This is a genomic window from Streptomyces sp. NPDC031445 (genome assembly GCF_055581365.1).
In genome coordinates this window covers 167380-222486 of the sequence record NZ_JBVIJO010000002.1, presented here as the reverse complement: position 1 = coordinate 222486, position 55107 = coordinate 167380, and the positions used below count along the sequence as shown (strand labels likewise).

General features: G+C 73.2%; 54 protein-coding genes and 1 tRNA gene (2 of these 55 cut by a window edge). 31 read left to right on the top strand and 24 right to left on the bottom strand.

What is annotated here, in order from left to right:
* The 4 genes from ACZ5DC_RS07325 to ACZ5DC_RS07310 all read left to right on the top strand — a co-directional run.
* Positions 1-168, top strand: the final stretch of a protein-coding gene (locus ACZ5DC_RS07325) for a calcium homeostasis/redox stress adaptation protein (protein WP_363217549.1). Its footprint begins 408 nt before the window's first position; 168 of the gene's 576 nt are visible here — the last part of the coding sequence; the start codon falls outside the window, past its left edge; the stop codon is at positions 166-168.
* Positions 169-281: 113 nt separating this feature from the next.
* Positions 282-860, top strand: coding sequence for a TerD family protein (locus ACZ5DC_RS07320; protein WP_366749398.1), 579 nt, complete (start codon positions 282-284; stop codon positions 858-860).
* 76 nt (positions 861-936) lie between these two features.
* On the top strand, positions 937-2076 hold the full coding sequence (locus tag ACZ5DC_RS07315; protein ID WP_468650311.1) for a DUF475 domain-containing protein: 1140 nt from the start codon (positions 937-939) through the stop codon (positions 2074-2076).
* An 87-nt stretch (positions 2077-2163) separates the two neighbouring features.
* Positions 2164-2901 (top strand): TerD family protein, encoded by a 738-nt coding sequence (locus ACZ5DC_RS07310; protein ID WP_366749395.1) that lies wholly within the window; start codon positions 2164-2166, stop codon positions 2899-2901.
* A gap of 24 nt (positions 2902-2925) precedes the next feature.
* On the opposite strand, the gene ACZ5DC_RS07305 is transcribed toward ACZ5DC_RS07310, so the two are convergent.
* Positions 2926-3645, bottom strand: coding sequence for a TerD family protein (locus ACZ5DC_RS07305; RefSeq protein ID WP_468650309.1), 720 nt, complete (start codon positions 3643-3645; stop codon positions 2926-2928).
* 175 nt (positions 3646-3820) lie between these two features.
* Between ACZ5DC_RS07305 and ACZ5DC_RS07300 the strand changes: the two genes are divergently transcribed.
* The 3 genes from ACZ5DC_RS07300 to ACZ5DC_RS07290 are packed head-to-tail and all read left to right on the top strand — an operon-like array spanning position 3821 to position 8322.
* Complete coding sequence (locus ACZ5DC_RS07300; RefSeq protein WP_468650307.1) at positions 3821-4987, top strand: HpcH/HpaI aldolase/citrate lyase family protein; 1167 nt, start codon at positions 3821-3823, stop codon at positions 4985-4987.
* Positions 4988-5044: 57 nt separating this feature from the next.
* Positions 5045-7507: a phosphoribosyltransferase gene (locus ACZ5DC_RS07295; RefSeq protein WP_468650305.1), complete on the top strand. Its 2463-nt coding sequence runs from the start codon at positions 5045-5047 to the stop codon at positions 7505-7507.
* Entirely contained in the window at positions 7507-8322 is an 816-nt protein-coding gene (locus ACZ5DC_RS07290) for an HAD family hydrolase (protein WP_366749391.1), read from the top strand. The genes ACZ5DC_RS07295 and ACZ5DC_RS07290 overlap by 1 nt, the downstream gene beginning before the upstream one ends.
* Before the next feature lie 41 nt (positions 8323-8363).
* Here ACZ5DC_RS07290 and ACZ5DC_RS07285 read toward each other — a convergent pair whose 3' ends face one another.
* On the bottom strand, positions 8364-8591 hold the full coding sequence (locus ACZ5DC_RS07285; RefSeq protein WP_468650303.1) for an FmdB family zinc ribbon protein: 228 nt from the start codon (positions 8589-8591) through the stop codon (positions 8364-8366).
* 410 nt (positions 8592-9001) lie between these two features.
* Here ACZ5DC_RS07285 and ACZ5DC_RS07280 point away from each other — a divergent pair, with 410 nt between their 5' ends.
* From ACZ5DC_RS07280 to ACZ5DC_RS07270, 3 genes are all read left to right on the top strand, one after another.
* Entirely contained in the window at positions 9002-10996 is a 1995-nt protein-coding gene (locus tag ACZ5DC_RS07280; protein WP_468651260.1) for a transglycosylase domain-containing protein, read from the top strand.
* A 43-nt stretch (positions 10997-11039) separates the two neighbouring features.
* Positions 11040-12335, top strand: coding sequence for a polysaccharide deacetylase family protein (locus ACZ5DC_RS07275; RefSeq protein ID WP_468650301.1), 1296 nt, complete (start codon positions 11040-11042; stop codon positions 12333-12335).
* A gap of 187 nt (positions 12336-12522) precedes the next feature.
* Complete coding sequence (locus ACZ5DC_RS07270) at positions 12523-13626, top strand: amidase domain-containing protein (protein WP_468651258.1); 1104 nt, start codon at positions 12523-12525, stop codon at positions 13624-13626.
* On the opposite strand, the gene ACZ5DC_RS07265 is transcribed toward ACZ5DC_RS07270, so the two are convergent.
* The 3 genes from ACZ5DC_RS07265 to ACZ5DC_RS07255 all read right to left on the bottom strand — a co-directional run bounded on the left by ACZ5DC_RS07265 (position 13614) and on the right by ACZ5DC_RS07255 (position 15947).
* Positions 13614-14246, bottom strand: a complete 633-nt coding sequence (locus ACZ5DC_RS07265; protein ID WP_468650299.1) for a DUF4383 domain-containing protein — start codon at positions 14244-14246, stop codon at positions 13614-13616. The genes ACZ5DC_RS07270 and ACZ5DC_RS07265 overlap by 13 nt on opposite strands.
* Before the next feature lie 79 nt (positions 14247-14325).
* Positions 14326-15720: a hypothetical protein gene (locus ACZ5DC_RS07260; protein ID WP_468650297.1), complete on the bottom strand. Its 1395-nt coding sequence runs from the start codon at positions 15718-15720 to the stop codon at positions 14326-14328.
* A 74-nt stretch (positions 15721-15794) separates the two neighbouring features.
* Positions 15795-15947 carry a hypothetical protein gene (locus tag ACZ5DC_RS07255; RefSeq protein WP_468650295.1) on the bottom strand — a complete coding sequence of 51 codons (153 nt, stop codon included), beginning with the start codon at positions 15945-15947 and terminating at the stop codon, positions 15795-15797.
* Between the two features lie 419 nt (positions 15948-16366).
* Between ACZ5DC_RS07255 and ACZ5DC_RS07250 the strand changes: the two genes are divergently transcribed.
* Positions 16367-16438 (top strand) — tRNA-Val (locus ACZ5DC_RS07250).
* Between the two features lie 46 nt (positions 16439-16484).
* Here the strand turns inward: ACZ5DC_RS07250 and ACZ5DC_RS07245 are convergent.
* Positions 16485-16826, bottom strand: coding sequence for a hypothetical protein (locus tag ACZ5DC_RS07245; protein WP_468650294.1), 342 nt, complete (start codon positions 16824-16826; stop codon positions 16485-16487).
* A 112-nt stretch (positions 16827-16938) separates the two neighbouring features.
* Positions 16939-17847 (bottom strand): ketopantoate reductase family protein, encoded by a 909-nt coding sequence (locus tag ACZ5DC_RS07240; protein WP_468650292.1) that lies wholly within the window; start codon positions 17845-17847, stop codon positions 16939-16941.
* Between the two features lie 92 nt (positions 17848-17939).
* Here ACZ5DC_RS07240 and ACZ5DC_RS07235 point away from each other — a divergent pair, with 92 nt between their 5' ends.
* The 3 genes from ACZ5DC_RS07235 (at position 17940) to ACZ5DC_RS07225 (ending at position 19814) form a co-directional block, all read left to right on the top strand.
* Positions 17940-18170 (top strand): DUF2277 domain-containing protein, encoded by a 231-nt coding sequence (locus ACZ5DC_RS07235; protein WP_203348907.1) that lies wholly within the window; start codon positions 17940-17942, stop codon positions 18168-18170.
* Positions 18171-18602: 432 nt separating this feature from the next.
* Positions 18603-19058, top strand: a complete 456-nt coding sequence (locus ACZ5DC_RS07230; RefSeq protein ID WP_468650289.1) for a DoxX family protein — start codon at positions 18603-18605, stop codon at positions 19056-19058.
* 111 nt (positions 19059-19169) lie between these two features.
* Positions 19170-19814, top strand: coding sequence for a DedA family protein (locus ACZ5DC_RS07225; protein WP_468650287.1), 645 nt, complete (start codon positions 19170-19172; stop codon positions 19812-19814).
* A 31-nt stretch (positions 19815-19845) separates the two neighbouring features.
* On the opposite strand, the gene ACZ5DC_RS07220 is transcribed toward ACZ5DC_RS07225, so the two are convergent.
* Positions 19846-20490, bottom strand: a complete 645-nt coding sequence (locus ACZ5DC_RS07220) for an HNH endonuclease family protein (protein ID WP_171156747.1) — start codon at positions 20488-20490, stop codon at positions 19846-19848.
* Positions 20491-20874: 384 nt separating this feature from the next.
* Between ACZ5DC_RS07220 and ACZ5DC_RS07215 the strand changes: the two genes are divergently transcribed.
* Together ACZ5DC_RS07215 and ACZ5DC_RS07210 are read left to right on the top strand one after the other, a co-directional pair.
* On the top strand, positions 20875-21456 hold the full coding sequence (locus tag ACZ5DC_RS07215) for a TMEM165/GDT1 family protein (RefSeq protein ID WP_366749380.1): 582 nt from the start codon (positions 20875-20877) through the stop codon (positions 21454-21456).
* A 201-nt stretch (positions 21457-21657) separates the two neighbouring features.
* Entirely contained in the window at positions 21658-22326 is a 669-nt protein-coding gene (locus ACZ5DC_RS07210) for an HAD family hydrolase (RefSeq protein ID WP_468650285.1), read from the top strand.
* A 493-nt stretch (positions 22327-22819) separates the two neighbouring features.
* On the opposite strand, the gene ACZ5DC_RS07205 is transcribed toward ACZ5DC_RS07210, so the two are convergent.
* The gene (locus tag ACZ5DC_RS07205) at positions 22820-23710 is read right to left on the bottom strand and encodes a peptidoglycan-binding domain-containing protein (protein ID WP_468650283.1); all 891 of its coding nucleotides are present in this window, start codon (positions 23708-23710) and stop codon (positions 22820-22822) included.
* A gap of 128 nt (positions 23711-23838) precedes the next feature.
* On the opposite strand from ACZ5DC_RS07205, the gene ACZ5DC_RS07200 reads away from it, so the two are divergent.
* Positions 23839-25878: an MDR family MFS transporter gene (locus tag ACZ5DC_RS07200; protein ID WP_468650281.1), complete on the top strand. Its 2040-nt coding sequence runs from the start codon at positions 23839-23841 to the stop codon at positions 25876-25878.
* On the opposite strand, the gene ACZ5DC_RS07195 is transcribed toward ACZ5DC_RS07200, so the two are convergent.
* On the bottom strand, positions 25871-26389 hold the full coding sequence (locus ACZ5DC_RS07195) for a GNAT family N-acetyltransferase (RefSeq protein WP_468650279.1): 519 nt from the start codon (positions 26387-26389) through the stop codon (positions 25871-25873). The two genes, ACZ5DC_RS07200 and ACZ5DC_RS07195, sit on opposite strands and share 8 nt — an antisense overlap.
* 136 nt (positions 26390-26525) lie before the next feature.
* On the opposite strand from ACZ5DC_RS07195, the gene ACZ5DC_RS07190 reads away from it, so the two are divergent.
* Both ACZ5DC_RS07190 and ACZ5DC_RS07185 read left to right on the top strand, forming a co-directional pair.
* Entirely contained in the window at positions 26526-27197 is a 672-nt protein-coding gene (locus ACZ5DC_RS07190) for a hypothetical protein (protein WP_468650277.1), read from the top strand.
* 5 nt (positions 27198-27202) lie between these two features.
* Positions 27203-28186 (top strand): hypothetical protein, encoded by a 984-nt coding sequence (locus ACZ5DC_RS07185; RefSeq protein ID WP_468650275.1) that lies wholly within the window; start codon positions 27203-27205, stop codon positions 28184-28186.
* Here ACZ5DC_RS07185 and ACZ5DC_RS07180 read toward each other — a convergent pair.
* Positions 28175-28615, bottom strand: a complete 441-nt coding sequence (locus tag ACZ5DC_RS07180) for a DnaJ family domain-containing protein (protein ID WP_366749372.1) — start codon at positions 28613-28615, stop codon at positions 28175-28177. The two genes, ACZ5DC_RS07185 and ACZ5DC_RS07180, sit on opposite strands and share 12 nt — an antisense overlap.
* Positions 28616-28724: 109 nt before the next feature.
* Here ACZ5DC_RS07180 and ACZ5DC_RS07175 point away from each other — a divergent pair, with 109 nt between their 5' ends.
* Positions 28725-29117 (top strand): hypothetical protein, encoded by a 393-nt coding sequence (locus ACZ5DC_RS07175; RefSeq protein ID WP_468650272.1) that lies wholly within the window; start codon positions 28725-28727, stop codon positions 29115-29117.
* Positions 29118-29143: 26 nt separating this feature from the next.
* Here the strand turns inward: ACZ5DC_RS07175 and ACZ5DC_RS07170 are convergent, their stop codons facing one another.
* Positions 29144-29815 carry an O-methyltransferase gene (locus ACZ5DC_RS07170; protein ID WP_468650270.1) on the bottom strand — a complete coding sequence of 224 codons (672 nt, stop codon included), beginning with the start codon at positions 29813-29815 and terminating at the stop codon, positions 29144-29146.
* Positions 29816-29912: 97 nt separating this feature from the next.
* A complete protein-coding gene (gene proP, locus ACZ5DC_RS07165; protein WP_366749369.1) occupies positions 29913-31304 on the bottom strand; it encodes a glycine betaine/L-proline transporter ProP in 1392 nt (463 codons plus the stop codon).
* A gap of 389 nt (positions 31305-31693) precedes the next feature.
* Here proP and ACZ5DC_RS07160 point away from each other — a divergent pair, with 389 nt between their 5' ends.
* Both ACZ5DC_RS07160 and ACZ5DC_RS07155 read left to right on the top strand, forming a co-directional pair.
* Positions 31694-33721, top strand: a complete 2028-nt coding sequence (locus ACZ5DC_RS07160; RefSeq protein ID WP_468650268.1) for a bifunctional glycosyltransferase 87/phosphatase PAP2 family protein — start codon at positions 31694-31696, stop codon at positions 33719-33721.
* 160 nt (positions 33722-33881) lie between these two features.
* Complete coding sequence (locus tag ACZ5DC_RS07155) at positions 33882-34913, top strand: hypothetical protein (protein ID WP_468650266.1); 1032 nt, start codon at positions 33882-33884, stop codon at positions 34911-34913.
* Between the two features lie 152 nt (positions 34914-35065).
* On the opposite strand, the gene ACZ5DC_RS07150 is transcribed toward ACZ5DC_RS07155, so the two are convergent.
* The 7 genes from ACZ5DC_RS07150 to ACZ5DC_RS07120 all read right to left on the bottom strand — a co-directional run bounded on the left by ACZ5DC_RS07150 (position 35066) and on the right by ACZ5DC_RS07120 (position 42787).
* Positions 35066-35755, bottom strand: coding sequence for a YoaK family protein (locus tag ACZ5DC_RS07150; protein ID WP_468650264.1), 690 nt, complete (start codon positions 35753-35755; stop codon positions 35066-35068).
* Positions 35756-36249: 494 nt separating this feature from the next.
* Positions 36250-36663, bottom strand: coding sequence for an aggregation-promoting factor C-terminal-like domain-containing protein (locus tag ACZ5DC_RS07145; protein WP_468650262.1), 414 nt, complete (start codon positions 36661-36663; stop codon positions 36250-36252).
* Between the two features lie 333 nt (positions 36664-36996).
* Positions 36997-37833 carry an ECF transporter S component gene (locus tag ACZ5DC_RS07140; RefSeq protein WP_468650260.1) on the bottom strand — a complete coding sequence of 279 codons (837 nt, stop codon included), beginning with the start codon at positions 37831-37833 and terminating at the stop codon, positions 36997-36999.
* Complete coding sequence (locus tag ACZ5DC_RS07135; RefSeq protein ID WP_468650258.1) at positions 37830-39782, bottom strand: ABC transporter ATP-binding protein; 1953 nt, start codon at positions 39780-39782, stop codon at positions 37830-37832. The genes ACZ5DC_RS07140 and ACZ5DC_RS07135 overlap by 4 nt, the downstream gene beginning before the upstream one ends.
* Entirely contained in the window at positions 39779-40954 is a 1176-nt protein-coding gene (locus ACZ5DC_RS07130) for a CbiQ family ECF transporter T component (RefSeq protein ID WP_468650256.1), read from the bottom strand. Before ACZ5DC_RS07130 ends, ACZ5DC_RS07135 begins: the two co-directional genes overlap by 4 nt.
* Positions 40941-41588 (bottom strand): SCO2322 family protein, encoded by a 648-nt coding sequence (locus ACZ5DC_RS07125; RefSeq protein WP_468650254.1) that lies wholly within the window; start codon positions 41586-41588, stop codon positions 40941-40943. The genes ACZ5DC_RS07130 and ACZ5DC_RS07125 overlap by 14 nt, the downstream gene beginning before the upstream one ends.
* Complete coding sequence (locus tag ACZ5DC_RS07120) at positions 41585-42787, bottom strand: prenyltransferase/squalene oxidase repeat-containing protein (RefSeq protein ID WP_468650252.1); 1203 nt, start codon at positions 42785-42787, stop codon at positions 41585-41587. Before ACZ5DC_RS07120 ends, ACZ5DC_RS07125 begins: the two co-directional genes overlap by 4 nt.
* 1267 nt (positions 42788-44054) lie before the next feature.
* On the opposite strand from ACZ5DC_RS07120, the gene ACZ5DC_RS07115 reads away from it, so the two are divergent.
* The 5 genes from ACZ5DC_RS07115 (at position 44055) to ACZ5DC_RS07095 (ending at position 48239) form a co-directional block, all read left to right on the top strand.
* Positions 44055-44648, top strand: coding sequence for a helix-turn-helix transcriptional regulator (locus ACZ5DC_RS07115; RefSeq protein ID WP_366749357.1), 594 nt, complete (start codon positions 44055-44057; stop codon positions 44646-44648).
* The gene (locus tag ACZ5DC_RS07110; RefSeq protein WP_468650249.1) at positions 44641-45273 is read left to right on the top strand and encodes a hypothetical protein; all 633 of its coding nucleotides are present in this window, start codon (positions 44641-44643) and stop codon (positions 45271-45273) included. Before ACZ5DC_RS07115 ends, ACZ5DC_RS07110 begins: the two co-directional genes overlap by 8 nt.
* Entirely contained in the window at positions 45273-46481 is a 1209-nt protein-coding gene (locus ACZ5DC_RS07105) for an MAB_1171c family putative transporter (protein ID WP_468650247.1), read from the top strand. Before ACZ5DC_RS07110 ends, ACZ5DC_RS07105 begins: the two co-directional genes overlap by 1 nt.
* Positions 46474-47871, top strand: coding sequence for an FAD-dependent oxidoreductase (locus tag ACZ5DC_RS07100; RefSeq protein WP_468650245.1), 1398 nt, complete (start codon positions 46474-46476; stop codon positions 47869-47871). Before ACZ5DC_RS07105 ends, ACZ5DC_RS07100 begins: the two co-directional genes overlap by 8 nt.
* 104 nt (positions 47872-47975) lie before the next feature.
* Entirely contained in the window at positions 47976-48239 is a 264-nt protein-coding gene (locus ACZ5DC_RS07095) for a hypothetical protein (protein WP_468650243.1), read from the top strand.
* A gap of 280 nt (positions 48240-48519) precedes the next feature.
* Here ACZ5DC_RS07095 and ACZ5DC_RS07090 read toward each other — a convergent pair whose 3' ends face one another.
* Positions 48520-49137, bottom strand: coding sequence for a TetR family transcriptional regulator (locus ACZ5DC_RS07090; protein ID WP_468650241.1), 618 nt, complete (start codon positions 49135-49137; stop codon positions 48520-48522).
* Positions 49138-49357: 220 nt separating this feature from the next.
* Between ACZ5DC_RS07090 and ACZ5DC_RS07085 the strand changes: the two genes are divergently transcribed.
* Genes ACZ5DC_RS07085 through ACZ5DC_RS07075 form a run of 3 tightly spaced genes read left to right on the top strand, consistent with a single transcriptional unit; the run spans position 49358 to position 52571 of the window.
* Entirely contained in the window at positions 49358-50758 is a 1401-nt protein-coding gene (locus tag ACZ5DC_RS07085; protein ID WP_468650240.1) for a glycosyltransferase family 4 protein, read from the top strand.
* The gene (locus ACZ5DC_RS07080; RefSeq protein ID WP_468650238.1) at positions 50752-51504 is read left to right on the top strand and encodes a class I SAM-dependent methyltransferase; all 753 of its coding nucleotides are present in this window, start codon (positions 50752-50754) and stop codon (positions 51502-51504) included. Before ACZ5DC_RS07085 ends, ACZ5DC_RS07080 begins: the two co-directional genes overlap by 7 nt.
* The gene (locus ACZ5DC_RS07075) at positions 51501-52571 is read left to right on the top strand and encodes a prenyltransferase/squalene oxidase repeat-containing protein (RefSeq protein ID WP_468650236.1); all 1071 of its coding nucleotides are present in this window, start codon (positions 51501-51503) and stop codon (positions 52569-52571) included. The genes ACZ5DC_RS07080 and ACZ5DC_RS07075 overlap by 4 nt, the downstream gene beginning before the upstream one ends.
* Positions 52572-52605: 34 nt before the next feature.
* Here ACZ5DC_RS07075 and ACZ5DC_RS07070 read toward each other — a convergent pair whose 3' ends face one another.
* Positions 52606-52899 (bottom strand): hypothetical protein, encoded by a 294-nt coding sequence (locus ACZ5DC_RS07070; RefSeq protein ID WP_014672411.1) that lies wholly within the window; start codon positions 52897-52899, stop codon positions 52606-52608.
* A gap of 173 nt (positions 52900-53072) precedes the next feature.
* On the opposite strand from ACZ5DC_RS07070, the gene ACZ5DC_RS07065 reads away from it, so the two are divergent.
* On the top strand, positions 53073-53639 hold the full coding sequence (locus ACZ5DC_RS07065; RefSeq protein ID WP_468650233.1) for a hypothetical protein: 567 nt from the start codon (positions 53073-53075) through the stop codon (positions 53637-53639).
* Between the two features lie 107 nt (positions 53640-53746).
* Here ACZ5DC_RS07065 and ACZ5DC_RS07060 read toward each other — a convergent pair whose 3' ends face one another.
* Positions 53747-54505, bottom strand: coding sequence for a hypothetical protein (locus tag ACZ5DC_RS07060; protein ID WP_468650231.1), 759 nt, complete (start codon positions 54503-54505; stop codon positions 53747-53749).
* Positions 54506-54621: 116 nt separating this feature from the next.
* On the bottom strand, positions 54622-55107 hold the 3' portion of the coding sequence (locus tag ACZ5DC_RS07055) for an N-acetylmuramoyl-L-alanine amidase (RefSeq protein WP_468650229.1). 465 nt of this gene lie beyond the right edge of the window; 486 of the gene's 951 nt are visible here — the last part of the coding sequence; its start codon lies beyond the right edge, outside the window; its stop codon occupies positions 54622-54624.

Here is a 55107-nt window from a genome sequence, read left to right as displayed (position 1 = left end):
CAGCAGGAGATCGCCCGGTACGACCTCAGCGAGGACGCCTCCACCGAGACCGCCATGGTCTTCGGGGAGCTGTACCGCCACGGCGCGGAGTGGAAGTTCCGCGCCATCGGCCAGGGCTACGCGTCGGGCCTCCGGGGCATCGCGCAGGACTTCGGCGTCAACGTCTGACACGAAGGACGTGTGAGACCCACCAGCCCGTGCGACCGGCGCCGCTCCGTTCGGGGGCGGCGCCGGACGCGCAGGACAACCAGGGAAAGCACCGCCAGGGGAGGACCAGCATCATGGGTGTCACGCTCGCCAAGGGAGGCAACGTCTCCCTCTCCAAAGCCGCACCGAACCTCACCAACGTCATGATCGGACTGGGCTGGGACGCGCGGTCGACCACCGGAGCCCCCTTCGACCTGGACGCCAGCGCGCTGCTGTGCGGGGCCGGCAACCGGGTGCTGGGTGACGAGTGGTTCGTCTTCTACAACCAGCTCACCAGCCCCGACGGCTCGGTGGAGCACACCGGTGACAACCTCACCGGTGAGGGCGAGGGCGACGACGAGTCGATCCTGGTGGACCTCGCCCGGGTGCCGGCGCAGTGCGAGAAGATCATCTTCCCCGTCTCCATCCACATGGCGGACGAGCGCGGGCAGACCTTCGGCCAGGTCTCCAACGCCTTCATCCGCGTCGTCAACCAGGCCGACGGCCAGGAGCTGGCCCGCTACGACCTCAGCGAGGACGCTTCCACCGAAACCGCCATGATCTTCGGCGAGCTGTACCGCTACCAGGGCGAGTGGAAGTTCCGGGCGGTGGGTCAGGGGTACGCGTCCGGCCTACGGGGCATCGCTCTAGACTTCGGAGTCAACGTTTCGTAAAAATCGGTACGACTCAGGGGAGACCCTCCCCCGGACTCCGTCTGGGAGGTGCCCCCCACACACGATGGGGTAGCCAGTGCTTCTGAAAACCTTCGGCTGGTCGTTCGCGGTCACCGCGCTCGGTCTGGTCGCGGCGGCGTTCTACGGGGGGTGGACCGCCTTCGGCATCGTGGCGATCCTGGCCGTCCTGGAGATCTCGCTGTCCTTCGACAACGCGGTGGTCAACGCCGGGATCCTGAAGAAGATGAGCGCCTTCTGGCAGAAGATCTTCCTCACGGTCGGCGTCCTCATCGCCGTCTTCGGCATGCGGCTGGTCTTCCCCGTCGTCATCGTCGCGATCAGCGCCAAGATGGGCCCGATCGAGGCCGTCGACCTGGCACTCAACAACAAGGACCGCTACCAGCAGCTGGTCACCGACGCCCACCCGGCGATCGCCGCGTTCGGTGGCATGTTCCTGTTGATGATCTTCCTCGACTTCATCTTCGAGGACCGGGACATCCAGTGGCTGCGCTGGATCGAGCGGCCGCTGGCCAAGCTCGGCAAGGTCGACATGCTGTCGGTCTGCATCGCCCTGATCGTCCTGCTGATCACGTCGTTCACCTTCGCCACCCACGCCCACCAGCACGGCGGCGCCCACGCGGACAAGGCCCAGACGGTCCTGATCGCCGGTATCGCCGGCCTGATCACCTACATGGTCGTCGGCGGCCTCTCCGGCTACTTCGAGGACAAGCTGGAGGCGGACGAGGAGCGCGAGCACGAGGAGGAGGAAGCGGCCGCCCGCACCGGCAGGCAGAAGCCCGCGATCGTCCTGGCCGGCCAGGCCGCGTTCTTCATGTTCCTCTACCTCGAGGTCCTGGACGCGTCCTTCTCCTTCGACGGCGTGATCGGCGCCTTCGCCATCACCAACGACATCGTCCTGATGGCCCTCGGCCTCGGCATCGGCGCCATGTACGTCCGGTCGCTGACGGTGTACCTGGTCCGCCAGGGCACCCTCGACGACTACGTCTACCTGGAGCACGGCGCCCACTACGCCATCGGCGCCCTCGCCGTGATCCTCATGGTCACCATCCAGTACGAGATCAACGAGGTCGTCACCGGTCTCGTCGGCGTCGTCCTGATCGCGGCGTCCTTCCTCTCCTCCGTGCGCCGCAACCGAGCCCTGGCCGCGGCGGGCGAGGGCAGCGGCGAGAAGGCCGAGGTCTCCTCCGGGGTGTGACGGCCCGGACGGTGAGGAACGCTCTGAACGGGGCGGCCGGCACGGCCGGCCGCCCCGCCGGCGTCACGACAGCTACTGGGGGCGGGAATGGGCTTCTTCGACGGACTGCTGGGCGGGCGCGCCGCCGACTTCGACTCGGGCAACGCGTCGAGCAACGCCATAGAACTGACCAGGCGGCACCAGACGGTGTCCCTCACCAAGCAGGAAGCGGCCACCGGCCACCTGCGCGTCAACCTCTCCTGGCGGATGCGGACCTCCGACTTCGACGGAGTCCAGCGCACCAGCCTGTTCCGGCACCCGTTCAAGGCACTGAAACCGCCGGAGGTCCTGGGCCACGGCCAGAGCATGGTCAACGTCGACCTGGACCTCGGCTGCCTGTACGAACTGACCGACGGCACGAAGGGGGTCGTACAGCCCCTCGGCGGCTATCTCGGCGACGTCAACGCACCGCCGTACATCAAACTCAGCGGCGACGACCGGTTCGGCTCGGCGTCCGGCGAGACGATGTACGTCAACCTCGACCACCGCGACGCCCTCAAGCGACTGCTCGTCTTCGTCTACATCTACGACCAGACCCCCGCCTTCGACCGTACGCACGCCATCGTCACCCTCTACCCGAGCAACGGCCCCCGCATCGAGATAGGCCTGGACGAACGCCACCCCCAGGCCCGCTCCTGCGCCGTGGTCATGATCGAGAACGTCAAGGGCGAACTGATCGTCCGCCGCGAGGTGAAGTTCGTCTACGGCTTCCAGGGCGAACTGGACCGCCTCTACGGCTGGGGCCTGCAGTGGGGCAGGGGCTTCAAGACGAAGGTGGACAGGTGACCGGGCACCCGCCCCAGGGGCTGACTACCGCCCGAGGAACTGCGGCCCCTGCGGCGGCAGCCGGAAGTAGGGGTCCCCGGCCACGGCCACCGGCGCCGACATCGGCTGGGGATAGCCGTACGCGGGCGGCTGTGCCGGAACCGCGGCCGTCGGCTGCTCCGGGGGCAACGGCTGGGACGGGGCCGGCTCCTCCTCCATCTCGGACTCGTCCACCGAGATCCCGAAGTCCGTGGCGAGCCCCTTCAGCCCGTTCGAATAGCCCTCGCCCAGCGCCCGGAACTTCCAGCCCTCCCCGCGCCGGTACAGCTCACCGCAGATCAGCGCCGTCTCCGCGCCCGTCTCCGGCTTGATCTCGAACCGGGCCAGCGGCTCCCCGTCGGCGACCGCCGCGTCGTACAGCAGGATGCACAGCGCCGGCACCCGGTCGAAGGCGACCCCGTCCGCTGAGGCGACCAGCACGATCCGGCCGACGCCCGGCTCCACCCCGGACAGCTCGGTCTGGATCGTGTCCGTCAGCCCCTCGGTGATCCGCTTCTTGCCGAGCCGCCACACCTTCCCGGAGGGGTGCCGGGGCTGGTTGTAGAAGACGAAGTCCTCGTCGGAGCGCACACGGCCGTCCGGGCCCAGCAGCAGCGCCGACACGTCCACGTCCGGGACCCCCTGCCCGGGGGTCCAGCGCAGCACGGCACGGACCGTGGCGGCGTCCAGCGGGACGTTCGACCCTTTCAGCATGGCGTGCGTCATACGGTCATCCTGCCCTCTCGGTCCTGGTCACGACAACGCGGGGGCGGTGCCGCCGACATGGCCGGGTTACCGGGAATTCATGCCCGCAGGGAACCCCGGACACGGATCCCTACGTACTATTACCGGCCACCCTTTACCGAACCCAGAGGATCGGCTCGCGCCCTGAGGGAGTCCTATGCGTCATTTCGGGCACATCGCCCCCGAGGTGCGGCAGCGCCTCTTCCACCAGGAGCCGTGCGCGTTCACCGCCGACTCCCCGGCCCGGCTGCTCTCCGCGGCCCTGGGCGCCACGCTGTACAGCCCGGCCACGCGGCCCCGGCTCGCCGACGACGTCGTCAGACAGGCGCGCAACGGCGTGGTCTCGATGGTGCTGTGCCTGGAGGACTCGATCGACGACGCGGACGTCGAACCGGGGGAGGAGAACCTCGTCCGGCAGTTCGCCGACCTCGCCGCCCGGCCCGGAGCGCAGCCGCCCCTGCTGTTCATCCGGGTGCGCACCCCCGAGCAGATACCGGACCTGGTCCGCCGCCTCGGCCCCGCCGTGCGCCTGCTGTCCGGGTTCGTGCTGCCCAAGTTCACCGAGGAACGCGGCATCCCCTTCCTGGAGGCGCTGACCGCGGCGGAGAACAGCAGCGGCCGGCGGCTCTTCGCCATGCCCGTCCTGGAGTCCCCCGAGCTGCTCTACCGCGAGTCCCGGGTGGAGACCCTGGAGGGCATCTCCCGCGCGGTCGGCAAGTACCGGGACCGGGTGCTGGCCCTCCGCCTCGGCGTGACCGACTTCTGCTCCTCCTACGGCCTGCGCCGGGCCCCCGACATGACCGCCTACGACGTCCAGATCGTCGCGTCCGTGATCGCCGACGTCGTGAACATGCTGGGCCGCGCCGACGGCACCGGCTTCACCGTCACCGGCCCCGTCTGGGAGTACTTCCGCCTCTCCGAACGCATGTTCAAGCCGCAGCTGAGGCAGAGCCCCTTCCTGGAGGTGCAGGCCGTCTCGCTGCGCGAGAAGCTGATCGAACACGCCATGGACGGACTGCTCCGGGAGATCTCCCTCGACCAGGCCAACGGCCTGCTCGGCAAGACCTGCATCCACCCGTCCCACGTGCTGCCCGTGCACGCGCTGTCCGTGGTCAGCCACGAGGAGTTCAGCGACGCCCAGGACATCCTGCGGCCGGAACGCGGCGGCGGGGGTGTACTGCGGTCCGCCTACACGAACAAGATGAACGAAGTGAAACCGCACCGCGCCTGGGCCGAGCGGACCCTGCTGCGCGCCGAGGTGTTCGGCGTCGCCAACGAGGACGTCGGCTTCGTGGAACTGCTCGCCGCCGGCATACCCGGCTGAACCCCTCTCCACCTTCACCTCAACCTCAACCCTCCACTCCGACTCTCCAAGGAACGAATGAACAACGCAGTGAACGACGGGGTCTGGTCCGGCAGCTGGGTCGCCGAGCGGCTCGGGGTCGGACTCGTGGGCGACGACGGCCTGCCGGACCTGCTCGGGCTCGCGCTGCGGCGCAACCCCAAGCGGGCGCACCTGCTGGTCTCGAACGTCCTCGGCAAGCACGTCCCCCAGTCGCCGGCCGTGGTGTACGAGTACGGCTTCCGCCTGGGCCGGCGGGTCGCCGCGCTGCTCGGCGGGGAAGGGGCCGGGGCCGTCGTCCTCGGCTATGCGGAGACCGCGACGGGGCTGGGGCACGCGGTCGCCGACGGGCTCGGCGCGGTGCCGTACCTGCACTCCACGCGGCGGCCGGTGCCCGGGGTCGCCCCCGCGGGCGGCTTCGAGGAGTCGCACTCGCACGCCACGTCGCACCTCCTGCTGCCGGAAGACCCCGCCCTGCTGGCCGGGGACGGACCGCTGGTGCTGGTGGACGACGAGTTCTCCACCGGCAACACCGTGCTGAACACCGTCCGGGACCTGCACGCACGGTATCCGCGCGGGCGGTACGTGGTGGTCGCCCTGGTCGACATGCGGTCGGCCGGGGACACGGCCCGCCTCCAGCGGTTCGCGGAGGAGATCGGCGCCCGGGTCGACGTGATCGCCGCCGCGTCCGGGACCGTACGGCTGCCCGAGGGCGTGCTGGAGAAGGGGCAGCGGCTGGTCGCGGAACGTGAGGCCGCCGGGCACGGGAGCGACGGGGCTGCCCGCGCCCCCGGAGGGGCGTCACGGCCGGGGCCCGTCGCCGAGGTCGACCTGCACTGGCCCCGCGGGCTCCCCGACGGCGGACGGCACGGCTTCACCCCCGGCCACCGGGCCCGGCTCGAAGCGGCGCTGCCCGCCATGGCCGGGCGAATACGCGCGGCCCTGCCCGCCGGCGCCCGGCGCGTTCTGGTGCTCGGCTTCGAGGAGCTGATGTACGCCCCGCTGCGGCTCGCCCGCGAGCTGGAGCGGGCGGTGGACGCCGAGGTGCGGTTCTCCACCACCACCCGGTCGCCCGTGCTCGCGGTCGACGACCCCGGCTACGCCATCCGCAGCCGCCTGGTCTTCCCGGCCCACGACGACCCGGCCGACGGCCCCGGCGAACGGTACGCCTACAACGTGGCCGGCGCCGGCTTCGACGCCGTCGTCGCCGTGGTCGACTCCGCCGCCGACACTCCCGCCCTGCACGCGCCGGACGGTCTGCTGGCCGCCCTCGCCGCGCACGTCCCGCACGTCCTGCTCGCGGTCGTCCCCTCCTACGTCCCGCACGCTCCCGAAAGGCCGGCCATGCTGCCCGAGCCCCTCCGCGGCCCCGCGTTCTCCTCGTACGCGCCGGAGGAGGTCGGCTGGCTGCTCCAGGACCTGTCCGACGTGCCCCTGGAGGCGCCGACGGAGGAGCGCGAGGAGGCCGTCCAGCGCGGCGGCGCGCACTACGCCGAGTCACTGCCGGTGGAGTACCAGCCGAGCGCGCGGTACCAGGAGCTGTTCCACGCGGCCCTGGACGCCTCCGCCGCCCGCCTCGCGCGGGCCGTCGGTGTCGTGACCGAGGCCGTCCTCACCGAGCGTTCGCCCCGCCCGGTGCTCGTCTCCCTGGCCCGCGCAGGCACCCCCGTCGGCATCCTGATGCGCCGCTGGGCCCGCTTCCGGCACGGTCTCGACCTGCCGCACTACGCCGTGTCGATCGTGCGCGGCCGGGGCATCGACGCCAACGCGCTGCGCTGGCTGGCCGCCCACCACGACCCCCGGGACGTCGTGTTCGTCGACGGCTGGACCGGCAAGGGCGCGATCACCCGCGAACTCGCCGAGGCGGTCGAGGAGTTCGAGCGGAAGGAGGGCATCGGCGGTTTCGACCCGGAGATCGCCGTCCTCGCCGACCCCGGCTCCTGCGTACGCACCTACGGCACCCGCGAGGACTTCCTCATCCCCTCCGCGTGCCTCAACTCGACCGTCTCCGGGCTGATCTCCCGCACGGTGCTGCGCGCCGACCTGGTCGGCCCGCACGACTTCCACGGCGCCAAGTTCTACCGCGAACTCGCGGGCGCGGACGTCTCCGTGGCCTTCCTCGACGCCGTCGCCGCCCGCTTCCCCGAGGTGGCCGACGGCGTGGACGGCGCGGTGAAGGAGCTGTCGGCCGCGGACCGGACCCCGACCTGGGCGGGCTGGCGGGCGGTCGAGCGGATCAGCGAGGAGTACGGCATCCACGACGTCAACCTGGTCAAGCCCGGCGTGGGCGAGACCACCCGGGTGCTGCTGCGCCGGGTGCCGTGGAAGATCCTGGCGCGGGCGGGGGCGGGTGACGACCTGGCCCATGTGCGGCTGCTCGCCGAGCAGCGCGGGGTGCCGGTGGAGGAGGTGGACGACCTGCCGTACACCTGCGTCGGGCTGATCCACCCCCGGTACACGCGGGGCGCCACGGGCGCCGACGGCAAGGCGGTGAACGTCTGATGCCGGTGCTGGTGGCGAGCGACCTCGACCGTACGCTGATCTACTCGTCGGCGGCCCTGGCGCTGACCATGCCGGACCCGCGGGCGCCCCGGCTGCTGTGCGTGGAGGTGCACGAGGCGAAGCCGCTGTCCTTCATGACCGAGACCGCGGCCCAGCTGCTCACCGACCTCGGTGACACGGCCGTGTTCGTGCCGACGACGACCCGGACGCGCAAGCAGTACCAGCGGATCAACCTGCCGGGGCCGCCGCCGGCCTACGCGATCTGCGCCAACGGGGGCCATCTGCTGGTCGACGGGGTCACCGACGCGGACTGGCACGCGGGCGTCCAGGCGCGGCTCGCCGAGGAGTGCGCGCCGCTCGCGGAGGTCAGCGAGCATCTGCTGCGGTCCGCCGACCCGGTGTGGGTGCGCAAGCACCGGATCGCCGAGGACCTGTTCGCCTACCTCGTGGTGGAGCGCGACCTGCTGCCCGGGGACTGGGTGAAGGAGCTCGCGGTGTGGGCGGAGAACCGGGGCTGGACGGTCTCCCTGCAGGGCCGCAAGATCTACGCCGTACCGAAGCCGCTCACCAAGAGCGCGGCCGTGCGCGAGGTGGTCCGGCGCACCGGCGCGGAGCTGACGCTGGCCGCGGGGGACTCCCTGCTCGACGCCGACCTGCTGCTGGCCGCCGACCGGGGCTGGCGCCCCGGCCACGGCGAACTCGCCGACACCGACTGGACGGCCCCGCGGATCAGCGCCCTGCCGGAACGCGGCGTCCTGGCGGGGGAGCGGATCCTGCGGGAGTTCGTGAAGGCGACCCGCACGGCAACCCCTTAGGGGCGCGGGGCCGCATCGAGGTGCGGCCCCGCCGCAGGCGGCTACCCGCAGCACCCGCCACCGCAGCACCCGCCCCCGCCGGCCCGCGGCGAAGGCGCGGGCGCAGCCGCGGACGTGTTGTTCGACACGCCTACCGCCACCGTCGACAGGAGCTTCACCGTGTCGTCGTGCCCCGCGGGGCACGACGCGGGGGCGGCGGACTGCGCCATGGGCCGGCTGAGTTCGAACGTGTCGCCGCAGGTCCGGCAGCGGTACTCGTAACGAGGCATGGCCCCAGGTTAGCCGTCGGGGCCCGGCCGGGGGCGCCTCAATGTTTCATGAGTGTTGCTTTCTATCCGGCATATGTGCAGGGCATTCGAAAACGTTACTGATAATTTGTGAACGCCGTTGCGAGGATGTCAGCTCACCCGCGCGAGCAAGACCGAGTGCGGAGGGAGACGCAGGCGTGACCAATGCGTCGCAGGGGGAGGACGGCCCCATGGGGGGTGGCCGTGGCGAGGAGCCGTTGGACGCCGATGAGACGCTGCACCTGAGAGTCGACGCCCTCAGGGCCGACCAGACCATGCAGTTGCGCGTGCCCCCTCCACCGGAGCCGCCCGCTCCGGGCGGCGGCCGGGCCGAACGCCGGCGTGACGCGCGCGCGGCCGGACGGGAGCGCGCCACGCCCGCGAACGCGGCCCTGGGCGCCGTCGCCCGGCTGCTCGCCCCGCTGGCCCCGTACGCGCGCCGGATAACCCCCTACGCGCGCCGCCTGAAGCCGGTGTACCCGCGCCCCGGGCGTACCGGCTGGCGCCGCTGGATACCCTCCTGGCGCCAGTGGATCGGCGCAACGCTGACCTCGTTCGGCCTGCTCAGCGCCTTCCTCGTCACCGCGTACGCGATGACGGACATACCGGAGAACCTCAACTCGTACGCCACCCAGCAGGACAACGTCTACTTCTGGTCCGACGGCACGCCCATGGCCCGTACGGGCTGGGTGCAGCGGCAGGCGATGCCGCTGAAGGACATCCCTCCCGACGTCCGCTGGGCGGTGCTCGCGGCGGAGAACGAGAGCTTCTACTCGGACCCGGGCATATCCGCCAGGGGCATCACCCGGGCCGTGTTCCGCACCCTGGGACAGGGGGACACCGAGGGCGGATCGACCATCACCCAGCAATACGTCAAGAATGTCTATCTGACGCAGAACCAGACGATCAGCCGCAAATTCACCGAAGCGATGATCGCGCTCAAGCTCGACAACAGGATGAGCAAGGACCAGATCCTGGAGGGGTATCTCAACACCAGCTGGTTCGGCCGCGGCAGCTATGGCATCCAGCGTGCCGCCCAGGCCTACTACGGCAAGGACGTCGGCGACCTCGACGCCTCCGAGGCGGCCATGCTCGCCGGGCTGCTCAAGGGCGCCGGCCTGTTCGACCCCACGCTCAGCAAGGCCAACCACGCGCGGGCCGTCGAGCGCTGGTCCTGGATCCTCGACCGCATGGTCAAGATCGGCAAGCTGTCGCCGCGGGAACGGGCGAAGTACACCGAGTTCCCCGAGCCGCTGAAGAGCAACCCGCTGTACAACACCGGTGCGCAGAGCGACTACCTGGTGGAGCTGGCCTCGCAGTACGCCAAGAAGTCCGGCCACCTGACGGACAAGCAGTTCGACCTGGGCGGCTACCAGATCTACACGACCTTCGACCGCAAGCGGGAGAAGGCGCTCACCGACGCCGTCACCAAGACCCGCAAGCAGGCCGGGCGGGACGATCCGGCGGCGGCGAAGAACGGCCACTACGGCGCCGCCTCGGTGGCGGCGGACGGCCGTATCCTCGCCGTCTACGGCGGCCCCGACCACCGCACCCAGGGCTACAACGAGTCCAACGCGACCACCGTCCCGGCCGGCACCGCGTTCACGCCGTTCGTCTACGCCGCCGGACTCGAACACGGCGTGCACAAGACGCGCGGCGGACCCGCCACCCCCGTCACCCCGGACAGCGTCTACGACGGCGACGACGGCGTGCCCGTCACCACCCCCGAGGGGCCGTACTGGGACCGCAGCGGCAAGAAGGTCGCCGCGCACAACGACGGCGGCCGGTCGTACGGGGACATCAGCCTGCGCGAGGCCATGGCCCGGTCGGTGAACACGCCGTTCATGCAGCTCGGCATGGACACCGGCCTGGACAGGGTGCGCCAGACCGCCGTGGCGTCCGGGCTGCTGTCCTCCAGCATGGGCCCCCAGGTCCCGGCCCTGTCGATGGGGAACTCCACGCCCAGCGCGATCCGGATGGCCAGCGGCTACGCGACCTTCGCCGCCGACGGCAACCACACCGAGCCGTACTCGGTGCGCCGGATCACCCGCAACGGCTCCCCGGTCGCCCTGGCCACCCCGCGCCCGAAGCGCGCGGTCGGCGCCGAGGTGGCCCGGCAGGTCACGGAGGCGCTCGGCGACTCCTTCCGCACCGCCCACCCCGAGGCGGCGGCCGGCCGGACGGGGGTGTCCGGGAAGGCCGGCACCACCGAGAAGGACACCGCCGCCTGGTACGTCGGCACGGCCGACTCCGTGTCCACCGCGATCGTCGTCTACCGGATCGATCTGGCCAAGTCCCTGGAGCCACTGCCGCTCAAGGGCCTGGCCGGCACGTCCGCCCACAGCGTCCCGTATGCCCTCTGGTCGGCAGCGACGGGTCTCGGCTGAGCCGGGGCCCGTACACCCTCCCCTTCCGCAGAATGAGCCGCGCATGCCCCGCAAGATGTCGTCGTCAGGCCGCCGTCGAGCCCCCCGCAGCCGCAGTGTGCCCCGCGCCACCCGGCCGCAGGTCCTGACTCTGGCCGCCCTCCTCGTCGTCGCCTCGCTGGTCGCCGGATTCCTGGCGCTGTCCGGCACGGACGGCAACAGCACCCCGGCCGCCGCGGCCGGCAAGAGACAGAAGAGCGCGCCGAAGGCCAGCCCGACCCCCGAGTGGGACGGCACGACGAAGGTGCTCGGGGACGGCTCGACCTCCTACACCGGGCCGCAGAAGGGGCAGTTGAAGCCGGTGCCGCTCAAGCCCGGTGAGAAACCACCGCAGTTCGTGGTCTTCTCCTGGGACGGCGCGCTGGAGGGCAGCGACCACCTGTTCTCGCACTACCGGGAGCTGGCCAAGGACTACGACGCCCACATGACCTTCTTCCTCACCGGCATCTACCTGCTGCCCAAGAGCAAGAAGTCGCTGTACCACGGCCCCATGCACTCCCCGGGCGACGCCGCCATCGACTACGCCACCGACGACCACATCCGCACCACGGTGGAGCAGCTCGGCAAGGCGTACGAGGACGGCAACGAGATCGGCACCCACTTCAACGGCCACTTCTGCGGGGCCAAGGGCGGCGGCGACTGGAGCGTCCAGGAGTGGAAGAGCGAGATCGACCAGTTCTACTCCTTCGTGGAGCACTGGAAGACCAACACCGGCTTCAAGGACCTCGCGCCGCTGCCCTTCGACTTCAGGAAGGAGGTCACCGGCGGCCGGGCGCCCTGCCTGGAGGGGCAGCCGAACCTGCTGAAGGCCATGAAGAGCTACGGCTGGCGCTACGACGCCAGTTCGCCGGGCGACTTCCAGATATGGCCGTCGAAGAAGAAGGGCATATGGGACTTCCCGCTGCAGATGCTGCCGTACGAGAGCGGCAAGTACCAGGGCCTGTCCATGGACTTCAACTTCCTGTACAACCAGTCCGAGGGTGAGACCCAGGGCGATCCGGCCAAGTTCCCCCAGTGGGAACAGCAGACCGTCGACTCCTACATGGCCGGCTTCAACCGGGTGTACTACGGCAGCCGGGCCCCGCTGTTCATCGGCAACCACTTCGAGGACTGGAACGGTGGCATCTACATGAAGTCCATCGACCAGGTGGTCAAGAACGTCTGCACCAAGAAGGGCGTCAAGTGCGTGTCCTTCAAGGAGCTGGCCGACTGGCTCGACGCGCAGAAGCCGCAGACCCTGGCCGCCCTGCGCAGCCTCGACCCGGCCCAGTCGCCGGACTGGTCGGCGGTCGTCAAGTGACCGGCGCGCGGCGGGGATTCCACTTGTGCAACCCCCTTCACAACCGACGCGCACGGCGTGCGAAGATGCCCCTCGCCCGGTAGGTGTACCGGCGTAGAGGGGAACATCATTGAAATCTAGAAGACTGAGCCGTGGGCGGCGCCGCACGGCCATAGTCACCGCCGCGGCCGCCTCGGTGGTCGCCGGCGTGGCACTGGTGCCCAACTGGAGCGCGGGTGCGGCGGTGACCGACGACCCGACGGTGGACGCGGCGACCAAGGCGACTTTCCAGCGGCTGGCCGACGCGGTCTTCACCGACCGCACGCAGGCCCTCGTGCAGGGCGCCGACAACGCGGAGACCCGGCACACGTCCGGCTTCTCCGGTTCCGTGCGCCTGTCCGGCGGGCAGACCCGCCAGGAGAAGTCCGCGCTGGACGAGCTGCGCGACCGCCGCGGCCGGCTGGCCCGGCTGGGCGAGACGTACCGCGCGGGCAGCACCAAGGTGACGCTCGACGCGACCCGGGTGAAGGGCCGGCACGCCGAGGTCGCCGTCACCGAGACCACGTCGCTGACCTACGACAAGGCCACCGTCAAGGGGCCGAAGTCGACCGGCTTCCAGGCCCACCACGAGCTGACCTTCCAGGCCGACCGCAAGGGCACCTGGCGGCTCACCGGCATCCGGGACACCGACGACGGCTACCTCGCGGTGAACCAGGTCGCCAAGCCCGCCGTCACCTCGGTGAAGACCGCCACCGCGGACGACGGCCCGCCCTCCGCGGCCCGCGCCGCCACGACCTGGCCCGCACCGGTCAACAAGAAGAACTTCTCCGCGACCGGCTACGACTACAAGGCCATGGTCGCGTACGCGCAGAAGTACTGGAACTCGTACAACCCGGCCTACCCGGACTTCAACGGGCAGGGCGCCGGCGGCGACTGCACCAACTTCGTCAGCCAGGTCCTGAAGGCCGGCGGCTGGAAGCACGTGCCCGGCTACACGTACGACTGGAAGAAGTGGTTCGGCACCGCCGACATCCAGTCGGACTCGTTCGTCGGCGTCAACGAGTTCTCCTGGTTCGCCCTGTCCTCCAAGCGCGCCACCAGCCTCGCCAACGTCTACCAGATGGACCTCGGCGACGTGCTGCAGATGGACTTCAACCGGGACGGGTCCAAGGACCACTCGATGATCGTCACGTACCGGGACAGCCGGGGCGTGCCGTACGTCAGCTACCACTCGACCAACACGTACAACCGGTCGGTGGCCAGCCTCGTCGCCTCGTACCCGAACGCGGCGTTCTACGCCTACAGGACCTGACCCGGTCCTGGCTGCCGAGGGCCCCGCTGCTCCCGCCCCTCCCGCCGCTCGTCCGGCGGACGCCGCTCCGGCGGCGTCAGCTGTTCGGGCCGCGCCCGCTGTTCCCGCGGAGGGGCGTCGGGGTGGCGGGCCCGCCAGTAGGGATTGTCGTGCGGCAGGTTGTGTCCGACGCGGCCGTACATGCCGAACGTCATCAGCAGCAGGCCCACGATGAAGCTGAAGAAGACGTTCTGGATTTTGAACGCCAGGAAGTTGCTGGCGGTGTCCAGCAGGCCGAGGAACAGGAAGCCGTTCAGCAGGAACAGCACGCCGAGCACCATGTTCAGGGTCGACGCGAGGTTCCCGCCGATCACCATGCCGGCCAGCAGCACGGCGCCGATGCAGATCGACAGCACACTCAGCGCGCCGTTGGAGTTCAGCCCGGCGACCGTGTTGCCGCCGGTGTCGAAGAAGCCGATGCGGTTGATCAGGCCGAGAATGCCGAAGGCGACCAGGAATCCGCCGATGAGGCCGGCACCGATCCGGTAGACCAGGTTGAGCCGGTGATCGACGGGCAGATGGTCGTCCAGCCGGGGCCGTCGCTCCTCGGCCTTCCTCGTGTGCACCGCGTGTGTGGCCATGTCCGCCTCCCTCGGGCGCTAGCGGAGGCCATCCGTCCTCTTAATATCCGCTGCCGCACAGCACCCGGCAACACGCATGTCAGTGCCCGGCGCCGCGCTCCTCGCGGATCTGCGCCACCACCCGCGCCACCGTCTGCCGCACCCCTTCGGTCTCGGTGAGGAACTGCCAGTAGTCCGGGTGCCGCCCCTCCAGCGTGCCGACCGCCCGCTCCAGCCGGGCCACCGCGTCGTCCAGCGGCCGGGCGTGCCGCGGATCGGGGGTCGAACGGCCCGTCATCGCCAGCCGCTGGGCGTCCCGGATCGCGAACCGGGTGCGCTCGATCTCCGCCTGCGGGTCCTTCTGCACCGCGTTCAGCCGGCCCAGCCGGTCACCGGCGGCCGACACCGCCTCGTCGGTGGTGTTCAGCAGCGCCCGCACGGTCGCCAGCAGTGCGGTCGCGTCCGCCCAGCGCTGGGCGTCCCGCGCCGTCTGCGCCTCCCGGAGCCTCAGCTCGGCCTGCCGTACGTTCTGCGCGGCCTGGTCCGGCACGTGCTGGAGGTCCTGCCAGCAGGCGGCGGTGAAGCGGCGGCGCAGCTCGCTCAGCACCGGCTCCACCTGTCCGGCCCGGGTGGTCAGCGCCTCGGCCCTGGTACGCAGGCTCACCAGCCGGTGGTCGATCTCGGCCGCCCGCTCCGGCAGCCGCTCCGCCTCCGCGCGGATCGCCCCGGCCTCCCGCTGCACCCGCTCGGCCCGCTCCAGCGTCGCCTGCACCCCGTGCCGTCCGGCGCCCTGGTTCAGCTTGGTCAGCTCCGGCGACAGGGCCGCCAGCCGCGCGGCCAGCTCGTCGGCCCGCAGCGCGCGCTCCCGTACGGCGTCCAGGGCGTTGCTCGCCGCCAGCAGCGACTGCCGGGCCCGCTCCACGGCGGGCGCCAGCCGGGCCAGCTGCGTCTCCGCCTTGCCCAGCAGCGGCTCCAGCGAGCCGCCGAACCGGTCCAGCTCCTGCCGGACCCGGTCCAGCTCGTCCTTGGCCGCGGTCAACTCCGCCCGCGCCCGCGCCGCCGCGCCGGCCTCCAGATCGTCCCGGTCCAGGTCGTGGGCGTCCACGGCCTGGATGTAGCGCCGGCTGACCTCGTCGATCCGCAGCCCGAGCGCCTCGAAGTCGGACACGGCACGCCGGGCGGCGGGTGAGTCGTCCACCGCCGAGATGGTCTCCACCGAGATCCGCAGGTCCCGCTGCGCGGTGTCGAGTTCGTAGAACGCCGTCGCCGCCGCGTCCTTCGCGGCCTGCGCGTCGGCCCGCTGGCTCTCCGCCCGCCCGCCGAACCAGCGCCGGGTGCCGCCGCCGGCGAACGCGAGGGGCAGCGCGAGCGCGGCCAGCACCGGCAGGCCCAGCAGCGTGAGGGCGTCCCGCAGCGGGGCGGGGCCGCGCCGGGCCCGTGCGGTGGACGACGGCGGGTACGGCTGGCTCGCTGGCGTGCCCGGTGTCGCCGTCACATCCCTCTCCCGTGCTGTGGTCCGCCCTGGGTGGTGCCATTCTCCCACCCGTTGAAGACGAACACACGGGCCGGTCAGTTCGCCGTGCGCACCGTGACTTTCCCGTCCCGGGTGTGCGCCGACACCCGGTGCGGGCCGCTGTCGTCGCGGGGCACGGACACCGTCACCGACCCGTCGCCGGCCCCCGCCGGCACCCGGTACGCGCCCTTGGGCAGGCCCACCGTCACCGGCCCGTCGTCACCGGCCGTCGTCGCCGCGGACGCCGGCCAGGTCCGCCGGACCGGTCAGCTCGACGTCCACGGAACCGTCGCCGGCGGCGGCCCTCACCCGGCGCCAGGAGACCACCGCGCGCACCGAGCCGTCGCCGGCGCGCAGGTCCAGCGGGCCGCTGGTGTCGGTCGTTGCGCGCCGCCCGGCCGGCCGTGCTCGTCGGCGCGCTCCTCGCGGGGCTCACCGCCTGCGGCGCCTCGGCCGGCGACGACACCCGTCCCGATCACCGGTCCTCAGTTCCGACGCCAGGGCCCGCGGGCCCGCGCCGGCGGTCCGGCGGCCTCACGGGCCGGGGGTGGGGTGACCTCCCTGTCCCCGCCCCCTGTCCGGGTTTGCAGGGCAGCCGCTCGGGCAATGTAGGCTGTCGGCCTGTCCCGGGTGCGTAGCTCAGGGGTAGAGCGCCTGCCTTACAAGCAGGATGTCGGCGGTTCGAAACCGTCCGCGCCCACCGGTCCGGCCCCTCGGAGCAGTCCCCGAGGGGCCGTTTCCTTGCCCTATTCCTCCTCCGCCGCCGTCTCGTGGACGTGCTTGAGCCGGGAGCGGGCCTCCATGCGGTCCGCCGCCGCGACCTCCGCCCAGAAGCGGTGCGTGCTGACGAAGACCGCGAGTTCGTGCTCGCGCCGCCGCAGCTTCTCCACCTCGGCCTGTTCGTCCTCCGTCCAGCCGGGGGACGCGGGCCGCTCCACCTTGCGCCAGCCGGTGTCGTCACTGAAGCCGTCCATCGGCTCGACCGACCAGGGCAGCCGCTTGAGCAGGGCCGACAGCTCGGCCCGGACCTGATGCAGCTCCTCCTGACCGGCGAGGAGGTCACTGGGGAATTCATAGGTCGTAGCCACGCGGCAATGCTACGCCTGTTCGATTTACGGGTGCGAGGCGTCCGCGAGGTCCGGACGGAGGTTCAGCCGAACGGGTGGCGCGGGGCGGCGACGGCGGCGGGACCGCGCCGGGTCAGTGGACGGAGTCCCGCAGCTCCCGGACCAGGCGGGCCGTCATCGGCACCGGCACCCCGTGCCGCTCGGCCGCGCGCAGCAACGCCCCGCCGATGGCGTCCAGCTCCAGCGGGCGGCCCGCCTCGGCATCGCGCTGCATGGACGACTTCGCGGCGGGCGGGAAGGCGTCGTACCGGGCCAGGGCCAGGTCCGGGTCGGCCGGGGCGCCGCAGGCACGGCTGACGGCGGCGGTCTCCGCGACGAGCGCCTCCAGCTCCTGCCGGTGACGGGTGCGGGCCACGCCGAGCGGGACGCCGTACCGGGTGGTGAGCAGGGCGAACGGGGCGAGGAACGCCATCTTGGCCCACAGGGCAGCCGTCTCGTCCCCGGCCACGCGGGCGGTCGTGCCGCAGGCGGTGAGGCGGGCGGCCAGCGCTTCGAGGCGGGCGCGGGGCACGGTGTCCCCGGCCAGGTCGATCTCCGTGAACGGGCTGCCGTGCTCGATCACGCCCGGGGCGGTCCGGGTGGACTCCACGCGGATCACGCCCGGGGCGACCCGGTCGGGACGGTAACGGGCGCGCAGGGCCGCGGGGTGTTCGACGCCGTTCAGCAGCGGTACGGCGAGGGCGTCGCCGAGGACGGCGGGCGGAACCCGGGTCAGGGCGGCGTCGAGCGCGGTGTGCTTCACGGTGATCAGGCAGGCGTCCACCGGCTCGCGCAGCTCGGTGTCCGCGTCGACGGCGGCCGTGAAGTCGCCGAACTGCTGGCTGCGGACCGTGATGCCGGTACGGCGCAGGGTGCCGGCCGTGGCCTCGCCGGCCAGGCAGATCACGCGGTGCCCGGAGCGGGACAGCAAGGCGGCGAGCAGGCCGCCGGTGCCGCCGGGGCCGAGGACGGCCACGGTGAGCGGTTGCGTCACGAACGTCATGGAATTGTCCTTCCGACGGTCGGCCCCGGGTGTCGGTGGCCGCCTTCGCGCAGATCATCGCAGGGCGCGGCGGGGTGCGCGAGACTGGCCGCATGTGCCGGAGCATCAAGACGCTGCGTCCGCCCGTGCTGCCCGGTGAGGCCACGGACGAGGACATCCACGCGGCCGCGTTGCAGTACGTGCGGAAGGTCTCGGGTTTCCGGGCCCCCGCCGCCCACAACCGCGAGGCCTTCGACAAGGCGGTGCGAGCGGTGGCGCGGGCCACGGCGGAGCTGCTCGGGGAGCTGGAGGTGCGCGGGCAGTCGGCGCGGCGAGGGGGGTAGCCGCCCGGCGGCTGTAGAGGGAACGGGTCGGCGGGTCCGGGGCAGGGGCGGACCCGCCCTTCGGCATGCCCGGATGTGATCACTGTCATGGAGGCGGCCCCGGGAACCCGGCCGCACGCCGTGGACGGTTATGAGACAGGCGGGCCGGGCGTGGCGCGTGCGTCCGTATGACGTGACGGACCGTCAAAGAGGCACAGGTGTAAGGACGTTGACGTCTGGGAAGTTCGCGGAAGACGCGCATCCGGTGACCGCTGCGGGCGTCCGGCCCGGCGCCGGGCCGCGCGCGGAGGCGTCACCACCGTGGCCGAATGTTGAACTTGCAAGCATTGATTAGGTGCCCCTAACCTGGGTGTTCCGTTCGGTACCGCCGCCCCACGACCGGCCCTCTCCGTCCCCGGCCGGCCCGACCGTCACCGAAGAGGAGACTCCCCGATGTCCGCACGCCTCGATTCCGCTCGGCCCTATGTGATCGGGCTCTTCCGCATCGTCCTCGGCCTGCTCTTCGCGGCGCACGGCGCCGCGTCCCTGTTCGGCGTCCTCGGCGGCGCAGTCGGCAGCGACGGCGGCACCATCGCGGCCGGCACCTGGCCCGGCTGGTACGCGGCCGTGATCCAGCTGGTCGCCGGCGGCCTGGTGCTGCTCGGCCTCGGCACCCGCGCTGCCGCGCTGATCGCCTCCGGCTCGATGGCGTACGCCTACTTCGACGTCCACCAGCGGGCCGCCCTGTGGCCCATACAGAACGGCGGCGAGCTGTCGGTCCTGTTCTGCTGGGCGTTCCTCCTGCTCGTCTTCACCGGCTCGGGCGCCTTCGGCCTGGACCGGCTCCTCCCGCGCCGCGCGGCGCGGGACGGCGAGCGGGCGCCGGAGCAGTCCCCGGTGGCCGTCTGACGGCCGGGCCGGCGCGCGGCCCGGCGGTCCGCCGGTGAACGCCCCGTTATCGCCCCGCGAGCCCCCTCGAGCCCCCCGCGACCCTCCTGTCACACCCCCGGCGTACGCTGTATGGCTGTCAACGGGGGAGTGACGGGAGTCGTGGTGTTCGAGAGCGTGGGGTCGCTGGCGGCCGGGCCGTGGATCTATGCCGTGGTGGCCGTGTCGGTCCTGCTCGACGTGTTCCTGCCCGTGCTGCCCAGCGGCGTGCTCGTCATCACGGCCGGCACGGCGGCGGCGGCCGGTTCCGGCGCGGCCGGCCGGGTCCCGCACGAGGTGCCGGACATCCTGGCCCTGATCCTGTCCGCCGCGACCGCCTCCGTCCTCGGCGACCTGGTGGCGTACCGGCTGGCCTGGCGCGGCGGGGAGCGGCTGGACCGGGCGATAGCCCGCTCCCGGCGGCTGACCTCCGCGCAGGAGCGGCTCGGTGACGCCCTGTCCCGGGGCGGCGGCGCGCTGGTCGTCCTCGCCCGCTTCGCCCCGGCCGGCCGCTCGGTCGTCTCCTTCTGCGCCGGCGCGGCCCACCGCCGCGTCCGCGACTTCCTGCCGTGGTCCGCCCTGGCCGGCCTGTCCTGGGCCGCCTACAGCGTGGCCCTCGGCTACTACGGCGCCCAGTGGCTGGGCGCGACCTGGCTGGCCACCGGCGTCTCGGTGGCGGCCCTGTTCGGCGCGGGCGCGGCGGCCGCCTTCCTGATGCGCCGCCGCCCGGTCTCCTGACCCCCCCGAGGGGCGCGGGCGGCGGCGGGGCTCAGCAGCCGGACAGGTAGTTCGTCAGCGCGCTCTTCTCGGCGGAGTCGACCGAGAGGTCGTAGTAGTACTTCACCTGCACCCAGGCGCGCACGTACGTGCACAGGTACGCCGACCGGGACGGCACCCAGGTGGCCGGGTCCTGGTCGCCCTTGGCCTGGTTGACGTTGTCGGTGACGGCGATCAGCTGGGGCCGGGTCAGGTCGTTCGCGAACGCCTGGCGCTGCGCGGTGGTCCACTTGCTCGCGCCGGAGTCCCACGCCTCCGCCAGCGGCACCAGGTGGTCGATGTCGAGGTCGGAGGCGGCGGTCCAGGTGGCGCCGTCGTACGGGGAGTACCAGCTCCCGCTGGTCGCGGCGCAGGAGGAGTCGGTCACGACGTTCGAGCCGTCCCGCTTGAGGACCGTCTCGCGGGTGTTGCAGGCGCCGCTGATGGTGATCCAGTGCGGGAAGAGGTCGCGGCTGTAGCCGGTGCGGTTCTCGGTGGCCACGGTGAGCTGGGAGAGGTAGCTGCGAGCGGTGGCGCCGCTGACCGGGGTGGGGAGGGCCGCGGAGGCGTTCGGGGAGTTGAACAGGGCGACGGAGGCGATCAGACCGGTGAGGGCCGCGAGTATGCTCGTCCGTCGACGCGCGTAGAACCTGGGCATGCGTGAACTCCCTTGTGGGGTGGCGGGGTTGGAGCGCGAGCGAAGGAATGCTCGCGGGGCGGAGTTGCCGGGGGGTGAGCGCTCGGTAAGAAGCTAGTGACGTGCGCATGTCACGACAAGGTTGACGGCGGAACTTTCACATCCCTTACGATGGGAAGCGCAGAAGGGGAGTAGCTCTTCGCCGGACCGTCGACATACTGCTCAGCGAGCCTGAGCCGGCGCCCGGAGGCGGACCGCGTCGAGGCGGGCCCGCCAGCGAGACCTTCGGCAAGCAGTGCACGCCCGTGCCGTCCCCGGCGCGGGCGCCGAGTGCGCTGCCGTGCCGAGGTGTCATCGTGTGACGTACCGCACTCTCGGCGGGGCAGCCCGACCGATTGAGGAACTTTGATCAGCATCACCGTGACGGCGCTCGTCTTCGGCGTCATCTTCCTCGCCGAACTGCCGGACAAGACCGCCCTCGCCGGTCTCGTCCTCGGCACCCGCTACCGCGCCTCGTACGTCTTCGCGGGCGTCGCCGCCGCCTTCCTGCTGCACGTCGTGCTCGCCGTGGCGGCCGGCAGCGTGCTGACCCTGCTGCCGCAGCGGATCGTGCACGCCGTCACCGGCGTCCTCTTCCTCGGCGGGGCCGCGATGCTGCTGCTGAACAAGGGCGAGGAGGAGGAAGAGGTCAAGAAGCCCGCCGACCAGTCGTTCTGGAAGGTGGCGGGCACCGGCTTCATGCTCATCCTGGTCGCCGAGTTCGGCGATCTCACCCAGATCATGACCGCCAACCTGGCCGCCCGCTACGACGACCCGATCTCCGTCGGCCTCGGCGCGGTGCTGGGCCTGTGGGCCGTCGCCGGGCTCGGCATCGTCGGCGGGAAGGCCCTGATGAAGCGGGTGCCGCTGCGGCTGATCACGCAGATCGCGGCGCTGCTGATGCTGGCGCTCGGCGTGTGGAGCCTGTGGGAGGCCGTCAGCGGCTGACCGGGCCGCGCGGCCGGGCCGGGCTGAACAACGGGTGAATGCTCGTGGGGGCGGTGGCGGGAACGCGGGCAGGTTTTGTACCGTAGACAAACAAAGTGGCTCCCGCCCGTTTTCCCTGACCGGCGGGCGGGGCCGCCTTGTCCCGTCCGACGTCCACCCGACGTCCCGCCCGACCCGGGGTCCTTTCCTCTGGAGCTGCCGATGCCGGCCACCGCCACGCCCGCCGTCCTCACCGCCCGCGCCCTCCTGCTCGACATGGACGGCACCCTCGTCAACTCGGACGCCGTGGTCGAGCGCATCTGGCGGCGCTGGGCCGAGCGGCACGGGCTGGACGGCGACGAGGTGATGAAGGTCGTGCACGGCAGGCAGGGCCACGCCTCCATGGCCGTCCTCCTCCCCGGCCGGCCGGTCGAGCAGAACCTCGCCGACAACGCCCGCATGCTCGCCGAGGAGACCGCCGACACCGACGGCGTGATCGAGATCCCCGGCGCGCGTGCCTTCCTCGCCTCGCTGGAGGGGCTGCCGCACGCCCTGGTGACCTCCGCCGACGTCGCCCTGTCCACCGCCCGCATGAACGCCGCCGGGCTGCCCCTGCCGGCCGTCCGCGTCACCGCCGAGTCGGTCGGCGCGAGCAAGCCGGACCCCGAGGGTTTCCTGAAGGGCGCCGCCGAACTGGGCGTCGACCCGGCCGACTGCATCGTCTTCGAGGACTCCGGTGCGGGGATCGCGGCGGGGCGCTCCGCGGGGATGCGGGTCGTCGGGGTGGGGCCGCGCGCGGTGTTCCACGAGCCGGACGTCGCGGTGCGGGACCTCACGCAGGTGCGGGTCGAGGCGGTGGCCGGCGGGGGGATCCGCCTGCACATCGGCTGACGCCGGCCGACTCCGTCCGGGGCTCCTTCGGGGGTCGTTACGGCTGTGCCCGCCCCGGCTTCCGGGTCGCCCCGCATCGGTTCTGGGGCGCTACGGCTGACTGCCGGGCGGCCCTGCACGCGTTTCGGGTCGCCGCGACTGGGTCGTCTCTGACTTCAGGCGGCCCAGGGCTCCTTCGGGGGTCGTCACGGCTGTGCCCGCCCCGGCTTCCGGGCCGCCCCGCATCGGTTCTGGGGCGCTGCGGCTGACTGCCGGGCGGCCCTGCACACGTTCGGGGCGTCACGGCTGACTCTCGGGCGGCCCCGGGCTTCTCCGGGGCGCGTCATGGCTGTGTCCGCTCCGGCTTCCGGGCCGCCCCGCATCCCTTCGCAGCGTTATGGCTGACTCCCGGGCGGTCCCGTACCCGTTCGGGGCGCCACGGCCGGGCCGTCCGGCAGGACGCCCGCACCCTTCAGGGGCCCTATGGCCTGGGCCCTCCCCTCCTTCCGTAGCGCTACGGCTGCGTCGTTTCCGACTCCAGGCTCTTGCGCGTCGCCGGGCCGTACGTGCCCAGGGTGTCGTCCGTGATGCCCCGGGCCAGCTGGTAGTTGCGCACCGCGTCCTCGACCGGGCGGGTGAAGGTGCCGTTGATCCGGTCCCAGTAGAGGTTCAGCTGGCGCAGGCGCTGCTGGAGCTCGGTGACCTCCGGGCCCGTGTCACCGCGGCGCAGGACCGGTGCCGTGGCGGGCGTGGTGCGCGGGGTGCCCGAAGGCGTCGGGGACGCAGTCGGCGAGCCGGCGGCGCTGGACGCGCTCGCGGAGGGCGTCGCGGACGGGGAGGGCGAGGCGGAGCCTCGCGACGGGCTCGGGGCGGCCGTCGCCGAGGGGGAGGGCGGCGGGGGACCGGGTGTCACCGGGGGCGCCGGGGCCGCCGCCGAGGACGGCGGACGTGTCGTCGTCTCCGGGATGCTCGCCCTGACCTCCTGGGCCACCCGGCCCCGGGCCGGTGCCTGGTACGAGAACAGCGCGAAACCGGCGACCGCGACGACGGCCGCCCCCGCACCCCCGGCGGCCAGCAGCACCGTGCGGCGCGGGCGGCGCCGGGGCCGGCCGGGCCCGGTCCCGGCCGCGTCCGGCTCCGCCGCCGGACCGAGCGGCGCGGGCGTCCGCGGGGGCGGCGGTGCGGTCCCGGCAAGGGGTGCGGGCGGGGGCTCGTCCGGGGACGGCCGCATCGCCACGTACGGCCGTATCCGCAGCGGGTCGAAGTCCTCCGCCGCTGCCGCCTCCGCCGTGCGGGTCTCGCGCAGGGCCTCGGACGCGCGGGCCGTGCAGTCGCACGACGGCGTGTTGTCCGGCCCCCTCGGCGTCCCGCACTCCGGGCACGTGGTGCCCCGCTCTCCCGTCACGCGTGTGCCCCCTCCCCTCGGGAACTCCAGAGATTATGCGGATTTCCTCCGGAACCGCAGCACTCGGCAGGCCATAAGTGGTGACACCGATCACGATGGAGGAGACGCACCGACCCCCGGGAGGTCCCATGGCCCTGGAGACGCACGGCACGGCGAAGGGCGTGAGCAGCGGCGAACACGTCCCGAGCAGCGTGCTGGTGCCGATGGGCGCGCTGCTGCTCGGGCTGCTGCTCGCCGCACTCGACCAGACCATCGTGTCGACCGCGCTGCCGACGATCGTGAGCGACCTCGGCGGCCTGGAGCACCTCTCCTGGGTCGTCACCGCCTATCTGCTGGCGTCGACCGCCGCGACCCCGCTGTGGGGCAAGCTCGGCGACCAGTACGGCCGCAAGCGGCTGTTCCAGACGGCCATCGTGATCTTCCTGATCGGGTCGGCGCTGTGCGGCATGGCGCGGGACATGCCCCAGCTCATCGCCTTCCGGGCGCTGCAGGGCCTGGGCGGCGGCGGGCTGCTGGTGCTGTCCATGGCGATCGTCGGCGACCTCGTGCCGCCCCGCGAACGCGGCCGCTACCAGGGTCTGTTCGGTGCCGTCTTCGGCACGACCAGCGTGCTCGGGCCGCTGCTCGGCGGGCTGTTCACCCAACACCTCAGCTGGCGCTGGGTGTTCTACGTCAACCTGCCCATCGGCGTGATGGCGCTCGCGGTGATCGCCGCCGCCCTGCGCATCCCGCGCCGCACCGCCCACCACGTCATCGACTACCTGGGGACCTTCCTGATCGCCGCCGTCGCCACCTGCCTGGTGCTGGTCGCCTCCCTCGGCGGCACCACCTGGCCCTGGGGCTCGGCGCGGATCATCGGGCTCGCGGTGCTGGGCGTCGTCCTCGCCGTGGCGTTCGTCGCCGCGGAGCGCCGGGCCGCCGAACCGGTCCTGCCGCTGAGGCTGTTCCGCATCCGCACCTTCACCCTGGCCGCCGTCATCAGCTTCATCGTCGGCTTCGCCATGTTCGGCGCGCTGACCTATCTGCCGACCTTCCTCCAGGTCGTCCACGGCATCTCCCCGACCCTGTCCGGCGTCCACATGCTCCCGATGGTGGCCGGCCTGCTGCTCTCCTCCACCCTCTCCGGGCAGATCGTCAGCCGCACCGGCCGCTGGAAGGTGTTCCCGATCGCCGGCACCGCCGTCACCACCCTCGGCCTGCTGCTCCTGCACCGGCTCGACGAGCACAGCCCGACCGCCGTGATGAGCGTCTGCTTCTTCGTCTTCGGCACCGGCCTTGGCCTCGTCATGCAGGTCCTCGTGCTCATCGTGCAGAACGCCGTCTCCTACGAGGATCTCGGCGTCGCCACCTCCGGCGCCACCTTCTTCCGGTCCATCGGCGCCTCCTTCGGCGTGGCCATCTTCGGCACGGTCTTCGCGAGCCGCCTCGGCGACAAGCTCACCGGCGCCTTCCGGGGCGTACACCTGCCGCCCGGCGCCACGCCCGACGCGCTGAAGGCCGACCCCCGGGGCATCGCCGCCCTGCCGCCCGCACTGCGCCCCGCCGCCCTGCACGCGTACGCGTCCGCCATCACCGAGGTCTTCCTCTACGCCGCACCCGTCGCCCTCCTCGGCTTCGCGCTCGCCTGGCTGCTGAAGGAGGACCGGCTGCGCGGCTCGGTCACCGCGCCCGACGTCTCCGAGACCATCCCGCCCAATCCGGTCCAGCGCTCCTCCTACGACGAGGTGTGCCGCGCCCTGTCCGTGCTCGGCACCCGGGAGGGCCGCCGCGAGATCTACCGGGAGATCACCGAACGGGCCGGGTACGACCTGCTGCCCGCCGCCAGCTGGCTGCTGCTGCGCATGCGCCGCTACGGCTCCGTCGAACCGGCGGTGCTCGCCGAGCGCAGCCCGGTCCCGCTCCAGGCCGTCATGGCCGCCGCCCGCCAGGTCGAGGAACGGCGGCTCGCCGAGCGCGGGGGCCTGGACCTGACCCTGACCGACGCCGGCCGCGAGGTCGCCGAGCGGCTCGCCACGGCCCGCGAGGAGTCCCTGGCCGAACTGCTCGGCGACTGGTGGCGGCCCGGCCGCTCGACCGACCTCACCCAGCTGGTCCGCGAGCTGACCGGAGAACTCTGCGGCGCCGAACGCGAACGCCCGCACAACGGCACGGTGACGAAGATCAGTTGATGGCCGGCGCGGGCGGCAGCTCCTTGCGGAACCAGTGTTCGGCGTACCGGTCGGCGTTGTGCGGGGCCGTCTCCCGGTAGCCGAGGCGGGCGTACAGGGCGCGGGCCTCGACCAGGTCGCCGCGCGTGTCGAGGACGATCCGCCGGGCGCCGAGGGCACGGGCGGCCTCCTCGGCGGCGGCCACGAGCAGCGGCGCCCCGCCCCGGCCGCGCAGCTCCGGCAGCACGAACACCCGGGTCAGCTCGGCCGTGTCCGGGTCCAGCAGCCGCACGCCCGCCGAACCGGCCGGTGTGCCGCCGTACCGCCCGACGAGCAACTGCCCGCGCGGGGGCGCGAGTTCGGCACCGCTGTGCGCGGCGACCTGCCGTTCCAGCTCCCCCGGGTCGGTACGGCGCCCCTCGTGCAGCAGGTACCAGCGGTCGCTGACCTCCGTGTAGTACGCCCGCCACAGCGCGGCGGCGGCCGGAGAGCCGTACGGTTCCGGAGCGATCGTCCACGTCATGCCGGGCATTGTGCGCAGCCGCCACGCCCCCGCCGCAACCGGATACGGCGGGCCGGACCCGGCACGGGAAACCGTTTGTGGGCGAACTTCCGGGTCACCCGAAGGGAGAACCGGCCAGCGGGGCCGGTCCGACCGGAAGGCAACCATGTCCACAGGCCTGATCATTCTGTTGATCGTGATCGCGGCGGTCGTGGTCCTCGGCGCCGTCGCCCTGACCGTGCGGGGCCGCACCCGGCACGGCGGCCCGAACCTGAAGCGGCGCTTCGGGCCCGAGTACGAGCGGACCGTGGCCCTGCACGACGGGGACACCCAGGCCGCCGAACGAGAGCTGACCGAACGCCTCGAACGCCACGGTGACCTTCGTGAACGCCCGCTGGACGGCGCCGAGCGGCAGCGGTACGCGGACCGCTGGACGGCCGTGCAGGAACACTTCGTCGACTCGCCCCGGCAGGCGGTCGCCGAGGCCGACCTCCTCATCGGAGAACTCGCCGCCGCGCGCGGCTACCCCGACGGCGGGCAGTACGAGGAGCAGCTCGCCGCCCTGTCCGTGCACCACGCCGACCACGTCGACGGCTACCGGCAGGTGCACCGCGCGGCCACCGGCACCGCGGCGGACGGCACCGGCGCGGGAACCGAGGAGCTGCGGTCGGCGCTGCTCGGCGCGCGGGCCCTCTTCGAGGACCTGACCAGCGCCGAGACCGGGCGGCACCGCGCCCCCGCCGGTACGGACCGCTCGACGCCTCCCGCCGCGACCCACTCGCACGCCCGCTCCCACACGCCGTGGGCCCTCAACCGGAGCCGACCGAAGGAGAGCTGAACGATATGACGGACAGGACGAGCGGCTCCGGCGGCGACCGGCACCGCCCGCAACGCCTCTCGCGCGGGGACGAGTGGACGCCGGAGCAGGAGACGGAACAGCGGGACGCCTGGGCACCGGGCGACGCGACCCCCGGCCGCCGGACCCCGAGAAGGCCCCTCCCGGAGGAACGCCTGCCCGGCGAACCGGGAGCAGACCGGAGCGGCGGGCTCCGGGGCGCGGACGGTCCCGGCCGGGAAGGGCTGACCGGGGACGACCGCACCCCGCAGGACACGCCGCAGCCGCCGCCGGGCCCGGCGGGCGGAACCGGGCCGGGAAGGTCCGAGGACGCCGAGGCCACCCCGGGCCCGGCCGGGAGCGCCGCGTCCGCCGCGCCGGCAGCGGCCACCGGACCCGGCTCCCGTGAGTACGACCCCCGCCACGGCTCCGAGGGGCTGCGGCCCGGCACGGAGGACCTGGGCCCGGAGACACCCGGTACGCCGGGGAGGGCGGCCGGGACGTCCGACGGACAGGGCAGGCAGGCCGGCGGCCCGGAGCGGGCCGGGGAGGAGGAAGGCGTGATGCCGGACAACGGGCTCGGGGCCCCGTCCGCCGGTGAGGTCAGCGGCCGCGAGGACCGGATGACCGAGGCGCGCGCGGCGGACACCTGGCCGGCGGCGCCGAGCGGCACGGCCGCACCCGGCGGCAGCGCCACCGACAGCGGCGCCCCGCTGCTGCCGCACGAGGAGACGGAGCAGTGGGAGCGGCGGCTGCGCGAGGTGCTCGCCGGGTTCGTCGACGAGCCCCGGCAGGCCGTCGAGGAGGCCGACCGCACACTGGAGGAGATCGCCGCGCGGTTCACCGAGGCCGTCACGCGCCGCCGCCGCACCCTGCGGATGTCCTGGGAGGGCACCGAGGGAAGCGGCCCGGCCGCCGGGACCGACACCGAGCGACTGCGGCTCGCCCTGCGCGACTACCGGGAACTGGCCGGGCGGCTGCTACACGGCTGAGCCCGCCACGCCCCCGTCACCCCTGGCGGCAGCCCTGCGCTGCCGCCATTCGCGTACGACCGCCTCGACGTCGTACGGCTTCTTGCCCAGCGGCGGACCGGGCGGCGGCTTGAACATCATGTCCTTGATCCGGACGTTGACGTCCTCGATGATCTTCCGGGCGATCCGCTCCGAGGGCGCCGCGTACGCCGCCTCCAGCGCGTCCTCCGCCTCCTTGCGCAGCGCCAGCGCGGGCGGCAGCACCGCCAGCCCCTCCCGGACCAGCTTCCGCTTCACCCACCACAGTTCGTCGTACGTGGAGTCGACCTCGGTGGGCAGCGGCGCCCCCGCACCCGGCAACCGGTCGAACTCCCCGCGCCCCTGCGCGTCGCGGATCTGCTTGTCCACCCAGGACTCGAACGGAACCCCCGGTGGCTTTCGCTCGGTCATGAACCCATTGTGCCGGACGCGACCCCGCCGGGCGTTTTATCATGCGGCGGCGGTACGGCGCCCGCCCACCGCCACCAGCCGGCGCACAGGACGTATCAGGGGGAACCCCGTGCTCGAACTCACCATGGCCACCGTCTCCGGGGCGGACGTGGGCGCCACCGCCGGCATGACGATGGCCGAGGCGCCCAGCGAGCCCGGCGCCGTGCTGCGGATCGGCCGGGACGGGGCGGCCTGCCGGCTGGTCACCCCCGACGACTGGCTGTTCGTCTCCCGCGTCCACCTGGAGTTCCTGTGCGGCCCGGACGGCGCCTGGCGGCTGACCTGGCTGCGCGGCTCCCAGCCCGACCCGGCCTCCGAGGTCCGGCTCGTCGTCGGGGAGCACGCGCAGCCCCTCGGCTACGGCACGACCGTCCCGCTGCCGCACGGCGGGTCCGGGGAGATCGTCATCCAGGACCGCACCGCGCCGCGCAGCGTCAACGTCGGCTTCTACCACGAACTCTGAGCCCACGGGCGCCGGGCCGAGCGGCCTCAGCCGAGCACCCGGGCCAGGGCGAACCCGTCGTACCCCTTGCTGCCGACCGTCTGGATCGCCGTGCCGGTCAGCCGGGGGTGGCCGGCGATCAGTTCCAGCGCGGCACGGGTGCCGACCACGTCCGGCTCGGTGCTGCCCGCGTCGGCCACCCGGCCGCCGCGCACCACGTTGTCCAGGACGATCAGGCTGCCCGCGCGGGTGAGCCGCAGCGCCCACTCCACGTAGTGCGGGTTGTTGACCTTGTCCGCGTCGATGAAGACCAGGTCGAAGGGGGCCGGGTTCTCGTCGGCGAGCTTGGGCAGCGACTCCAGGGCCGGGCCCACCCGCACCTCCGCGATCCGGTCCAGGCCCGCCCGGGCGATGTTGCGGACGGCCACCTCCGCGTGCTTGGCGCTGTACTCCAGCGAGATCAGCCTGCCGTCCTCGGGCAGCGCCCGGGCCAGCCAGATCGTGCTGTATCCGGCGAGCGTGCCGATCTCCAGGATGTGCCGGGCCCCCTGGAGTTCGGCGAGCAACTGGAGGAACTTGCCCTGCGCCGCCGTGACGGCGATGGCGGGCAGCCCGGCGGCATCGCTGTCGCGCAGTGCCGCGCGCAGCACCTCGTCGTCCGGTGAGAGCGTGTTGATGAAGTAGTCGTCGACGTCGTCCCAGACCTGCGACCCGCTCATAGCCCCAGCTGCCTTTCCCGAGTGTCCTGCCTCGATGATCGCAGCCGGGGGCGCGGATGGGTACGACTGCGCGCGGGGCACGGCGGCGGGGCGCCCCTCAGCGTTCTTCCACTGACGGCGCGGAACCCGGCAGCGGACGCCCCGCCGACTCCGACATCCGCCACACGGCGACACCGCCCACGACAGCCGCGGCCATCATGTAGTACGCGGGCATCATCATGTTGCCGGTCGCTCCGATCAGCGCGGTCACGACCAGCGGAGTCGTACCGCCGAACAGCGACACGGACACGTTGAACCCGATCGACAGGGACCCGTACCGCACGCGCGTCGGGAACAGGGCGGGCAGCGCGGCCGGCATGGCCGCCGTGAAGCACACCAGGAGCAGACCCAGCGCGCCCATGCCGAGCCCCACGGCCAGCAGGCTGCCCTCGCGGATCAGCAGCAGGGCCGGGACGGACAGCAGCAGGAAGCCCGCGCAGCCCGCCGCGATCACCGGCCGGCGGCCGACCCGGTCGGTCAGCGCGCCCGCGAACGGCTGGACGATCATCATCAGGGCCATCACCCCGAGCACGACCAGCAGCCCGTGCGTCTCGTCGTACTTCAGCTCGCTGGTGAGGTAGCTCGGCATGTACGACAGCAGCATGTAGTCGGTGACGTTGAAGACCAGGACCAGGCCCATGCACAGCAGCAGGGACTTCCACTGGCCGGTGATCATCTCGCGCAGCGGCACCTTCGGCCGGGCCGCCTCCGCCTTCTCGACCTCCGCGGCGAACGCCGGGGTCTCCTCCAGCCGCATCCGCAGGTACAGGCCGATGATGCCCATCGGGCCCGCGATCAGGAACGGGATCCGCCAGCCCCACGAGGTGAGGTCGTCCGAGGACAGCAGCGCGGTCATGAGGGTGACCAGACCGGCGCCGCCGATGTAGCCGGCGAGCGTGCCGAACTCCAGCCAGCTGCCGAGGAAGCCGCGCTTCTTGTCCGGCGCGTACTCGGCGATGAACGTCGTCGCGCCCGCGTACTCACCGCCGGTGGAGAAGCCCTGCACCAGACGGGCGGCGAGCAGCAGGAGCGGCGCCCCGACGCCGATCGTCGCGTACGACGGGATCAGGCCGATCGCGAACGTACCCGCCGCCATCATGATCATCGTGACCGCGAGGACCTTCTGCCGGCCCACGCGGTCGCCCAGCGGGCCGAAGACCATGCCGCCGAGCGGCCGGACCAGGAAGGCCGCCGCGAAGGCGCCGAACGTCGACAGGAGCTGCGCGGTGGGGTTGCCGGACGGGAAGAAGACCTTGCCGAGGGTGACGGCGATGTAGCTGTAGACACCGAAGTCGAACCACTCCATCGCGTTGCCGAGCGCCGCCGCCTTCACGGCGCGCTTGACGAGCGCGGGATCGGTGACGGTGACGTCGCGGCCGGTGCGGGCCCGGGCGGCCCGCCGCGACTTGAGGGGCGGGGTGACGGCTGAGGCGGTGGTAGCGGTCGCCAAAACGGGGCTCGCCTACCTTTCGACGGGGACAGGGATGGGCCCGGACGGCAACGGTGACGTACGGCGGGCCGAAAATCGACCATAGGCGCAGATGCACCCCTTACGTCCTGCATGCGTATCGATGCACAGTGCAGCTAAAGGGCGCATACGCAGGTGCGTCTTCCCTCTCACGCGGAGCCATGCCGACGGCCCACTGTGATCCTTATCGCGCCCCCGGCGTGCAACCACCCACCCCCCGGACCGTGGTCTTTCGGACAAAAGCAGACGGACGTCAGGTGAACCGGGGGTTGCCCGCGTCCCTTTCCAGGGGGTCTGCGAGGCTCAGAGGGAGCGCAGGGGCACCGGCGTACACCGGCTGCCGGGACGACGGGGCGGGAGGCCGACGAAGCGTGGCGAACGTGGAGCACAGCGGGCGACCGGGGGACGTCTTCGGGAGAACGGCGGTCGGGGCGCGGCTGCACGCGACCCGGCTCGCGCTGTGGGCGGTGGCCGCGATCCTCGCCGTACGGCAGACCGCCGCCGTCCTGACCACCCCCAGCGGCGAACGGCTCACCGACCTGGAGACCTGGGTCGGCCCCGAAGGCGTCCTGCACGTGAAGGGCTCGATCTACGACTCGACGCGGTTCACCGGCACCCCCTTCAGCGGCCTGGTCCTCAAACCGCTCACGCGCTCGGCCGAGGCCGCCCTCGGCTGGGGCTGGACCTTCGGCACCCTGCTGCTCGTCGTCCTCCTCGGCCTGGTCGCCGCCCGCGCGCTGCCCCGGCCGGTCAGCCGGCGCACCTCGCTGCTGGCCGCGCCGGTCGCCATCAGCCTGCTCATGCTGTCGCTGCCGGTCCGCAACACCCTGTGGCTCGGGCAGACCAGCATCATCCCGGTCCTGCTCGTCCTGCTCGGCTGCTTCACCGTCCGCGGGGAACGCGCCAGCGGCCTGTGCATAGGCCTGGCCGCCGCCCTCCAGCCGACCGTCCTGCTCTTCACCCCGCTGTTGTGGTTCACCGGCCGCCGCCGCGCCGCCCTGACCACGGCCGGCACCTTCGCCGCCTGCACCGCGCTCGCCTGGGCCGCGCTGCCGCACGACTCCCGCACCTACTGGGTGCACCACATGGCCGGCGCCGGCCTCGGCGGCAAGGCCGACGCCCTCGCCAACCAGTCCCTGCACGGCGCCCTGCTCCGGTTCGGCCTGACGGGCTCCTCCGAGACGGCGCTCTTCCTCCTCCTCGGCGCCGGCGTCGCCGTCCTCGCCCTGCGCCGCGCGGTCCGCTACGCCCACGACGGCCAGCTCCTCCTCGCCGTCGCCGTCACCGGCTGCGCCGCCGTCGCCGTGTCCCCGACCACCTGGCAGCACCAGCTGCTGTGGGTGCTGCTCGCGGTCGTCGGCCGGGTCGGCAAGCGGGCCTCCGGCCGCTACGTCTGGCCGGTCGCGGTCGTCCTCGTCACCACGCTCCCGGCACAGATGATGCTGCCGCACATGCCGGTGGTGTACCCGCTGCGGGACAACCTGGTCCTGGTCGCGGCCCTGGCCGCCGCCACGGCCGTGCCCTTCCTGTCCCGCACCTCGCCGTACTACCGGACCCCGATACCCGCGGAGTACGCCCCGCGGCCCCCGGCCCGCTTCCGCCGCGTCCCGCTGCTGCCCTTCCTGCGCCGGGTGCTCACCCGTCCCAACCTCCTGCTGGAGCTGCTCCTCCTCCGCGTCACCTACGCGGCCTACCAGCAGGTACGGCTGGCGGCGACCGGCGGCAGCAACTCCGGGGGGCGCGCCACGGCCGAGCGGCACGGCCACCTGGTCCTCGGCGCCGAGCGCTTCCTCCACATCGACATCGAGCACGCCGTCAACCACGCCGTGGCGAACACCGGCTGGCTGCGGGACTTCTTCGGCTTCTACTACGAGTCCTTCCACTTCGTCGTCCCGCTGACCGTCCTCGGCGTCCTGTACTGGCGTCGCCCGGTCGACTACCGCTGGGCCCGCGCGTCCCTCGGCTTCGCGACGCTGCTCGCCCTGATCGGCTTCTGGCTCTTCCCGCTGGCACCGCCGCGCCTGATGCCCACGCTCGGCATCATCGACACCGTCCACGGCGTCCAGGACTTCTCCAAGCCGGACTACGGCACCCTGACCGCGCTCACCAACCAGTACGCGGCGATGCCGTCGCTGCACTTCGGCTGGTCCCTGTGGTGCGGGGTGGTGATCGCGGTGATCGCCCCGAGGTGGTGGATGAAGGCGCTGGGCCTCCTCCACCCGCTCTTCACCGTCTCGGCCATCGTCGCCACCGGCAACCACTGGGTCCTGGACGCGGTCGGGGGCGCGGTGGTGGTGTCAGCGGGCTTCGGGCTGTCGTACCTGTTCCAGGGACCACGGGCCCGGCCGGTCCGCACCACGGCCGAGGTCCGGCACGAGGAAGAGGAATTTGCGCGCTAAACAGAAAAAGGGCCGTCTCGCGGGGAGTTGAGGCAGGCTAATGCCCACCGTTGGTGCCTGCAAGCCTAGATGCACCAGCAGGGTAGCGGAGTTAGCGTGCTGTTATCCGGACGGAAACGTCTCCGGTCGCTGAATCACGGCCCCAGCGAAGGAGAGCTTCATGCGAGGGAAATCAGTTCTGAGCGCCGCCGCCATGGCTGTGCTGGTCGGCGGAATGACGGTCGGCGCGGTGGAATCGGCCTCCGCTGCCCCGAACCAAAGCTGTCGCGTCTCAGGGGGGAGCCTGACGGGCAACGGCTTCGCCGGCAACGGGAAATTCACCGTCTCGCCCGGCGGGGAAAGCGTGAATTCGTCTTCCGACGGCAGTATCGGACCGACGTCCGTCTCGGGCACAGGGCCTTTCTCCGTAGGTTCCGTGACATGCGCGGGAGGCACGGAAGGGTACTCGTCCGCCACGGGGAATTCGGGGCAGGCGACCGAGGCTGTGGCGGCCGGATCGGCCGCTGCGCAAGCGGCGATACGACAGGGCGCCACCCCGCAGCAGGCTAAGGCACAGGGTGTAGCGGCCGCACAGGCCAAGGCGCAAAGTCTCGGTCTGCCGGCGTCGGTGGTGAACCAAGTCGTCAACCAGACGACCAACAACGTGAGTAACATCACCAATAACACGAACACGAACACAAACATCAACGGGTCGTTCAACACGGGCACGCCGAACGCGCCGGGCACGGGGAAGACGCCGGGCACGCAGACCGCGCCGAACAACCAGGGCACCCAGACCCCGCCGAACAATCAGGGGACCCAGACCGCGCCGAACAATCAGGGCACGCAGACCGCGCCGAACAAGCAGGGTACGCAGACCGTGCCGAACAACGAGGGTACGCAGACCGCGCCGAACAATCAGGGCACGCAGACAACGCCGAACAACGAGGGTACGCAGACCACGCCGAACAATCAGGGCACGCAGACCCCGCCGAACAAGCAAGGTACGCAGACAACGCCGAACAACGAGGGTACGCAAACCTCGCCGAACAATCAGGGCACGCAGACCCCGCCGAACAAGCAAGGTACGCAGACAACGCCGAACAACGAAGGCACGCAGACTGCGCCGAACAACGAGGGCACGCAGGCCACGCCGAACAACCAGGGCACGCAGACCGCGCCCGAAAAGAGCGTGCAGACGCCCGCCGTGTGAACAGCCTGAGTGCGTCTCGGAACCTGGAGCCCCTGCCTGACGGCGGGGGCTTCTCCGTTCGGCACGCCCCACTTGTCGACCACGCCGCGAACCGGGAGTCGGGCTCAGGCGACCGAGGGCGATCGCACCGCCGTTGGTGGCAGCGCCGGGACTCATTCCCGGCCCGAGGCCGTCACCGCCAGCACACCCGACGCCAGGGCCGCCAGCAGCAGCGGGACGCCCAGGCCGTGATGGAGGACCAGCCACGCGCCCAGGCAGGCGCCGGCGGCCATCGCGGCCACGGAGGCCGCGCGGCGCAGGGTGCCGTGGCTCGTGGCGTCACCGAGGCGGGACTCGGAGGCCAGGCCGGTCAGGGTCATCGTCACGACGGTGGTGGTGATCAGGTCGGCCACGCGGAACGTGCGGACCGTCGCCGTGCGTAGGCCCATCGCGAAGGCCGTGAGGCCGATGAGGGCGGCCCGGCTCCCGGCGGTGTCCGGCCGGGCGAGGGCCACGGCCGCCGCGACGCCGACCAGCACCGCCTCCACCGCCAGGGCCAGCCGGGCCGTGCGGCGGCGGGAACCGCGGCCGTACCGGCCCGCCACCCGGCCGCCGGTCACCGCGCCCAGCAGGAAGCAGATCAGGGACATGACCGCGTGACGCACGGAGAAGCCCGGGACCCCGGCCGCGGCGAAGCCGAGGATGACCACGCTGCCGGTCACGTTGGCCGTGAAGACCCGGCCCAGGCCCAGGAAGCTGACGGCGTCGATCAGGCCGCTGACCACGGTGAGCGTCAGCAGCACGGCCACCAGCCGCAGTCCGCGCGTCTCCGGGTCCCGCACCGGCTGCGTCGGCGTCGTCATCGTTCCTCCGAGGGGGCGGGAGGTGGAAGGAAGTACACCCGAGGACGGGGGCTCTCGGACGTCCGGGCGCAGCGTGCGTCCGCAGCGTTCGGGACATGACTCAGGACACGCGCGAAACGCGAGAAAAGCAGCCCGGTCGGCCCATGGCCGGCCGACCACCGCCGCCGGACTGCCCACCGTCCCGTCCGGCGGCGGGCGCCGCCTCGGGCTCGTCTCCGATGCCGCACGGCAGGCCCGGGCGGTGCAGGGCGAGGACAGCGTGCGTCAGCTCGCCCCGACCGTGCGGCAGTTGCTCACCGGCCGCTTCTGCCGGCGGCTCCGAGACCCAGTCGCACCCTCGCCCAGCGGGGGGCGAGGGTGCGGGTGCTGAGGGTCGGACCGGTCGACCGCTCCGGGTCGGACCGGGCCGCGCCGGCCGGCATCGCGCGCTGGTTCAGCGGGGGCACGGCTCGGTGAGGGGCGGCCGGGCGGCCGGTGGCCCGGTGCCGGGTGGCTCAGTACCAGCCGTTGGCCTGCCAGAAGCTCCAGGCCTTGGCCGGGCTGCCGTAGCGGGAGTTCATGTAGTCCAGGCCCCACTTGATCTGGGTGGCCGGGTTGGTCTTCCAGTCGGCGCCGGCGGTGGACATCTTCGAGGCCGGCAGGGCCTGGACGAGGCCGTAGGCGCCCGACGAGCTGTTGGTGGCGGCGGGGTTCCAGCCGCTCTCGTGCTCGACGATCTTGCTGAACGCGGTGAACTGCGCGGAGTCCGGGATCATCCGGTGCGCAACCGCCTGGGCGGAGGAGGCCGACGTGGTGGCGGCCTGGGCGGGCGCCGCGGTCAGAGCCAGGCCGGCGGTGGCGGCAGCCAGGGCGGCGCTGGTGAGGGCCTTCTTCGGGGAGGCGATGCGGCGGATGAAGGACACGGACACGGAGAACCTCTTGCGTCGGGGACGGGGGATCACCCGCATGGGAAGGACCACGTGGTGCGGCCTCATGCGGCGGCGCCGCGGCCCGGGTGGGCTCGGGGCGCCTGGCGACGTCGTCCAGAGAAGCAGGCCCGGAACCTGTCCGCAATGACCCCTTTTACTAGTTGTGGCCGGATCGACGGCAAAGGTCGGCTCTGTGATCTGGGTCGCACAGTCCAGGTCAGAGTGGGTGCAGGAATGGGTGTATCGGACAAATAGGACTACGGCCTCGGGTCGTAGGTGACGTGCGTCATGTGGGACGCCTCACCGGTCCGCTCACGTCCCGGAAGCGTGCCCTCACCCAGCGGGACCGTCGAATGTGACCGCGGTCTCGAAAGCGGCCCGGCGTGTGGCCCGGCGCAGCGCCCGCAGCACCGCCGGACCGAGGACGACGGTCAGCACCACCGTGCACAGCGCCCGGCCCAGGTCCCAGCCGAGCGAGGTGGCCAGGCAGTAGGCGAGGAAGTGGGCCAGGTTCTCGGCGACCGGGGCGTCGCCGTGGAAGGAGATGTTCGAGGCCGCCGCGCCCAGGAAGGGCCAGCCGGCCAGGTTCATGCACGTGCCGTAGGCGAAGGCGGCGAGAAAGCCGTAGCCGGCGAGCAGCACCAGCTCACCGCGACCGCGCAGCCGGACCGGCCCGGGCAGCAGGCCCGCGCCCAGCGTGAACCAGCCCATCGCCAGCATCTGGAACGGCAGCCACGGCCCGACCCCGCCCGTGAGCAGCGCGGACGCGAACATCGTCACCGAACCCAGCGCGAAGCCGAAGCCCGGGCCGAGCACCCGCCCGCTGAGCACCATCAGGAAGAACATGGGCTCCAGACCCGCCGTGCCCGCGCCGATCGGCCGCAGTGCCGCCCCCGTCGCGGCCAGCACGCCCAGCATGGCCACGGCCTTCGGCCCGAGGTCCGACTCCGAGATCGTCGCCGCGACCACCGCCACCAGCAGCACCAGCAGACCGGAGAAGAGCCAGGGCGCGTCCTGCGCGTGCGCGGTGAGCTGGGAGGAGGGCGGGGCGAGGAACGGCCAGCCGAAGGCGGCCACGCCGACCGCGCTGGTCAGCGCCAGCGCGGCGAGCGAGCGGGGACCGAGGCGGACGGCACGTGTCCGTGCGGCGGCGGGGGTGCCGTGGCTCACGTCAGCGCCTCCCGCACCTGGGCCACCGTCAGCCACTGCTGGGGCGCGAGGATCTTGGTCACCTGTGGTGCGAAGGACGGGGAGGACACCACGATCTCGGCCGTCGGCCCGTCGGCGATCACCTCTCCCTCGGCAAGCAGCACCACCCGGTGGGCCAGCTCGGCGGCCAGCTCCACGTCATGCGTGGCCAGCACGATCGCGTGCCCCTCGGCCGCCAGCCCGCGCAGTACGGCGACCAGGCGGGCCTTGGCCGCGTAGTCCAGGCCGCGCGTCGGCTCGTCGAGGAGGAGCAGGGGAGGGCGGGCGGTCAGGACCACGGCCAGCGCGAGCGCCAGGCGCTGGCCCTCCGACAGATCGCGCGGGTGTGCGTCGTCCGCCACGCCCGGCAGCAGCTCGGACACCAGGGCGCGGCAGGTGCCGGGCGCGGCGGCCGCGTCCCGGTCGGCCGCCGCGCACTCGGCGGCGACGGTGTCCGCGTACAGCAGGTCGCGGGGCTCCTGGGGGACCAGACCGACCCGGCGCACGAGATCCCGGGGCGGGGTGCGGTGGGGTACGGCGCCGTCGACGTCGACGGTTCCGGAACCGGGCGCCACCAGGCCGACGAGCGAGCCGAGGAGGGTGGACTTGCCGGCCCCGTTGCGGCCCATGAGCGCGATGGTCTCGCCCGGGGCGACGGTCAGGTCGACGTCCCTGAGGGCCTGGACGTGGTCCCGGCGGACACAGAGGGCGCGGGTCTGCGCGAGGTGCTTGCGCGCGGGTTCCTGACCGGCGGCGGGCCGGCGCCGGAAGAAGGAGCGCCGGCCGGGGGCGCCGGGCACCCGGCGCGGGGGCCGGCCGGGTGCCGGTGCCGGTGCCGCCTGCCCACGCGGACGCGGCACCGCCGCCGCGCCCGCGGCCGTGGCGCCTCGGTCCGCGGCCGCGTCGGCTGGCTCGTCCACGGGCACGACGGCGGTGTCCGTGTCCGTGGCGGCGGTGCGACGGGCCGTGGCCACGCCGGAGGGGTCACTTGCGACCGGGGCGCTGGTGCGAGCGGTCGTGGCCACGGCGGCGGGATCCCCCGAAGCCGGGACGGCGGCAGCACCGGCCGGGGCCGCGGCGGCTGTGACGGCAGGGGTGTGCGCCGGTGCCGTCGCGCCGGACAGGCGGGCGCGGAGGGGCGGGGCCTGGCGGCGGGCGTCCCGGACCGTCAGGGGGAGCGGGGACCAGCCGGCCAGGCGGCCCAGGGCCACCACCGGGGGGTAGACCGGGGACACGGCCATCACCTCGGCCGGGGGACCGGTGACCGGGGCGGCGCCGGGGGCCGGGAGCAGCACGACCCGGTCGGCGTACTGGATGACCCGTTCCAGGCGGTGCTCGGCCATCACGACCGTCGTCCCCAGGTCGTGCACCAGCCGTTGCAGCACGGCCAGCACCTCCTCGGCGGCGGCCGGGTCCAGCGCCGAGGTCGGTTCGTCCAGGACCAGGGCCCGGGGGTGCGGGGTGAGGACCGAGCCGATCGCGACCCGCTGCCGCTGTCCGCCGGACAGGGTGGCGATCGGGCGGTCCCGCAGCCCGGCGAGGCCCAGCAGGTCGAGGGTCTCCTCCACCCGGCGCCGCATCACCGCCGGGGCCAGCCCCAACGACTCCATGCCGTAGGCGAGTTCGTCCTCCACGGTGTCCGTCACGAAGTGCGCGAGCGGGTCCTGGCCCACCGTGCCGACCACGTCGGCGAGTTGGCGCGGCTGGTGGGTGCGGGTGTCGCGGCCGGCCACCGTCACACGGCCGCGCAGGGTGCCCCCGGTGAAGTGCGGGACCAGCCCGCTCACCGCGCCCAGCACGGTCGACTTGCCGACCCCCGACGGGCCGGCGAGCAGCACCAGTTCACCCTCGGGAACCTCGAAGTCGACGCCGGCGACGGTGGGCCGGGCCGTACCCTCGTACGTCACGCTGACATCCTCGAAGCGGATCACGACGGCTCCCTCGGGACGACGAAGGCGGGCAGCAGGGCGAGCAGGACGGCCACGGCGGGCCAGAGCGGCAGCGTGGGCGCGACGAGGGGCACGACCCCGGGGTGCAGCGCCCGGGGGTCGCGGACGGAGGCGAGCGTGAGCAGCCCGGCCACCGCGGCACCCGAGCCCGTGACCAGCCAGGCGCGCGCGCCCCACGGGTCCGGGCGGTACCGGGTGCGCAGCGAGCGCCGGCCGCCCAGCCGCAGCCCGGTGAGCGCGGCGGCGACTCCGGCGAGCAGCACGGGGAGCCCGTACGCACCCCCTGCCGCCGTCAGCAGCCCGTACGTTCCCGCGCACACGCCGAGCAGGCCGCCCAGGGTGAGCGCGGCCGTCGTACGGCGGACCCGGGCGGGCACCTCGGCGGTACGGCCGTAGCCGCGGGCCTCCATCGCGGCGGCGAGCGCGACCGAGCGCTCCAACGCGCCCTCCAGGACCGGCAGTCCGACCTGGAGCAGGCCCCGTACGCCCCGGTCCGGACGGCCGCGCAGGCGGCGGGCGGCGCGCAGCCGCCGCACGTCGGCGACGAGATGGGGCGCGAAGGTGAGGGCGACGACCACGGCCACGCCCGTCTCGTACAGCGCGCCGGGCAGGGACTTCAGGAGGCGGGTGGGGCTGGCGAGGGCGTTCGCGGCGCCGACGCAGACGAGGAGGGTGGCGAGCTTCAGGCCGTCGTACACGGCGAAGACGACCGCCTCGGCGGTGACCCGGCCGCCCAGCCGGATGCCCTGCGCCCAGTGCGGGAGCGGGACTTCGGGGAGGGTCAGGAGGGTGTGGGTGCCGGGGATGGGGGAGCCGAGCGCCACCGCGAACAGGACGCGGACGAGGAGGACGGCGAGGGCGAGTCTGACGAAGGCGGGGTAGGAGCGGGCCCAGGGCGCGGGGGAGCGGTGGACCGCCACGACGTAGGCGGAGGCGGATATGAGGAGGGAGAGGAGCAGGGGGTTGGTGGTACGGGTGGCGGCGACACCGAGGGACACCGCCCACAGCCACCAGGCGCCGGGGTGCAGGGCGGCCCGGGGCGGGCGCCCCGAGGAGGCGCGGGGCGCCGTCCGCTCCGCGGCCACCGCCGTGCGGGCGCGTTCGGACACCACGCGCCCGGTCCCGCACGGCTGCCTCGGCTCACCCGGACGCATCGCGCCGCCGACGTGCCTGCCACACCGCGGCCCCCGCCAGGACGGCGACCACGCCCGCGCCGATCGGCAGCCCCAGCGAGGGCCCGCCGTCGCTTCCGCCGCCGGCCTCGCCCCCGCTCCGCTTCCCCCCGGTGGCGACCTGCTCCCCGCACCCCTCCCGCGGATACCCGGCGATGGCGCACAGCAGGGCGTTGGTGTCGTACCGCAGGGGCTTCGCCACGGCGGCCAGCGCGTCCGCGGTGGTCGCGTCGGACGGCACCCGCGCGCAGGCCGTGCGGCGCGCCGGCGGCCTCTCGCCGGACGGCGCGTCCGCCCGCGTGCCGAAGTCCAGGACCAGGGCCACCCGCTTGGCGCCCGGCTCGGCCGGTGTGCCGGCGCAGACCGAGCCGAAGTCCGCCGTACCGCGCGGCCGGCTGGCGTCCGCCGAGTCCGCGCTCACCGCGAACCGGAAGCCCTGGACGGCGCCGTCGTCGGGGCGGACGAAGGCCGGGCCCTGGGTCGCGTACGTCCAGTGGCCGCCGGTGCGCTCCCAGAAGGACCAGTAGCGGTAGCCGGTGGCACCGGCCGGTCCGGCGGAGGCGAGGAGCAGCAGCGCGGCGACGAGCACCGGCACGGCACGGCGGACGGCGGTCACGGTCGCTGCTTCTTCCGGCCGCTGAGCAGGAAGCCGATGCCGATGCCGGCGACGAGGCCGACGCCGACGATCCACCAGACGCCCGTGCCGGAGCCGTCGTCGGACTTCTCCCCGTGCTCGGAGGCGGTGTCCATGTGCGGGGCGGGACCGAGGGCGTTGAGGGAGCGGACGAGGCTGGTGCCGCCGAAGTCGCCCGGCTGCTGCCCGAGCGCGTGGGCGGCGAGGATCAGCTGGGCGTACGCGGCCGGGCCGTTCTGCGTCGCCCACGGCCCGGCGTTCTTCTCCAGCCAGGCGTAGGCCTTCTTCGCCGGCCCGGTCCGGCCGTCCGCGGCGAGCGCGACGACGGCGTCGGCGGTGTTGCCGAAGTCGGGCTGGTCCTCGGCGCCGGGCAGGGCGGACTTGAGGTGGCCGGTCCTGGCGACGGCCGCCGCCAGGTAGGCGCCGGCGTTGTCGGCGACCTGGGTGCGGGTCGTGGCCTTGACGCAGGTGTCGTGTGCCGGTGCTTTGCCGGCCCGTGCCGCGAAGCCCTTGCCGAGGGCGCCCAGCAGGCCGGCGGCCGTCGCGTCGGCGTTGGCGAGCAGCTTGCCCTTCTTGTCCGCCTGGTAGGCGAGGGCGCCGCCGCCGTCCTGGTCGCACGGGAGGGACCAGGTGGGCAGGGCGTCGTAGGGGGACTTGCCGGAGGTGCGCACGTCCGCCGGGTCGGTGCCGGCCGCGGTCAGCGCGCCGATGACGACGGAGGTGGAGTTGGTGTCGCTGGGTCCGCCGGGGTAGTAGCCCCAGCCGCCGTCCTCGTTCTGCACGGACTTCAGCCAGTCCACGGCCTTGCCGACGGCGATGCCGTGCCCGTCGGCCGCGGCGAGGGCCTGGACGGCGGCGGCCGTGCTGTTGGTGTCGGCCCTGACCTTGTCGTCGCACGGCTTGGCGGGGGCGGCGCGGAAGGCGGCGAAGGAGCCGTTGGCGCACTGCTGGCCGGTGAGCCAGTCCACGGCCTGGGCGGCCGGCCGGTAGCCGAGGGTCCGCTGGGCGACCAGCGTCAGCGACTGCCGCCACACGCCGTCGTACGTCGGGTCTCCCTTGCCGTACAGCCCGGCCGGGACCGTCGCCTTCGGTGACGGGGACGGTTCGGCGGCCGTGGCGGGCGCGGCGGCGGCCAGCACGCCTACGGCGGCGAGAGCCGCGGCACTGCGGCGGACGTTCATGGTCGGCGACTGCCTCTCCTGCGGGGAGCCGGGCGGCGCACGGGTGACACCCCGGGCGGCTCGGCTCCGTAGACCTCGACGGTGCCGTGCGCGGCGGGCCGCCGGCGCACGCGAGCCGGTCAACGTCCCGTCCGGGGCGGTCCGGCTCACCGCCTGGCTGGCGGCACACGGATGCCCCCGGCGCGGGCGCAGCCGGGGGAGGGTCAGCGCCGGAATTGCACCGGCTTCCCCCCGTACGGGTGTGATGACGACCCGCGCCACTTTACCGGCCGCCTCACACGGGCCGAGGGGTGGCCGTACCCACACGGAACGGGTGACCGGGGTCACGACCGGACCGGGCCCGGGGGGACGCGGCGGCCCGGGCGCTGTGCGGTCTTCGTTGCCGGGGGCACGGGGGTGTTGCGCAGCCGTCGTCGCCTGGGCCGCGGGGGTGCTGGGCAGCCGTCGTCGCCTGGGCCGCGGGGTGCAGGTGCCGCCGTGCTCCTCTCCGCCGCGAGGGCGCGCTGTGTCGACGTCGTCCCCCGCGCCGCGAGGGCGACGACGGACTGCCAGGGGATCGGCACCGGCACCGGGACGCCGGACCGGCGGACGAGGGGCGCGCGCCCGGCGGCCGGCTCCCGCACGGCGCCGGGACCTGGGCGCGGGTCGCTCGGGCGGCCGGTCGTGACGGGGGTGCGCGGCCACGGGCCGGCGGCCGCCCGCTGACTCGGCTCACCGGTCCGGCGCGTCACGGTCCCGGCCGCCGCGGCACCAGGCCCGCCTCCCCGCCGCGCCGGACACCTCCGGACTCGGCGAACCAGCCCGACCGCACGGAACGCCATGCCGCCGACCGGGGCGGAGCGCCGGCGCACCGCACCGGCTTCCCGGTACCGGTCGGCCGGCGGGTGGCCGGGCGGTTCGGGAGCCGGGGCGGTCGGGCGTGCCGGGTGCGCGGGCGGCGGTGATCCGGGCCGGCGGGGAACCGCCGCGCGCGTCCCGGCGGCCGGACGGCGAGGAGGGCGGGCGGGTCGCGCCACGGCGGTCCGGATGTCCCCGGCGAAGGCGGGCGCGGAGGCGCCCCGGGTGCCGCTCCCCCATAGGCGGCACCCGAGGCGGGTCGGAATCTTGCTCTCCGTGCGGTGATCCTCACCCACGTCGCCCCTAACTGTCAACGATAGCTGCCTAATTAGGCAGGGAGCGTTGTCACGTCTGGTCGCCGAACGGGCGAACGGGTAGCCTCGCCGTCAGCCCAGCCACCGAACGGACGACACGCCCAGGGGGGACCTCGGTGAGTGACGCGTACGCCTCGCTGGCCGATGTCCTGGACCGGCTCGGCGAGTTGACGGGCCGACCCGGCCGGCTGCCGGAGGCCCTCGACGTGTCCGGCCTCTCCCACCGCACGGGCATCCCCGTCGGCGTCGTCGTCGACCTGCTCTCCGGCGGCCGCGCCCCCGAGACCTCCCTGGCCGAACGCGTGCGCCAGCGGCTGGACTTCATCCGGGAGACCAGGCGCCGGCCGGACGGCAAGCGGTACTCGCTGGACGAGCTGGCCAGGATCGCCGGGACCAGCCGGCAGTGGCTCAGCGAGTGGCGCAAGAGCGGGATGCCGAGCCTGGAACACGCCGACCGGCTGCGCCGGTTCTTCGGCCTGCCCGCGGGCTTCTTCACGGCGGACGAGCCGGAGGCCCTGCACGAGGCGCTGCAACCGGTGCTGCAGAGCCTGGAGGCGGAGGCGGACCCGCTGCTGCGGCTGCGCGAGAGCGGGCTGGTACGACTGGCCGCCCGGGCCCCGCAGATGAACGCCCGGCAGCTCGCCACCCTCGCCGACCTGGCCGAGATGATCATCGCCTCCGAGCGGGCGGAGGACGCCGGGCGTGCGTGAACCGAGCGCCGAGGCCGCGAAGCCGGCGCCGTCCCCGCGGCCGGCGCGCTCGCGGCCCCCGAGGCACTCCAGGTCCCCGAGGCGCTTCCTCGACCGGCTCGTGCGCGACACCGTGCGCACCCTCACCCCGCCGACCGGCCCGGAGGCGTTCCTGCACGCGCTGTGCGCCACGCTCAGCCCGCAGCTCGACCGCCCGGTCCGGCTGAAGTTCGTCGCCTTCCCGCCGGGCCTGGACGTCTCCGGGATCACCCTGGCCCGGGACGAGGACTACATCGTCGTGGTCGAGGACCGGGCGCCGGACCCGCACAAGTTCGTCATCGCCGGGCACGAGATCGGGCACATCCACTACGGCACGCTGGACGTGCACTACCCGTCCGGCCTGCCCGCAGCCGCCCGCCGGCTGCTCGCCCGCGCCGAGGCCGACGTCCCCTGGGACCGGGTGGCCGCCATGGCCACCCGCTCGCCCGCCGCGGCGGCGGCCGAGGCCGAGTGGGAGGCCGAGGAGTGCGGGCTGCGCCTCGCCGCGAAGTTCTCCAAGGTCGTGGGGCCGGGCGCGGCCGGCCTGACCCAGGACACCCTCGTCGACCGGCTGTCGTCCTCGCTGGGCAACATCGGCGGCCCCTGATGCGCTGGGACATCGCCGGTTCGTTCGCCGCCTACGCCGTCCCGGCCGCCCTGCTCGCCGTCGCCTTCGTGATCAAGCTGCCGCTGCTGCGGCGGGCCTGGCGGGACCCGATCCTGCGCGCCACCGCCCTGCTGCTCGGCATCGGCGCGGTCTGCTTCGCCTCACTGCCACCGGCCAACCTGCACCGCATCAACGTGCTGACCGGCATCCCCAACTTCGCCGGGCTCTGGGTCTACTCGCTGCTGACCGCGTACTGCGGCGCCTGCCTGTGGCTCATCATCACCTGGCGGGAGCCGCCGTCCGCCGTGCGGCGCCGGCGCACCCGCCTGGTCCGGGTGGCGTACACCGTCATCATCGTCGGCCTGTGGACGACGTTCCTGCTCGGCGACCACCGGGCGGAGCGCACGCGCGACCTCGACACGTACTACGCCGGCACGCCCTGGATGCGCGAGTTCGTGCTGCTCTACCTCGTCGCCCACCTGGTGTCCGCGCTGGTCGCGGCGGGCATGCTGTGGGCCTGGTACCGGGAGGTCGAGGACACCTGGCTGCGCCGGGCGGTGATCTTCCTCCAGGTGGCCTACGCCCTCGGCCTCCTCTACGACGCCGCCAAGCTCGCGGCGATCGGCGCCCGCTGGAGCGGCCGGGACTGGGACTGGCTGTCGACGTACGCCGCCCCGCCGTTCGCCATCGCCGAGGCGGTCCTGGTAGCCGTCGGCTTCATCGCCGGGCAGGCCGGCCCGTGGGCGGCGGAGCACCGCAGGCTGGTGCGCACCCACCGGCGGCTGAAGCCGCTGTGGCAGACCATGCTGGCCGTGACCGCGCCGGCGGCGCCCGCGACCGGCCGGGTCAGCGGTGCCGCCCTCCGCCTGGAGCTGCGCCGGGCCGCCATCAACGACGGGCTGCTCAAGCTCGCCCCGCACCTGTCCCCGGCCCGCCGCGAGCGGACGCGGACGGCGGCTACGGCGGCGGGCTACCCGCAGCCCGTGGCGCGGGGCATCGCGGCGGCGGTGGACATCCTGGTCGCGTCGGACGCGCTGCACGCGCCCGACGGCGGCGCCCGCCCGCCGTCCGCCGGGCGGGCCGGTGCCCCCTTCGTCCCCGACAGCGAACTGGAGTCGGTCGCGCACGCGTTGCGGAACCACGCGGCGGCCATCGAACGGTTCCGCCGGCAGGCGGTCGCCACGGAAGGTCTCACCTCACATGCCTGACACACCCACCCGCCGCCGCACCGCGCTCGTCATCGGCGGCAGCACGGCCGGCATGCTCGCGGCGTCCGTGCTCGCCAGCCGCTTCCACGAGGTGACCATCGTGGAGGCCGACCGGCTGCCCGAGGGGCCCGAGCCGCGCAAGGGCCTGCCCCAGGCGCGGCACGCCCATCTGCTGTGGTCCGGCGGGGTGGCCGCGCTGGAGGAACTGCTGCCGGGCGTCACCGGGGAGCTGACCGCCCGGGGCGCCGGGCTCATCGGGGTGATGCGGGACCTGGTCAGCAAGGCGCCCTCCGGGCAGTGGTTCCGGCGCTTCACCGACTCCCGGCACAGCATGATCGTGTGCAGCCGGGACCTGCTGGACGCGGTGGTCCGCGCCGACGTCCTCGCCCGGCGCCGGATCACCCTGCGCGACGGGACCCGGGTGACGGGCCTGACCGGCGACCGCCACCGGGTGACCGGGGTCAGCCTGCCCGGGGGCGGCACGCTCTTCGCCGACCTGGTGATCGACGCCGGCGGGCGCGGCTCCCAGGCGGACACCTGGCTGCGGGCCCTCGGTCACGCGCCGGTCGAGGAACGAGTGGTCGACGCGGGCGTCGCCTACGCCAGCCGTGTCTACGCGGCCCCCGACGCCACGGCGGCGCTGCGCTACCCGGTGGTGAACGTGCAGGCCGACCCGCGCGAGGCGCCCGGCCGGGGCGGGGTCGTCGTACCGATCGAGGGCGACCGCTGGCTGGTCACGCTCTCCGGCACCCGGGGCGGTGAGCCCTCCGCCGACCCGGACGCGTTCGAGCACTTCGCGCTGACCGGCCTGAAGGACCCGGTCATCGGCCGGCTCCTCGCGGGGGCGAAGCCGCTGACCGACCCCGTGACCACCCGCAGCACGGCCAACCGCCGGCGCTTCTACGAGAAGGCCGCGGCCTGGCCGGAGGGCTTCGCCGTCCTCGGGGACGCCGTCGCCGGCTACAACCCGGTCTACGGCCACGGCCTGTCCGTCGCCGCGCAGAGCGCCATCGCCCTCGGCCGGACCCTCGACCGGCACGGCCCCACCGCCCCCGGCACCGCCCGCCGCGTCCAGCGCGCGGTGGCCCGGCCGGTGGGCAACGCGTGGAACCTCGCGGTCGGCCAGGACGCCTACTACCCCGGGGCCGCGCCCCAGCCGCCGACCCGCGTCGAACGCCTCCTGACCGCCTACGTCGACAAGGCCGTGGCCGCCGGCTCCGCGAACCCGCACGCCCTGCGCGGCCTGCTGGACGTCATGAGCCTGCGCACCCCGGCGGCCCGCCTGTTCGCCCCGGACATGCTCTGGACCCTCACCTTCGGCCCCCGCAGGGCCCCCCTGCCGGGCCCGCCCCTGACCCGGGCGGAACGGCAGGCGGCGGGGCTGGACTGAATCTGTGGCAGGACGGGGGGTACCTGTCCGAGGGGCGCGCATACCCGGTCTTCGAGGAACTCCTCCTCTTCCAGGGCTCCGAGCTGACGACGCTGACCGCGACGGTGCACGTGGGCGAGGTGGCCGACCTCGACGCCCTGATCGAGCTCTTCGACCGGCACGGCTACGGCGCCGAGCCCGCGAGCGGCTTCGAGATCCTGTGCGCCTGTTGCAGCGAGGGCACGCACGAGCAGGAGCGGAGGGCCCACGCGGGCGCCCAGCGGGTGTCCTTCGCGGCGCCCGAGGAGGAGGCGCGCCGCCTGCTCGGCCAGTGGGCGGCGCGGGCGCCGGCCGGTCTGAGCTGGAGCGGGCTGACCTTGGTCGGGTGACCCGCTGGTGTCGCATATGGGGGGAATTGGTCGGAAATGAGGGGTTCCGAAGTGCGGTATCCGTTCTATGCTGGAAGCAGCCTACGAGGCGAGTGAGGGAGTCCGACCGGAGTAGCCGACTCAGGCGGGATGCGCAGGCATCCGCCCGGGCCGACGGCGACGGTAGGGCTGAGAGGCCGGAAGGCAGCAGTCAGGCCGGACGGCGACCCCTATCACCTGATCCGGACCATACCGGCGAAGGGAACCCGTCTCGTAGGTCTTCGCATGCCCGGTCCTCGCGTCATGCGCGCCGCGCCGGCTCCGTCAGGTCGATCAGCCGGCACACCGTCTCGATGTCGGTCTTCACCTGGGCGATGGAGGCGCGGCCCGACAGCCAGGTGATGAGGGCCGAGTGCCAGGTGTGCTCGATGACCCGGACCGCGGAGAGCTGCTCGGCGGTGGGGTCCGCCAGGCCCATCGCGTCCAGGATGATCGCCGTCGTCTGCCGGGAGACCTGGTCGACCTCGGGCGAGACACCGCGGTCGGCGAAGGTGAGGGCGCGGACCATCGCCTCGGCCAGGTGCGGCTCGCGCTGGAGGGCGCGGAAGGCCCGCATCAGCGTCTCCGCGACCCGCTCGGCGGCCGTGTCGCCCGCCGGGGGCCTCCTGCGCAGGGTCCCGTGCATCTGCTCCAGCTGGTCCTGCATGGTGGCGACCAGCAGGTGCACCTTGGACGGGAAGTAGCGGTACAGCGTGCCGAGGGCCACCTGCGACGACTCCGCGACCTCACGCATCTGTACGGCGTCGAACCCGCCCCGGCCGGCCAGCTGCGCGCTCGCCTGCAGGATCCTGCGCCGGCGGGCCTCCTGCCGCTCGGTGAGGGGCGAGGCCGGACGCGAGGCGCTGGCTTCCGCAGGCATGGGTCCCCGTTCCGTGACGGTCGGTGAGGCCGTCTGTAGGGCTCGTGATCGGACGGCACGGCAAGGCGGCCCGCCGTGGCGCGAATCACCTGATCCACTGCTCACAGCACCCCTACCTGCCGGTAGATTCAGAGCCTCTGAACGATCAAGTCTGAAACTTGTTCTAGATTAGCGTCCCGTCGTAGTCTCGCGGGACAGTGCAGGCAGAAGGGGGCACGGAGTGACCGCTGAGGCCCGGGAAGCGGGAGCCGACCAGGAACCCGCTGCCGACGGCGGACGACCGCTCGACATCGCGCTCCTCACCTACAAAGGGAACCCGTTCTGCGGGGGCCAGGGCGTCTACGTACGGCACCTTTCGCGGGAGCTGGCCCGCCTCGGCCACCGCGTGGAGGTCATCGGCTCCCAGCCGTACCCCGTCCTCGACGAGGGCCTGCCCGGCCTCACCCTCACCGAGCTGCCCAGCCTCGACCTCTACCGCCAGCCCGACCCCTTCCGCACCCCGAGGCGGGAGGAGTACCGGGACTGGATCGACGCCCTGGAGGTCGGGACCATGTGGACCGGCGGCTTCCCCGAGCCGCTGACGTTCTCGCTGCGCGCCCGCCGCCACCTGCGCGCCCGGCGCGGCGAGTTCGACGTCGTCCACGACAACCAGACCCTGGGCTACGGCCTGCTGGGCGACATCGGCGCCCCCCTGGTCACCACGGTCCACCACCCCATCACCGTGGACCGGCAGCTGGAGCTGGACGCCGCCGGCACCTGGCAGCGCCGCTACTCCGTGCGCCGCTGGTACGCCTTCACCCGCATGCAGAAGCGCGTCGCCCGCCGGCTGCCCTCGATCCTCACCGTCTCCGGCAGCTCCCGCCAGGAGATCGTGGACCACCTCGGCGTCCGGGACGAGCGCGTCCACGTCGTCCACATCGGCGCCGACACCGGCCTGTTCGCGCCGGATGCGGCCGTCGCCGAGGTGCCGGGCCGGATCGTCACCACCTCCAGCGCCGACGTGCCGCTGAAGGGGCTGGTGTTCCTCGTGGAGGCGCTCGCCAAGGTCCGCACCGAGCACCCCGCCGCCCACCTCGTCGTCGTCGGCAAGCGCCCGCAGGAGGGCCCCGTCGCGCAGGCGATCGAGCGCTACGGCCTCGAAGGCGCCGTCGACTTCGTCAAGGGCATCTCCGACGCCGAGCTGGTCGACCTGATCCGTTCCGCCCAGGTGGCCTGTGTGCCGTCCCTGTACGAGGGCTTCTCGCTGCCCGCCGCCGAGGCCATGGCCACCGGCACCCCGCTGGTCGCCACCACCGGCGGCGCGATCCCCGAGGTCGCCGGGCCGGACGGCGAGACCTGCCTGGCCGTACCGCCCGGCGACGCGGGGGCGCTGGCCGCCGGGCTGAACCGGCTGCTCGGGGACCTGGAGCTGCGCGCGCGCCTCGGTCACGCGGGCCGCGCGCGGGTGCTCGACCGCTTCACCTGGGCCCGCGCCGCCGAGGGCACCGTGGCCCACTACCGCGAGGCCATCGCCCGCTCCGCGGGCCGCTCCCCGAGCCGCTCCGCGGCCCCGACCCCCGGCCGCTCCGCGGCCCCGGCAAGTGTTGCAGGCGTCTCCTCCGAAAGCAGGGCCACGTGCTGACCGTCGACTTCTCCCGGTTCCCGCTCGCCCCCGGCGACCGTGTCCTGGACCTCGGCTGCGGAGCCGGCCGGCACGCCTTCGAGTGCTACCGGCGCGGCGCCCAGGTCGTGGCCCTGGACCAGAACGGCGAGGAGATCCGCGAGGTCGCCAAGTGGTTCGCGGCGATGAAGGAGGCCGGCGAGGCACCGGAGGGCGCCACCGCCACCGCCATGGAGGGCGACGCCCTCGCCCTGCCCTTCCCCGACGAGTCCTTCGACGTCGTCATCATCTCCGAGGTGATGGAGCACATCCCCGACGACAAGGGCGTGCTCGCGGAGATGGTCCGCGTACTCAGGCCGGGCGGGCGCATCGCCATCACCGTGCCCCGCTACGGCCCCGAGAAGGTCTGCTGGGCGCTGTCCGACGCCTACCACGAGGTCGAGGGCGGCCACATCCGCATCTACAGGGCCGACGAACTGGTCGCCAAGGTCCGCGGGGCCGGGCTGAAGCCGTACGGCAGCCACCACGCGCACGCGCTGCACTCGCCGTACTGGTGGCTGAAGTGCGCGTTCGGCGTCGACAACGACAAGGCGCTGCCGGTGCGGGCGTACCACAAGCTGCTGGTCTGGGACATCATGAAGAAGCCGTTCGCCACCCGGCTCGCCGAGCAGGCGCTCAACCCGCTGATCGGCAAGAGCTTCGTGGTCTACGCGACCAAGCCGCACCTGCCCCGGCTCGCCGAGACCGACGGGGTGGCCGCCGAGTGACCACCCCCCGGACAGAACACCTCGTCCTGCCCGGGGTCCTCACCGCCGAGCAGGCCGCCGCGACCGTCGCCGGCATCCTGGCCGTGCAGCGGGAGGACGGCGCGATCCCGTGGTTCCGCGGGCATCACCTCGACCCGTGGGACCACACCGAGGCCGCGATGGCCCTGGACGCGGCCGGCGAACACGGCGCCGCCGAGCGGGCGTACGGCTGGCTCGCCCGGCACCAGAACGAGGACGGCTCCTGGTACGCCGCCTACGCCGACGGCGCCCACGACGAGATCACCGACCGCGCCCGCGAGTCCAACTTCGTCGCCTACATAGCCGTCGGCGTCTGGCACCACTACCTGTCCACGGGCGACGACACGTTCCTGGACCGGATGTGGCCGACCGTCTACGCGGCCGTCGAATGGGTGCTGCGGCTCCAGCAGCCCGGCGGCCAGATCGGCTGGCGCCGGGAGGACGACGGCACGCCGGCGACGGACGCGCTGCTGACGGGCAGCTCCTCCGTCCACCACGCCCTGCGGTGCGCGCTCGCCATCGCCGAGGAACGCGAAGAGCCCCAGCCGGACTGGGAGTTGGCCGTCGGCTCGCTGCGCCACGCGATCCGCCGCCACCCCGAGCACTTCCTGGACAAGGACCGCTACTCGATGGACTGGTACTACCCGGTCCTGGGCGGCGCGCTCACCGGAGCGGAGGCCAAGGCCCGCATCGAGGCGGAGTGGGACCGCTTCGTCGTGCCCGGCCTCGGGGTGCGCTGTGTGGTGCCCAACCCCTGGGTGACCGGCGGCGAGTCCAGCGAACTCGCCCTGGCGCTGTGGGCGATGGGCGAGTCCGACCGGGCCCTGGAGATCCTCCAGTCCATCCAGCACCTGCGGGACGCGGACAGCGGCCTGTACTGGACGGGCTACGTCTTCGACGACGACACCATCTGGCCCCGCGAGCTGACCACCTGGACGGCCGGTTCCCTGCTGCTGGCCGTGGCCGCGCTGGGCGGCCACGACGCCACCTGCGCGGTGTTCGGCGGGGAACACCTGCCGGCCGGACTGGACCCGGACTGCTGCGGCTGACCCCGCGAGGGTCCGGCCCGGCCGTCCGCCGGGGTCAGTGCCGGTGCATCCGGTTGGCTATGGCATGGCCCACGAACAGGTAGACCACCGCGGCGAGCCCGTACCCGGCGACGACCCGGGCCCAGGCCTCGTCGAAGGTGAACAGGTCATGGGACCAGCCGGCCAGCCAGGAGGCCGCGTCATGGACGAACTGGACCAGGCTGTTGGCCCGGTTCGCGTCCAACAGGTACATCAGGATCCACAGGCCGAGGATCAGCGCCATGATGTCGGCGACGACCGCGATGACCGTCCCGGCCTGGTTCGCGCCGTTGCGATATCGAGGGGACATACTCTCCGGATTGCCGGGCGGCGTGCCGTGAAACCCCCCAGGAAGCCCGGAGCGGACCCGGACCCGTCCCGGACACCACCCGGACGGCGTCCCCCGGGTGGCGGAGCCCGCCGCCCCGGACGAGGCTGCCGGAGGAAGCAGACCGCTCGGGGAGGACACGTCCGGAGGACTCCGTGCCCGTACCGATACGGCGCCTCGTTGTGGCGCTCACCTTGTGCTGCGCCCTCGTGGCGGGTGCCACCGCCTGTGGAGGCAGCGAGAAGAACAGTACGAACACCGCGGCGGCACAGGCCGTCCCCGCCGGGGACAGCCCCAGTCCGACCACGTCCGCGGAGAAGCGCAGGTTCGCCAAGACCCGTTTCGCGGTGGACGCGGGTCTCGCCGCCGGCGCGACCTACCAGTGGATCGTCAAGCCCTGGAAGGCGGGCAAGTTCAAGAAGGGCGCCAAGGGCCGCAAGACGGCTCTTGTCAAGGCCGGTCTCGCCGGTGCCTTCACCTACAACCGGCTCAAGGCGGCCCAGAAGAACGCCAAGGCCGACCCGGCCCTCTCCAAGGCGCTCCAGCCCCTCAGCAACGGCATCGAGGCCCTGAAGAACCTGCCGTCCAAGCTCCGCAAGGGCGACGGGAACGCGGTGAACTCGTTCAACGACGTCATCGGCGGCGTCAAGGACGCGGGCAAGAGCGCCGGTGCCCCGGTCAAGGACCAGGTGCCCTCGGCCTCCCAGCTCAGCAAGGGCTAGTCCGGTACGCGTGCTGACGGAACGTCAATCGCCGTCGGCGAGACGGCCGTACGGCAACGGCCCCCCGCCGGGAAGGGCGAGGGGCCGGTGCGGTGCGGCGGTGCGGATCAGCCGCGCTGGATGCCCGAGGTGTCCTGGAGCACGCCACGGCGGCCGTCCTGGGTCTGCGCGACCAGCGCGGCACCGCGCTGCTCGACGGCCAGGTACCAGGTGCCCGGCGCCAGTTCGGCGATCGGGGTGGGCGAGCCGTCCTCCGAGAACAGCGGGCGGGGCACCGGCACGGCGAACCAGAACGGCGAGAACTCCGCGGCGGCCGGCTGCGGCGCCGGGGCGGCAGCCTGCGCGGCCGGCTGCTGCTGCCCGAACGGCTGGCCCGGCTGCGGCTGGGCACCGTAGGGCTGCTGGGGCTGGGCGCCCGGGTAGCCGTAACCACCGGGCGGCTGGGCGCCGTAGGGCTGCGGGGCGACCGGCTTGGGGGCCGGGACCAGGGCGGCCTGGAGGGCGGGGACCAGCGGGGTGGCGACGGCGGCGGCGGACAGGACGAGAGCGGCGATGAACCCGAGGACGAGACCCGCGCCGGCGTCCACGTTGTCGAGGTCGATCAGCGTCCACAGCAGCGTCCAGGCCGCCAGGATCGCGAAGGCGGTGCCGACCGTGGCCAGGTCGAGCCCGGCCACCTTGCGCGGCTGCGGCAGACAGCGGTTGACGACGATGAGAACGGCACCGATCACCGCGCCCATGTAGGTGCCCAGGCCCATGCCCAGGTTGTCCCACGCGCTCCGGCTGACTTCAGCGCCGAAGCCGGAGTAGGTGTAGAAGTCGAGGAACGACGCGATGAACAGCACCACCGCTGCTCCGATCACCACGCCGTCGCCTCTAGTGAGGGAGCGGATATTCACTTCAGGTCCTTCGTAGGTCGTCTCGTCGTCGGTAGACACTATCGTCCGCAAGATCCGGCTGTCCGGCCGGTTCCGCCCGCCGGTCACGAAGCGCGCAGGAAACTCACGATTCCCTCGGAGATTCCCTGCGCCGCCCGCTGTCGCCAGGCGCCGCTGGTCAGCAGTGCCGCGTCCTTGCTATCGCGCATGTTGCCGCACTCGAGGAACACCTTGGGAACCGTTGACAGATTGAGACCACCCAGGTCCGTCCGCGTGACGAGACCGGTACCGCCGCCGAGGTAGTTGGAGGGCTGCTCCCCCGTCTCGCGGAGGAAGGTGCCCGCGACGCGCACCCCCAGGTCGTGGGACGGGCCGACGATGGCACGGGTGTCGGCGGCGCCCGCGTGCACGGGACCCGGCAGGATGACGTGGAAGCCGCGGTTGCCGGCGGCCGAGCCGTCGGCGTGGATCGAGATCGCCGCGTCCGCGCGCGCGGTGTTGCCGATCCGGGCCCGCTCGTCCACGCACGGACCCCACGCCGGTGCGTCGGCGTCCCGCGTGAGCTTCACCGTGGCGCCCTGCCGCTCCAG

Bases quoted from the DNA above. Each gene is read 5' to 3' on its own strand.
- ACZ5DC_RS07185 (WP_468650275.1), top strand. From the start codon at position 27,203: ATGACGGACAGGACGAGCGGCTCCGGCGGCGACCGGCACCGCCCGCAA.
- ACZ5DC_RS07200 (WP_468650281.1), top strand. From the start codon at position 23,839: ATGGCCCTGGAGACGCACGGCACGGCGAAGGGCGTGAGCAGCGGCGAA.
- ACZ5DC_RS07150 (WP_468650264.1), bottom strand. From the start codon at position 35,755: ATGACGACGCCGACGCAGCCGGTGCGGGACCCGGAGACGCGCGGACTG.
- ACZ5DC_RS07170 (WP_468650270.1), bottom strand. From the start codon at position 29,815: ATGAGCGGGTCGCAGGTCTGGGACGACGTCGACGACTACTTCATCAAC.
- ACZ5DC_RS07265 (WP_468650299.1), bottom strand. From the start codon at position 14,246: ATGGCCACACACGCGGTGCACACGAGGAAGGCCGAGGAGCGACGGCCC.
- ACZ5DC_RS07225 (WP_468650287.1), top strand. From the start codon at position 19,170: ATGGCTGTCAACGGGGGAGTGACGGGAGTCGTGGTGTTCGAGAGCGTG.
- ACZ5DC_RS07300 (WP_468650307.1), top strand. From the start codon at position 3,821: ATGCGTCATTTCGGGCACATCGCCCCCGAGGTGCGGCAGCGCCTCTTC.
- ACZ5DC_RS07295 (WP_468650305.1), top strand. From the start codon at position 5,045: ATGAACAACGCAGTGAACGACGGGGTCTGGTCCGGCAGCTGGGTCGCC.
- ACZ5DC_RS07320 (WP_366749398.1), top strand. From the start codon at position 282: ATGGGTGTCACGCTCGCCAAGGGAGGCAACGTCTCCCTCTCCAAAGCC.
- ACZ5DC_RS07070 (WP_014672411.1), bottom strand. From the start codon at position 52,899: ATGTCCCCTCGATATCGCAACGGCGCGAACCAGGCCGGGACGGTCATC.
- ACZ5DC_RS07130 (WP_468650256.1), bottom strand. From the start codon at position 40,954: ATGCGTCCGGGTGAGCCGAGGCAGCCGTGCGGGACCGGGCGCGTGGTG.
- ACZ5DC_RS07090 (WP_468650241.1), bottom strand. From the start codon at position 49,137: ATGCCTGCGGAAGCCAGCGCCTCGCGTCCGGCCTCGCCCCTCACCGAG.
- ACZ5DC_RS07275 (WP_468650301.1), top strand. From the start codon at position 11,040: ATGCCCCGCAAGATGTCGTCGTCAGGCCGCCGTCGAGCCCCCCGCAGC.
- ACZ5DC_RS07210 (WP_468650285.1), top strand. From the start codon at position 21,658: ATGCCGGCCACCGCCACGCCCGCCGTCCTCACCGCCCGCGCCCTCCTG.
- ACZ5DC_RS07180 (WP_366749372.1), bottom strand. From the start codon at position 28,615: ATGACCGAGCGAAAGCCACCGGGGGTTCCGTTCGAGTCCTGGGTGGAC.
- ACZ5DC_RS07100 (WP_468650245.1), top strand. From the start codon at position 46,474: ATGCCTGACACACCCACCCGCCGCCGCACCGCGCTCGTCATCGGCGGC.
- ACZ5DC_RS07240 (WP_468650292.1), bottom strand. From the start codon at position 17,847: ATGACGTTCGTGACGCAACCGCTCACCGTGGCCGTCCTCGGCCCCGGC.
- ACZ5DC_RS07290 (WP_366749391.1), top strand. From the start codon at position 7,507: ATGCCGGTGCTGGTGGCGAGCGACCTCGACCGTACGCTGATCTACTCG.
- ACZ5DC_RS07120 (WP_468650252.1), bottom strand. From the start codon at position 42,787: ATGAACGTCCGCCGCAGTGCCGCGGCTCTCGCCGCCGTAGGCGTGCTG.
- ACZ5DC_RS07235 (WP_203348907.1), top strand. From the start codon at position 17,940: ATGTGCCGGAGCATCAAGACGCTGCGTCCGCCCGTGCTGCCCGGTGAG.
- ACZ5DC_RS07285 (WP_468650303.1), bottom strand. From the start codon at position 8,591: ATGCCTCGTTACGAGTACCGCTGCCGGACCTGCGGCGACACGTTCGAA.
- ACZ5DC_RS07105 (WP_468650247.1), top strand. From the start codon at position 45,273: ATGCGCTGGGACATCGCCGGTTCGTTCGCCGCCTACGCCGTCCCGGCC.
- ACZ5DC_RS07305 (WP_468650309.1), bottom strand. From the start codon at position 3,645: ATGACGCACGCCATGCTGAAAGGGTCGAACGTCCCGCTGGACGCCGCC.
- ACZ5DC_RS07155 (WP_468650266.1), top strand. From the start codon at position 33,882: ATGCGAGGGAAATCAGTTCTGAGCGCCGCCGCCATGGCTGTGCTGGTC.
- ACZ5DC_RS07195 (WP_468650279.1), bottom strand. From the start codon at position 26,389: ATGCCCGGCATGACGTGGACGATCGCTCCGGAACCGTACGGCTCTCCG.
- ACZ5DC_RS07310 (WP_366749395.1), top strand. From the start codon at position 2,164: ATGGGCTTCTTCGACGGACTGCTGGGCGGGCGCGCCGCCGACTTCGAC.
- ACZ5DC_RS07190 (WP_468650277.1), top strand. From the start codon at position 26,526: ATGTCCACAGGCCTGATCATTCTGTTGATCGTGATCGCGGCGGTCGTG.
- ACZ5DC_RS07230 (WP_468650289.1), top strand. From the start codon at position 18,603: ATGTCCGCACGCCTCGATTCCGCTCGGCCCTATGTGATCGGGCTCTTC.
- ACZ5DC_RS07220 (WP_171156747.1), bottom strand. From the start codon at position 20,490: ATGCCCAGGTTCTACGCGCGTCGACGGACGAGCATACTCGCGGCCCTC.